The 55604-nt window shown below is 65.2% G+C and carries 52 protein-coding genes, 2 rRNA genes and 1 pseudogene; 34 read left to right on the top strand and 21 right to left on the bottom strand.

Features of this window, described 5'->3' with window-relative positions; genetic code table 11:
• The first annotated feature begins 84 nt into the window (after positions 1-84).
• The 3 genes from CEY09_RS26345 to CEY09_RS26335 all read left to right on the top strand — a co-directional run bounded on the left by CEY09_RS26345 (position 85) and on the right by CEY09_RS26335 (position 5019).
• The gene (locus tag CEY09_RS26345; protein WP_088590869.1) at positions 85-1029 is read left to right on the top strand and encodes a LysR family transcriptional regulator; all 945 of its coding nucleotides are present in this window, start codon (positions 85-87) and stop codon (positions 1027-1029) included.
• Positions 1030-1159: 130 nt separating this feature from the next.
• Positions 1160-3235 carry a hydantoinase/oxoprolinase family protein gene (locus CEY09_RS26340; protein ID WP_088590868.1) on the top strand — a complete coding sequence of 692 codons (2076 nt, stop codon included), beginning with the start codon at positions 1160-1162 and terminating at the stop codon, positions 3233-3235.
• 11 nt (positions 3236-3246) lie between these two features.
• On the top strand, positions 3247-5019 hold the full coding sequence (locus CEY09_RS26335) for a hydantoinase B/oxoprolinase family protein (RefSeq protein WP_088590867.1): 1773 nt from the start codon (positions 3247-3249) through the stop codon (positions 5017-5019).
• A gap of 22 nt (positions 5020-5041) precedes the next feature.
• Here CEY09_RS26335 and CEY09_RS26330 read toward each other — a convergent pair whose 3' ends face one another.
• Positions 5042-5575 (bottom strand): CinA family protein, encoded by a 534-nt coding sequence (locus tag CEY09_RS26330; RefSeq protein ID WP_088590909.1) that lies wholly within the window; start codon positions 5573-5575, stop codon positions 5042-5044.
• A gap of 76 nt (positions 5576-5651) precedes the next feature.
• On the opposite strand from CEY09_RS26330, the gene CEY09_RS26325 reads away from it, so the two are divergent.
• Positions 5652-7205 (top strand): PAS domain S-box protein, encoded by a 1554-nt coding sequence (locus CEY09_RS26325; RefSeq protein ID WP_088590866.1) that lies wholly within the window; start codon positions 5652-5654, stop codon positions 7203-7205.
• A 94-nt stretch (positions 7206-7299) separates the two neighbouring features.
• Complete coding sequence (locus tag CEY09_RS26320; RefSeq protein WP_088590865.1) at positions 7300-8385, top strand: calcium:cation antiporter; 1086 nt, start codon at positions 7300-7302, stop codon at positions 8383-8385.
• 77 nt (positions 8386-8462) lie between these two features.
• Here CEY09_RS26320 and CEY09_RS26315 read toward each other — a convergent pair whose 3' ends face one another.
• A complete protein-coding gene (locus CEY09_RS26315) occupies positions 8463-8642 on the bottom strand; it encodes a hypothetical protein (protein WP_088590864.1) in 180 nt (59 codons plus the stop codon).
• Positions 8643-8706: 64 nt separating this feature from the next.
• Entirely contained in the window at positions 8707-9489 is a 783-nt protein-coding gene (locus CEY09_RS26310) for a BON domain-containing protein (RefSeq protein WP_088590863.1), read from the bottom strand.
• A gap of 290 nt (positions 9490-9779) precedes the next feature.
• Here CEY09_RS26310 and CEY09_RS26305 point away from each other — a divergent pair, with 290 nt between their 5' ends.
• Together CEY09_RS26305 and CEY09_RS26300 are read left to right on the top strand one after the other, a co-directional pair.
• Positions 9780-10331 carry a DUF4142 domain-containing protein gene (locus CEY09_RS26305; RefSeq protein WP_088590862.1) on the top strand — a complete coding sequence of 184 codons (552 nt, stop codon included), beginning with the start codon at positions 9780-9782 and terminating at the stop codon, positions 10329-10331.
• An 87-nt stretch (positions 10332-10418) separates the two neighbouring features.
• Positions 10419-10706 carry a hypothetical protein gene (locus tag CEY09_RS26300; RefSeq protein ID WP_143219581.1) on the top strand — a complete coding sequence of 96 codons (288 nt, stop codon included), beginning with the start codon at positions 10419-10421 and terminating at the stop codon, positions 10704-10706.
• Positions 10707-10769: 63 nt separating this feature from the next.
• Here CEY09_RS26300 and CEY09_RS26295 read toward each other — a convergent pair whose 3' ends face one another.
• From CEY09_RS26295 to CEY09_RS26285, 3 genes are all read right to left on the bottom strand, one after another.
• The gene (locus tag CEY09_RS26295; RefSeq protein WP_088590908.1) at positions 10770-12590 is read right to left on the bottom strand and encodes a glycoside hydrolase family 15 protein; all 1821 of its coding nucleotides are present in this window, start codon (positions 12588-12590) and stop codon (positions 10770-10772) included.
• Positions 12591-12594: 4 nt separating this feature from the next.
• Entirely contained in the window at positions 12595-13413 is an 819-nt protein-coding gene (locus CEY09_RS26290) for a glucose 1-dehydrogenase (RefSeq protein WP_088590860.1), read from the bottom strand.
• A 183-nt stretch (positions 13414-13596) separates the two neighbouring features.
• Entirely contained in the window at positions 13597-14487 is an 891-nt protein-coding gene (locus CEY09_RS26285; RefSeq protein WP_234818406.1) for a helix-turn-helix transcriptional regulator, read from the bottom strand.
• Between the two features lie 117 nt (positions 14488-14604).
• On the opposite strand from CEY09_RS26285, the gene CEY09_RS26280 reads away from it, so the two are divergent.
• From CEY09_RS26280 to CEY09_RS26265, 4 genes are all read left to right on the top strand, one after another.
• On the top strand, positions 14605-15849 hold the full coding sequence (locus CEY09_RS26280; protein ID WP_088590858.1) for an MFS transporter: 1245 nt from the start codon (positions 14605-14607) through the stop codon (positions 15847-15849).
• Positions 15850-15997: 148 nt separating this feature from the next.
• Entirely contained in the window at positions 15998-16834 is an 837-nt protein-coding gene (locus CEY09_RS26275) for an alpha/beta fold hydrolase (protein WP_088590857.1), read from the top strand.
• A 298-nt stretch (positions 16835-17132) separates the two neighbouring features.
• Complete coding sequence (locus CEY09_RS26270; RefSeq protein WP_088590856.1) at positions 17133-17555, top strand: GreA/GreB family elongation factor; 423 nt, start codon at positions 17133-17135, stop codon at positions 17553-17555.
• A gap of 19 nt (positions 17556-17574) precedes the next feature.
• On the top strand, positions 17575-18204 hold the full coding sequence (locus tag CEY09_RS26265) for a Rossmann-fold NAD(P)-binding domain-containing protein (RefSeq protein ID WP_088590855.1): 630 nt from the start codon (positions 17575-17577) through the stop codon (positions 18202-18204).
• A gap of 24 nt (positions 18205-18228) precedes the next feature.
• Here the strand turns inward: CEY09_RS26265 and CEY09_RS26260 are convergent, their stop codons facing one another.
• From CEY09_RS26260 to CEY09_RS26240, 5 genes are all read right to left on the bottom strand, one after another.
• On the bottom strand, positions 18229-18603 hold the full coding sequence (locus CEY09_RS26260) for a tautomerase family protein (protein ID WP_006223500.1): 375 nt from the start codon (positions 18601-18603) through the stop codon (positions 18229-18231).
• 139 nt (positions 18604-18742) lie between these two features.
• Positions 18743-19999 carry a quaternary amine ABC transporter ATP-binding protein gene (locus CEY09_RS26255; protein ID WP_088590854.1) on the bottom strand — a complete coding sequence of 419 codons (1257 nt, stop codon included), beginning with the start codon at positions 19997-19999 and terminating at the stop codon, positions 18743-18745.
• Positions 19996-20853 (bottom strand): ABC transporter permease, encoded by an 858-nt coding sequence (locus CEY09_RS26250; protein ID WP_006223502.1) that lies wholly within the window; start codon positions 20851-20853, stop codon positions 19996-19998. Before CEY09_RS26250 ends, CEY09_RS26255 begins: the two co-directional genes overlap by 4 nt.
• Before the next feature lie 295 nt (positions 20854-21148).
• Positions 21149-22150 (bottom strand): ABC transporter substrate-binding protein, encoded by a 1002-nt coding sequence (locus CEY09_RS26245; RefSeq protein ID WP_006223503.1) that lies wholly within the window; start codon positions 22148-22150, stop codon positions 21149-21151.
• A gap of 524 nt (positions 22151-22674) precedes the next feature.
• A complete protein-coding gene (locus tag CEY09_RS26240) occupies positions 22675-23943 on the bottom strand; it encodes a class I SAM-dependent methyltransferase (RefSeq protein ID WP_088590853.1) in 1269 nt (422 codons plus the stop codon).
• A 207-nt stretch (positions 23944-24150) separates the two neighbouring features.
• On the opposite strand from CEY09_RS26240, the gene CEY09_RS26235 reads away from it, so the two are divergent.
• The 6 genes and pseudogenes from CEY09_RS26235 to CEY09_RS26210 all read left to right on the top strand — a co-directional run bounded on the left by CEY09_RS26235 (position 24151) and on the right by CEY09_RS26210 (position 30133).
• Complete coding sequence (locus tag CEY09_RS26235) at positions 24151-25299, top strand: Bcr/CflA family multidrug efflux MFS transporter (RefSeq protein ID WP_088590852.1); 1149 nt, start codon at positions 24151-24153, stop codon at positions 25297-25299.
• Positions 25300-25646: 347 nt separating this feature from the next.
• A complete protein-coding gene (gene rpmB / locus CEY09_RS26230) occupies positions 25647-25883 on the top strand; it encodes a 50S ribosomal protein L28 (RefSeq protein WP_006223506.1) in 237 nt (78 codons plus the stop codon).
• A 37-nt stretch (positions 25884-25920) separates the two neighbouring features.
• Positions 25921-26088, top strand: a complete 168-nt coding sequence (gene rpmG / locus CEY09_RS26225; protein WP_003810296.1) for a 50S ribosomal protein L33 — start codon at positions 25921-25923, stop codon at positions 26086-26088.
• A gap of 187 nt (positions 26089-26275) precedes the next feature.
• Positions 26276-27505 (top strand): ABC transporter substrate-binding protein, encoded by a 1230-nt coding sequence (locus tag CEY09_RS26220; protein WP_006223507.1) that lies wholly within the window; start codon positions 26276-26278, stop codon positions 27503-27505.
• Positions 27505-29378, top strand: a pseudogene (locus tag CEY09_RS26215) (ABC transporter permease). Before CEY09_RS26220 ends, CEY09_RS26215 begins: the two are co-directional and overlap by 1 nt.
• Positions 29375-30133: an ABC transporter ATP-binding protein gene (locus tag CEY09_RS26210; protein WP_088590851.1), complete on the top strand. Its 759-nt coding sequence runs from the start codon at positions 29375-29377 to the stop codon at positions 30131-30133. The pseudogene CEY09_RS26215 and the gene CEY09_RS26210 overlap by 4 nt, the downstream one beginning before the upstream one ends.
• Positions 30134-30155: 22 nt before the next feature.
• Here the strand turns inward: CEY09_RS26210 and CEY09_RS26205 are convergent, their stop codons facing one another.
• The 4 genes from CEY09_RS26205 to CEY09_RS26190 form a co-directional block, all read right to left on the bottom strand.
• Positions 30156-31907, bottom strand: a complete 1752-nt coding sequence (locus CEY09_RS26205; protein ID WP_088590850.1) for a SulP family inorganic anion transporter — start codon at positions 31905-31907, stop codon at positions 30156-30158.
• Positions 31908-32050: 143 nt separating this feature from the next.
• Positions 32051-32923, bottom strand: coding sequence for a phosphonopyruvate hydrolase (locus tag CEY09_RS26200; RefSeq protein ID WP_088590849.1), 873 nt, complete (start codon positions 32921-32923; stop codon positions 32051-32053).
• An 82-nt stretch (positions 32924-33005) separates the two neighbouring features.
• Positions 33006-33554, bottom strand: coding sequence for a hemerythrin domain-containing protein (locus CEY09_RS26195; protein WP_088590848.1), 549 nt, complete (start codon positions 33552-33554; stop codon positions 33006-33008).
• 39 nt (positions 33555-33593) lie between these two features.
• Entirely contained in the window at positions 33594-34748 is a 1155-nt protein-coding gene (locus CEY09_RS26190) for a D-alanyl-D-alanine carboxypeptidase family protein (protein ID WP_167390167.1), read from the bottom strand.
• A 358-nt stretch (positions 34749-35106) separates the two neighbouring features.
• Between CEY09_RS26190 and CEY09_RS26185 the strand changes: the two genes are divergently transcribed.
• From CEY09_RS26185 to CEY09_RS26140, 10 genes are all read left to right on the top strand, one after another.
• Positions 35107-35565, top strand: coding sequence for an HU family DNA-binding protein (locus CEY09_RS26185; protein ID WP_006223514.1), 459 nt, complete (start codon positions 35107-35109; stop codon positions 35563-35565).
• A 151-nt stretch (positions 35566-35716) separates the two neighbouring features.
• The gene (locus tag CEY09_RS26180; RefSeq protein WP_088590847.1) at positions 35717-36229 is read left to right on the top strand and encodes a MarR family winged helix-turn-helix transcriptional regulator; all 513 of its coding nucleotides are present in this window, start codon (positions 35717-35719) and stop codon (positions 36227-36229) included.
• Between the two features lie 49 nt (positions 36230-36278).
• Positions 36279-37502, top strand: a complete 1224-nt coding sequence (locus CEY09_RS26175; RefSeq protein ID WP_088590846.1) for an MFS transporter — start codon at positions 36279-36281, stop codon at positions 37500-37502.
• 84 nt (positions 37503-37586) lie between these two features.
• The gene (gene leuS / locus CEY09_RS26170; protein ID WP_088590906.1) at positions 37587-40244 is read left to right on the top strand and encodes a leucine--tRNA ligase; all 2658 of its coding nucleotides are present in this window, start codon (positions 37587-37589) and stop codon (positions 40242-40244) included.
• Between the two features lie 11 nt (positions 40245-40255).
• Positions 40256-40918, top strand: coding sequence for an LPS-assembly lipoprotein LptE (locus CEY09_RS26165; RefSeq protein ID WP_088590845.1), 663 nt, complete (start codon positions 40256-40258; stop codon positions 40916-40918).
• Positions 40919-40921: 3 nt separating this feature from the next.
• Positions 40922-41977, top strand: coding sequence for a DNA polymerase III subunit delta (gene holA / locus CEY09_RS26160; RefSeq protein ID WP_006223519.1), 1056 nt, complete (start codon positions 40922-40924; stop codon positions 41975-41977).
• A gap of 105 nt (positions 41978-42082) precedes the next feature.
• Positions 42083-43363, top strand: coding sequence for a glutamate-5-semialdehyde dehydrogenase (locus CEY09_RS26155; RefSeq protein ID WP_088590844.1), 1281 nt, complete (start codon positions 42083-42085; stop codon positions 43361-43363).
• Positions 43364-43522: 159 nt separating this feature from the next.
• Positions 43523-43903 (top strand): hypothetical protein, encoded by a 381-nt coding sequence (locus CEY09_RS26150; RefSeq protein WP_175216773.1) that lies wholly within the window; start codon positions 43523-43525, stop codon positions 43901-43903.
• 4 nt (positions 43904-43907) lie between these two features.
• Positions 43908-44693 (top strand): 2-keto-4-pentenoate hydratase, encoded by a 786-nt coding sequence (locus CEY09_RS26145; RefSeq protein WP_006223522.1) that lies wholly within the window; start codon positions 43908-43910, stop codon positions 44691-44693.
• Between the two features lie 24 nt (positions 44694-44717).
• Complete coding sequence (locus CEY09_RS26140) at positions 44718-45254, top strand: GNAT family N-acetyltransferase (RefSeq protein ID WP_006223523.1); 537 nt, start codon at positions 44718-44720, stop codon at positions 45252-45254.
• Positions 45255-45263: 9 nt separating this feature from the next.
• Here CEY09_RS26140 and CEY09_RS26135 read toward each other — a convergent pair whose 3' ends face one another.
• Both CEY09_RS26135 and CEY09_RS26130 read right to left on the bottom strand, forming a co-directional pair.
• Complete coding sequence (locus CEY09_RS26135) at positions 45264-46679, bottom strand: amidase family protein (RefSeq protein WP_088590843.1); 1416 nt, start codon at positions 46677-46679, stop codon at positions 45264-45266.
• Between the two features lie 102 nt (positions 46680-46781).
• Positions 46782-47651 carry a LysR family transcriptional regulator gene (locus CEY09_RS26130; RefSeq protein WP_006223525.1) on the bottom strand — a complete coding sequence of 290 codons (870 nt, stop codon included), beginning with the start codon at positions 47649-47651 and terminating at the stop codon, positions 46782-46784.
• Positions 47652-47787: 136 nt separating this feature from the next.
• Between CEY09_RS26130 and CEY09_RS26125 the strand changes: the two genes are divergently transcribed.
• A complete protein-coding gene (locus CEY09_RS26125; protein ID WP_088590842.1) occupies positions 47788-49185 on the top strand; it encodes an MFS transporter in 1398 nt (465 codons plus the stop codon).
• A gap of 4 nt (positions 49186-49189) precedes the next feature.
• On the opposite strand, the gene CEY09_RS26120 is transcribed toward CEY09_RS26125, so the two are convergent.
• Positions 49190-49822: a cysteine peptidase family C39 domain-containing protein gene (locus CEY09_RS26120; RefSeq protein WP_088590841.1), complete on the bottom strand. Its 633-nt coding sequence runs from the start codon at positions 49820-49822 to the stop codon at positions 49190-49192.
• 115 nt (positions 49823-49937) lie between these two features.
• On the opposite strand from CEY09_RS26120, the gene CEY09_RS26115 reads away from it, so the two are divergent.
• From CEY09_RS26115 to CEY09_RS26100, 4 genes are all read left to right on the top strand, one after another.
• Positions 49938-50885 carry a 3-hydroxyacyl-CoA dehydrogenase NAD-binding domain-containing protein gene (locus tag CEY09_RS26115; RefSeq protein ID WP_088590840.1) on the top strand — a complete coding sequence of 316 codons (948 nt, stop codon included), beginning with the start codon at positions 49938-49940 and terminating at the stop codon, positions 50883-50885.
• Between the two features lie 53 nt (positions 50886-50938).
• A complete protein-coding gene (locus CEY09_RS26110; protein WP_088590839.1) occupies positions 50939-51646 on the top strand; it encodes a hypothetical protein in 708 nt (235 codons plus the stop codon).
• A gap of 90 nt (positions 51647-51736) precedes the next feature.
• A complete protein-coding gene (locus tag CEY09_RS26105) occupies positions 51737-52009 on the top strand; it encodes a GNAT family N-acetyltransferase (protein ID WP_006223530.1) in 273 nt (90 codons plus the stop codon).
• 17 nt (positions 52010-52026) lie between these two features.
• Complete coding sequence (locus tag CEY09_RS26100; RefSeq protein ID WP_088590838.1) at positions 52027-52428, top strand: YchJ family protein; 402 nt, start codon at positions 52027-52029, stop codon at positions 52426-52428.
• 70 nt (positions 52429-52498) lie between these two features.
• On the opposite strand, the gene CEY09_RS26095 is transcribed toward CEY09_RS26100, so the two are convergent.
• The gene (locus CEY09_RS26095; RefSeq protein ID WP_088590837.1) at positions 52499-53374 is read right to left on the bottom strand and encodes a LysR substrate-binding domain-containing protein; all 876 of its coding nucleotides are present in this window, start codon (positions 53372-53374) and stop codon (positions 52499-52501) included.
• 150 nt (positions 53375-53524) lie between these two features.
• Here CEY09_RS26095 and CEY09_RS26090 point away from each other — a divergent pair, with 150 nt between their 5' ends.
• Positions 53525-54238, top strand: a complete 714-nt coding sequence (locus tag CEY09_RS26090) for a haloacid dehalogenase type II (protein WP_088590836.1) — start codon at positions 53525-53527, stop codon at positions 54236-54238.
• 67 nt (positions 54239-54305) lie between these two features.
• On the top strand, positions 54306-55046 hold the full coding sequence (locus tag CEY09_RS26085) for an aldolase (protein ID WP_088590835.1): 741 nt from the start codon (positions 54306-54308) through the stop codon (positions 55044-55046).
• A gap of 156 nt (positions 55047-55202) precedes the next feature.
• On the opposite strand, the gene rrf is transcribed toward CEY09_RS26085, so the two are convergent.
• Both rrf and CEY09_RS26075 read right to left on the bottom strand, forming a co-directional pair.
• Positions 55203-55315: ribosomal RNA gene (gene rrf, locus CEY09_RS26080) — 5S ribosomal RNA — on the bottom strand.
• 198 nt (positions 55316-55513) lie between these two features.
• Positions 55514-55604: ribosomal RNA gene (locus tag CEY09_RS26075) — 23S ribosomal RNA — on the bottom strand; the annotation flags it as partial.

Below are 55604 nucleotides of genomic sequence, written 5' to 3'. Positions count from 1 at the left end.
AGGTTAAGCGGTCTCGTGTTATGTGACCAATCAACAATTAAAATAAAACATCATCAACATTGTTGATAACGATACGGGGCTACTGTGCTTGACGCCATCGACCTGAACCTGCTTCGCATCTTCGACGCCGTCATGACCGAGCGCAACGTCACGCGCGCGGCATTCACGCTGCACATGACGCAGCCTGCAGTCAGCAATGCCATCAACCGCCTGCGCCTGACGTTGAAGGACCCGCTGTTCGTGAAGGTGCAAGGCGGGGTGCTGCCCACCCAGCGCGCCGAATTGCTGTGGCCCCCCATCCGCGACGCGCTTGCCCGCATCGCAGAGACTCTGGAGCGCAACGAATTCGACCCCGCCCGCTCGGAGGCGGTGTTCCGCCTGGCCATGTCCGACTACGTGGCCGACCAGGTGATCCGGCCGCTGTTCGTCGAGCAGCAATCGGTGGCGCCGAACATCCGCATCCACCTGCATCCCTATTCGCTGGACAACACCGCGGCACTGCTGGACAAGGGTGAAGTCGACATGGCGGCAGGCGTGTATTCGAACTTCGGTTCGTCGCTGCGCACCCTGCCCTTGGAAACCCTGACCTACGTGTGCGCAATGCGCAAGGGCCATCCGCTGCTCTCTTTGCCGCGCTTTACGCTGGATGACTTCCTGCGCGCCCGGCACCTGGTTGTCAGCCTGCTGGGCACTGCCGCCCTGATTGACCACGAACTGGCCGCCCACGGCTACAAGCGCAACGCCGTGCTGACGATCAACCAATTTGCGCTGGCCCCGCGCCTGCTGGCCGAGACCGACCTGATCTGCGTCGTGCCGGTCAATGCCGTACGCAACAGCCCGCACAGCCATCAGCTTGAGGCCATCGAGCCGCCCTTTCCGCTGATTCCGCGCACGGTCAACCTGATCTGGCATGAGCGTTCGGACAACCTGCCCGCGCATCGCTGGCTGCGCGAAGAAATCCTCAAGGTATGCAAGGCGCAGGGCATGATGTTCGACCCGGTGCAGGGGGCCGAGTCACACGCCTACTGATGACCTCGTCATTCACATAAATGATGACCATCAATGCAAATCTTTGATTAGATCGAATGATTCTGCGTCGATAAGATTCGGGTCACCCTAGCTTCGGCGCCCGTGTGCGTCGGCATCCTGGAGACCCGCGTTGACTCACCCCGCATCACTCCCCGGCGAGCGCCGTTTCCGTGTCGGCTTCGACGTGGGCGGCACCTTCACTGATTTCACCCTGCTGGCCGAACACAGCGGCGAGCTGTCCTACTTCAAAGTGCCCTCGACGCCACACGACCCGTCCGAAGCCATCCAGAGCGGCCTGGCGCACCTGATGCGCGAACATGGGATTGCCGGCGACGAGCTGGCTCACTTGGGCCATGGCACGACGGTCGCCACCAATATGGTGATCGAACGGCGCGGCTCTCGCTGCGCGCTGGTCACCACGCGCGGCTTTCGCGACGTGTTGGAAATCGGCCGGCAGACCCGCCCTCACCTGTACGACTACAACGTCATCAAGCCAGCGCCGCTGGCGCCGCGCGAGTGGCGCTTCGAGATCGGCGAACGCATGGCCGCCGACGGCAGCGTGCTGCAAGCGCTGGACGAGGACGAGGTGATCTCTGTCGCGCGCCAACTGGCCGAAGCGCAGGTGGAATCGGTCGCCATCTGCTTCATGCACAGCTACCGCAACGACACCCACGAACGCCGCACGCGCGACATCCTGGCGGAGTATCTGCCTGGCGTTTACCTCAGCGTGTCCAGCGAAATACTGCCGGAATTCCGCGAATACGAACGCATGTCGACAACGGCCCTGAACGCCTATGTCGGCCCGCGCATGGCTTCCTACATGCGCAACCTGGTCGGCTCGGTGCAGCGCATGGGTGTGGGGGTAGCCCCCACGACAGTGCATTCCAACGGCGGCCTGATGTCGGTGGAGTCGGTGCTGACCGCGCCGGTGCGGACCTGTGTGTCGGGGCCCGCCGCTGGCGTGATCGGCGCAGCCGAGCTTGGACGGGTGGCGGGCTTTCACAACCTGATCACCTTCGACGTGGGCGGCACCAGCACCGACGTCTCGCTGGTGGCCGAACTGCAGCCGCTATTCACCTCCAGCCGCCTGGTGGCGGACTATCCGGTCAAGACCCTGATGGTCGACGTGCACGTCATCGGCGCGGGCGGCGGCAGCATCGCGCGCATCGACGATGCCGGCGCGCTGAAGGTAGGCCCGCAGAGCGCCGGCGCCGTGCCTGGCCCAATCGCGTACAACCGGGGCGGCACGGCGGTCACCCTGACGGACGCGCACGTCGTGCTGGGGCGCCTGAATCCCGTGGCGCTGCTTGAAGGCCGCATGGCCGTGCATGCCGAGCGCGCGCGCGCCGCGCTGGCCGAACAGGTGGCCGGCCCGCTGGGCATCAGCATCGAAGAGGCGGCCTACGGCATCCTGCGGATCGCCAACTCGAACATGGCGCGGGCCGTGCGCGCGGTATCGACCGAGCGCGGCCACGACATCCGCAAGTTCGCGCTATGCGCCTTCGGCGGCGCAGGAGGCCTGCACGCGGCCGAACTGGCGCGCGACTGCGGCATCGGCACGCTGCTGATCCCGCAAGAACCCGGCACCATGTGCGCGCGCGGCATCCTGCTGTCCGACATTTCCATGGACTTCGTCCAGACGCTGATGGCCGGCGCCAGCGAACCAGGCTGGCAGGCGGTACAAGCGGCGCTGGACGCGCTGGGCGGCAAGGCGCGCGCGTGGTTGGCCGGCGAAGGCGTGGGCGACGCCGCCCAACGCCTGTCGGCCGTCATCGACGCGCGCTACCAGGGCCAGAACTTCGAGATCCCCGTGCCACTGGACGGCATGCGCCTGATGCCGCGGGCCGACTTCGTGGCGGCCTTCAGCGCGGCACACATCCGCGAATATGGCTACGACGCCACCGGCCGCGCGGTCGAGATCGTCAATTGCCGCGTGCGCGCGGTGGGCATGGTGCCCCGCGCGCCGATCGCCCACGTGGCCGGGGGCGCAAACCTGGAGGACGCGATCAAGGAGCGCCGCGCCGTTTACTTCGAGAAGACGGGTTGGGCCGACACGCCCGTCTACCGCCGGGCCCTGCTCCCGGTGGGAGCGCCCATCGACGGCCCCGCCGTCATCGAGGAAATGAGTTCGACCACCGTGATCCTGCCCGGCCAGCAAGCGCGCGCTGACGACTACGGCAACCTTGTCGTCAACCTCAACCCCTAAGGCAAACCGACATGACCACCGCACTGACCGCCGCTGCCGAATCCGACGCCTTCGACCCCATCGAAATGGAGGTCTTCAGCAACCGCCTGCTGTCCATCACCGAAGAAATGGGCAACACGCTGATCCGTTCGTCTTTCTCCAGCAATATCAAGGAGCGCAAAGACTGCTCCGTCGCGCTGTTCGACGCCGCCGGCCGCCTGGTGGCCCAGGCTGCCCACGTGCCGGTGCACCTGGGCTCGTTGTCGGGCGGCATCGATGCCGTGCTGCGCCGCTATGGCGTGGCCGGCATCCGCCCGGGCGACGCGTTCCTGTGCAATGACGCCTATCTGGCCGGCGGCACTCACGCACCGGACATCACCGTCGTGTCGCCCATCTTCTACGACGGCGTGCCGCGCTTTTTTGCCGCCAACATCGGCCACCACACTGACGTGGGCGGCGCCGTGCCCGGCTCCACCTCGCACCACCTGAAGACCGTTTGGGAAGAAGGCATCCGCCTGCCGGCCATGCGCATCGTGCGGCAAGGCGAGCTGGACCTGGACCTGCTGGAGATGATCGCGCACAACACGCGCGAACCCGACAACCGCATGCACGATATCCGCGCCCAGATCGCCACCAACGACAAGGGCGCTCGCTTGATGCTGGAGCTGCTGCGGCAATCCGGCCTGGACACGGTGCTGTCGGCCATCGACGGCATCCTGCGCTATACGGAGCGGCGGCTGCGCAACCGCATCGCCCAACTGCCCGAGGGCAGCGTGTCGTTCACCGAACGCATGGACGATGACGGCATGGGCGGCGAGCCGGTGGTGATCCAGGCCAACGTGCAGGCGCGCGATGGCCAACTGCACGTGGACTTCACCGGCACCGGCAAGCAGGCGCGCGGCGCCTTCAACCTGCCGGCCAGCGCGCTCAGGGCCAGCGTGTACTTCGCCGTCAAGGCGATGCTCGACCCCGAGCTGATGCCCAACAACGGCCTGTTCCAGCCCATCACCATCAGCGCGCCCGAAGGAACGATCACCAATCCGGTCTTTCCCGCCGCGGTGGGCGCGCGCGTGACCACCGCGCAGCGCGTGGCCGGCACCGTGATCGGCGCCCTGGGCCAGTTGCTGCCTCCCGGACGCGGCATGGCCTCGTCAAACGACGTCATGCCCTCCATGCTGTTCTCCGGCCCCCTGCGCGACGGCAAGGGCACCTTCGTCTATCTTGAAACTCTGGGCGGCGGCGCGGGCGGGCGCGCGCGCGGCGACGGCATGGACGGCATCCAGGTCAACGTCACCAATACCTCCAACCTGCCCGCCGAGGCCTTGGAGATCGAGTACCCCCTGCTGGTCGACGAATACGCCTTGGTGAACGACACCGGCGGCGCGGGCAAGTACCGCGGCGGCATGGGCATCGCGCGCCAGATCCGGTCGCTGCACGACCAACTGGCCTGCACCATCCGTTGCGACGCGGCGCTGTTCGGCGCCGCAGGCCTGGATGGAGGCCTGACCGGCGGGACCTCGCGCCTGATCCAGAACCCCGGACACGCCGACGAGCAGCGCCTGCCTAACAAGATTTCGGGCCACCCGCTGCCGGCGGGCGTCTCGGTGCGCCTGGAAACGCCCGGCGGCGGCGGCTATGGCGCGCCGGCCGACCGCGCGCTGGCCGATATTCGCCAGGACCTCCTGGGGGGCAAGGTGAGCCGCGCGGCCGCCGAGCGGGACTATGGGTCCGAGAAGGTCGTCCGCGCCCTTCAGCAAGAAGGCGCCTGCGCGCGTGAGCGCGGGAGCCCGTCGCCTGCAGCGTAGCGGGAATACCCTGCGATCAGGGTCAGGCCGCCCCGAAGCGCGAACGGGCGAGGCCCCCCTTCATGGGCGAATGTTGCACGAAATGGTCCACGATGCCCTGCAGGGCGAACTCGGCGCTGGCCCTGCGGATGCTGTTGCGATCGCCGGCGAATCGTCGGGTTGCGGTATACACGACGGGGCTGGCGTCCGCCTGCCCCGTCTTGAAGACCCACGCGTAGCACTGCGTGCCGCTTGGGATACGGTCGTCGGTGTCGTCCGTCACCCCGGTATTGGCCACCGCCACATTCGCCGGGCTCTTGCGGGCCGCCCCAAGCGCCATGTCCCGGGCCACGGCCTCGCTCGTCAGGTTGTGGGCGGACAGCGTCGATTGGGGGACGTCCAGGCAGCGCCGTTTGGCTTGCACCGAATAGACGACGAATGCGCAATCCAGGAGGCCGCCCGCGCCGGGGACATCGGCAAGAGTCGCCGAGATCAGCCCTGCCGTGCAGGATTCCGCCGTGACCAATGTCAGGTTATTCTCCAGCATGAATCTCGCAACTCGTTCTATGGCGTTCATGGTGTTGCCCCCGCATTGAATGGCGTGGGCAGCAATTTGCATACCCGAGGCGCCACGCGCTTATCGAGGAAACGTGATGCCCCCGCCCACCCGCGCTAATCCCGCCCTGACGCTCGCCGGCGAAAGCCGTTATAGGTTGCTGGTCGAGGCAGTGATGGACTACGCCATCTATCTGGTCGACACCGAGGGCCGCATCACCAGTTGGAACAGAGGCGCGGAGCGCTTCAAGGGTTACGCCTCGCACGAGGTCATAGGCCGGCACTTTTCGCTTTTCTATACGGATGAAGACCGCCTGGTGGGCGTCCCGCAAAAGGCGCTGGAGACCGCCCGCCGCGAGGGCCGGTTCGAAGCCGAGGGCTGGCGCGTTCACAAGAGCGGCCGGAAGTTCTGGTGCAGCGTCGTCATCGACGCCATTCACGATGACGATGGCAACCTGCTTGGCTTTGCCAAGATCACGCGCGACATCACAGACAAGAAAAAGGCCCAGGAAGACATCGATGCCGCGCACGATGCACTGCACCATGCGCAGAAGCTCGAAGCCCTGGGACGCCTTACCGGCGGCGTCGCGCACGACTTCAACAACTTCCTCACCACGATCCGCTTTGCAACGGAAATGCTGAGCAAACCCGAAGTGGGCAACGACAAGCGCAAGCAGCTGGCCACCCTGGTTGCCGCCACAGTCGAGCGGGCAAGCCATCTGACGGCGCAGCTGCTTGCCTACTCGAGGCGTCAGCCGCTGAAGCCCGCCCGGTTCGAGGTCCGGAGCTGTATCGATGGCATGCGTGACATCTTCGCAACGACGGTGGGCGCCGCGATCAGGATCGAGTACCAGTTCCCGGAACACCCCCTGTACATCTGCGCCGATCCCAGCCAGCTTGAGAACGCCCTGTTGAACATTGTGATAAACGCGCGCGACGCCATGCCGACCGGTGGACGCCTGATCGTTGCGGTGCGGCGGCAAATCTCGACCCTCTCGGCAGGCGATGCGATCCCGACCGGACTGCCGTGCGTCGAAATCGAGTTGCGCGACTCGGGTTTCGGCATGACTCCCGAGATTCTCTCCCATGTGTTCGAACCGTTTTTCACCACCAAGCCGGCGGATAAGGGAACGGGCCTGGGCCTGAGCCAGGTCTTCGGTTTCGCGAAGCAATCGGGTGGCGACGTGAGGGTCAGCAGCGAGGTCGGCAAAGGGTCCGCCTTCACCGTTCTCATTCCCGAAGACGGGCTCAGCGGGGGACTTCCGGGAACCACCCCGGCGTCGACGGACACCCCGCGGACCTCGCAGCAACGAATCCTGCTGGTCGAGGACGACGCAAGCGTGGGCGCCATACTTCGATCGTTGCTCGAGGACATCGGACATGAAGTCCTGCTGCGGCCAAACGCCGAGTCGGCGCTCCGCCTCCTGGAAAGAAGCAACGGCGGCGTCGACTTCATGATCACCGACGTGGAAATGGCGGGCCTGGACGGGTTGGAATTGGCGAAGAGAGTCCGCCAGACGTGGCCGCACATCCGGGTGGCGCTGACCACCGGCGCTGACGGGCGCTTGCGCCATGCAGAGACGCAAGCCTTTCCGCTGTTGCCCAAGCCATGGTCATTGGAACTGCTGATAGACGTACTGAAGAACAACTAGCCTGCGGTCGAGGTGGGATCGGGATTGCCGCCATCCTTCCCGCCAGGGTTGCCTGCGTGCTAGCCTCGCTGGAGTTCCCGCCTGCCGAGTCCAGATGAAATCCATTCTGCAGTCTGAGAAATTCCTGCTTCTAGCCTGCGCGGTCGCCGTTGCCGGATATGCGATCGACAGCCGCCTGGCCGACTTCGGCCGACTCGCCGGTTTGTTGGAGACGGTCCTTCTTATCGCGGCGATCCTGGCCGCGTCGCTAAACGTGGCGCGCCATGCCGAACGCATCGCCCAGAAGCTGGGCGATCCCTACGGCAGTATGATCCTGACGCTGTCGGCAGTCCTGGTTGAAGTGATCGTGCTGGCCATCGTCTCGACCAAGACGGGTTCGCCGACACTAGTGCGGGACAGCATCTACTCGGCCGTCATGCTCGACATCAACGGCATCCTGGGTGTCGCCGCGCTCATCGGAGGATTCAAGCACGGCGAACAGGCTTACAACGATGATTCCGCGCGCACTTACAGCGTCATGATCCTGACGGCCGTCACGGTGTCCATGATCATTCCCGAATTCGTTCCCCAGTCCGACTGGCAGGCCTATAGCGCCTTCACCATCGTGGCGATGCTGTTGCTCTACAGCGTATTTCTCCGCATGCAAACCGGGCCGCATAGCTACTTCTTCAGCTACAGTTATCCCGACAAGAAAACGCGCGCCAACACGCCCGCCTCAGGTTCCCCCGGCTGGCGATACTCGGCCGCCATGATGGCGTTCGGCATCATCGCCGTGGGCTTTCTGGCAGAACTGATGTCGCATTCGCTCGAGCGCAGCGTTCAAGGCATCAATGTGCCCATCGGGCTGATCGCACTGATCGTGGCCGGCATTTCTGCCGCGCCCGAAATGCTGACCGCACTGCGCGCCGCACTGGCCAACCGCATGCAGTCGGTGGTCAACATCGCCCTGGGGGCCTCGTTGTCCACCGTCATCCTCACCGTGCCCGCCATGGAGGCCATGGCGCTGTTCTCCGGCCAACGCATCGACCTGGCCATGACGCCCGTGCAGACGCTGATGATGCTGGCCACGCTGCTGGTGGCCGCCATCAACCTGAACGATGGTCAGACCAACGCCATCGAGGGCATGACGCACTTCATCCTGTTCGGCACCTTCCTGATGCTCTTGACGCTGGGCTTGTAGCGCTGCCATGCGATCGGCGCCTACCCGTCGGCACCGGAGGCGGCCAGGCCCATGCCATCTGGGCCGATCGTCGCGATTCAGGGTTTGCTGCGCGCGCCTCCACCCCGGTTACGCTGGCTCTGCTGATCCTGCCCCGTCCCGATCTGCGAGACGTGGCCTTGCTTCTTCGTGCGGTTTTGCGTGTCGCCGTGACTCGCTTGCGATTCGCGGGGAGTGTCGTCGGCGGTCGGATCGGGTTTGTTCGGTTTGGTTTTCATAGCGTCTTTCCTGTTCGTTGCGATAGCGGGGTGCAGCGCGTGGTGGGCGGGAATTTCTATTGCGTCATGTCGCCGCCGGTTCCTTTCCCCCCACGCCGGCAATCCGGATCCGGTTGTCGACGTCCTGCACGCCGGCGCATGCGTCCGTGCAGTCTTCAATGCGATGCTTGGTGCGGCGGTCTCGCACGGTTCCCTCCAGTGTCACGCAGCCATCCGCCACGGCCACCGACACGTCGCTCACGTCCAGGCCGCTGTGGGCCAAGTGCTCGCACACGTTTTCCCGGACGCGTTCATCAGAGCGCGTATAGCCTTTGGGATCCGTCCGCCGCGAACCGCGGTCGCGCCAGGCGGTCGGCCCGCAGTTGTAGCCACCGCGCTCCGCGGTTTCGAAAGACGCTTCCGGCTCGTCCGCCCATTGCGGGCGGTCGCCGTAATAGCCGCCTTCCTCGTCGCCGTAAGAAGTGGGGCCGCTATAGGAGGGGCTGCCCGATCCGTACACCTGCTCTCGCTGGTACGACGGGTCCTGGTTCCTGAAGCCGCCATAGCTGCTTTGGCCGGGGTCCGCGCTGCGGCTGCGTACGCCTCCCCGGGTTTCACGGGTACCGGGCGCGCGGCTCGTGCCTTCGCCCTGATATCCGAACGAAGGTGCCGGGTCGCGCCACGGCTCCTGGTCCCCCGCACCCGCATGCTGCTGGCGCCGCACGTCGTTGACGGAATCCCGCGGCGCCTGCCTGCCGGACCGGCCGGGCTGCTGCGCCTGGCGGTAGGGGTCGCGGGTGTTGCCACTGCCGGGATCCCGGTTGAAGTCGTCCTCATCCCGCCACGGATATCGTTGGTCATGGTTCATGTCGAGCCTCCTGGGAATAGCGATATTTCCCCTTTGCGCAATGTCTCCACGCGGGGAACTCGGACACTGGACCAGCAAGCGTTGTGCCACCCGTCGCGGTGCAGCAATGCCCCGGGCAACCCCGCCCGGGAACGTGGGCCACCGGGCATTTCTTACAAGCGCCGCAGGAAGTACCGGGAGAGCTTTCGCGCGTGCCCGGCACGCCCGGGCACGCTACTTGCTAAGCCTTCCGGACGACCTACCCCCCCTGCCCGCCTCGCGGGCACCGTGCGCCGCCTCCGGAGACATTCATGAATACTCGTTATCTCACCGCCACCCTGCTTGCCGTCGCGGCACTAGGAAGCGGGCCTATCGCCATGGCCCAGACGGCTACCCCGCCGATGGCGGCGGAGTCAAAACTGGACAGTAAAGATCGCGATTTTCTGGAAAATGCCGCGCAGGCCGGGCATATGGAAGTCGAAGGCAGCAAGCTGGCCCTTGAGAAAGCCCGTAGCGCAGAGGTCAAGACATTTGCGCAGAAGATGATTGACGACCACGGCAAGGCTGGCCAGCAATTGGCCGCCCTGGCCAAGAAGAAGGGCTATGACGCCCCTACCGAACCGTCCCTGGTGCAACAGGCAAAGTTGAAGACCCTGGGCCTGCGCGACGACGGCTTCGACAAGGCTTATGCCGAGAGCATCGGCGTTTCGGCCCACGAGGACGCCGTCAAGCTCTTCCAGGAGGCGTCGAACCAGGCAAAGGATCCCGAGATCAAGCAATTTGCCACCGAAACGCTTCCGACACTTGAGCAGCATCTTCAAATGGCCAAGTCGCTGGAACAAAGCGTGAAGAAGGCGCCTTAAGCAGGCATGCCCGCCAGACATGCACACGGACCGGGGGAGACTTCGGTCCCCGATCAAAGTTTCACTTGCTCGACAGCGGTGATCGCCATGAATTCCCCCCAACCTGCCTTAACGTCGACCCCGGCTGGCAACATCATGATCGTTGTCCGCATGGGGCCGGAAAGTTCGATAGGCCAATATGCCGACCCACGCGATGCCGCCAATGACGGCATCTTGCCCCCGCCGCCGGACGGGCTGCCGGTGCCGGTGGTCCATGCCGTGCAAGCCCCTCACCGAATGCGGGTTCCGCTCGCGATCGCCTTGGCCGCAATGCTGTGGATACTGGGCACGATTCTCTTGCTGACGCTTGCCCTGGCCTACCAGCTCATGGCCTGAGACGGCCATGGGCCGCGGCATGCCGGTGCTGGGCGGGATGGATTGCGCGGCGGACGCGCTGGCTTATTCCTGCGGCGCGTCGCGGGACGAACGCTGGTGCGCCGTCCCGCCGGCGGCGCTCAGGTTATAGGCGGTATTGACCAACCCGATGTGCGAAAAGCCCTGGGGGAAGTTGCCCACCAGCCGCTTGCGCGCCACGTCGTACTCTTCGGCCAGCAGCCCGAGGTCGTTGCGTAATGACAGCAGGCGGCCAAACAGGCGGTGCGCGTCGTCCAGCCGGCCTTGCATGATGTAGGCGTCGGCCAGCCAGAAGCTGCACGCCAGGAACACGCCTTCGTCGCCCGGCAGCCCATCGTCGCTATGCTGCGTCGAATAGCGCAGCAGCAGGCCATCGCGCAGCAGTTCGCTTTCGATGGCTTGCACGGTGCCGGTCACGCGCGGGTCGTCGGCGGGCAGGAAGCCCACCTGCGGAATCAGCAGCAGGCTGGCGTCCAGCGCCGTGCCACCGTAGTACTGCACAAACGTATTGCGCTTGGCGTCATAGCCATGCGTGCAGATATCGGTGCGGATCTCGTCAGCCAGCGCCCGCCAGCGGTCCACGGGGCCTTCCAACCCGAAGCGCTCGCAGGATTTCACGGTGCGGTCCAGCGCCACCCAGCACATCAGCCGCGAGTGCGTGAATGCGCGGCGCGGCCCCCGCACTTCCCAGATGCCATGGTCAGGCTCGCGCCACAGGTCCTCTAGCGGCGTGAGCAACACCTTCTGCATGCGCCACGCTTCGGCCAGCGGGGCCAGGTCGGCCACGCGCGCGGCATGCAGGGTCTCGATCAGTTCGCCATACACGTCCAGCTGCATCTGCCCGGCCGCGGCATTGCCCAGCCGCACGGGCGCGCTTGCCTCATACCCGGGAAGCCAGGGGATGTCGTGTTCGGGCAGCCAGCGCTCGCCGGAAATGCCGTACATGATCTGCAGCTGGTTGGGATGGCCGGCCGCCGCCCGCAACAGCCATTGCCGCCAGGCCTCGGCTTCTTCCCGATAGCCGGCATTCAACAACGCATACAAGGTCAGGGCGGAATCGCGCAGCCAGCAATGCCGGTAATCCCAGTTGCGGCTGCCGCCCAATTGCTCGGGCAGCGACGTCGTGGGTGCCGCGACGATGCCCCCGGTAGGCTGAAAGGTCAGCAGTTTCAAGGTGATCAGCGATCGCACGACAGCGTCTCGCCGTTCCCCCGGGCCATTTTCCCAATGACAGCGCTTGGCCCATTCGCGCCACCACGCGATGGTGCGGTCCATGCTTTCCAGGCGGTCCGGCACGAAATGCGGCGTCTTGTGCGAACGGTGATACGACAGGGTGAAGGGCACGGTCTCGTCCTGCCGCACGGTGAATTCGGCCACGCTCTTCATGTCGCGGCCGGTGAGCGGCACGGCCGTATGCAGCTCGACGGCGTCCGGCCCGGCTATGGCGCTCAGCCCGTAATCGCGCCGGCGCACCCAGGGAACCGCCTGCCCGTAGTTAAAGCGCAGCGTCAATTCCATCCGCATGTCCACGCGGCCCGATACGCCCTGCACGATACGCACGACGTCCACCCGTTCTTCATCATCGCTAAGCGGCATGAAGTCGTAGACGCGCACCACGCCGTCCGGCGTTTCATGGCGCGTTTCCAGCACCGCCGTTTCCGGCAGGTAGCGACGCGTGGTGATCGCGTCGGGAAAGCTGGGCGCCAGCAGCCAGCGGCCATGGCTGTCGTCGCCCAGCAAAGCCGCGAAGCACGCCGGGGAATCGAAATGCGGCAGGCAGAGCCAGTCGATGGAACCGTCGCGCGCCACCAGCGCAGCCGACAACATGTTGCCGATCAAGCCATAGTCTTCAAGGGGCTTGGACATCGGATCAACCCGCGCCGCGAAAGGCGGCATAAAGCGTCATGCCGCCGTCCACGAACAAGGTTGACCCCGTCACGTAGTCGGAATCGTCGCTGGCCAGCCACGCCACGGCACGCGCCACGTCTTCCGGCTCTCCGATGCGGCCGTACGGAATCAGCTTGAGCAGCGACGCCAGGCTTTCCGGCGTGTTCCAGGCGGGCGCATTGATGGGCGTGCGTATCGCCCCGGGGGCCACGGAATTGACGCGGATCCTCATCGGCGCCAACTCTTGCGCCAGCGACTGCATCAGCAGCGACACGCCGCCTTTGGACGCCGCATAGTTGGACTGGAACGCCCACGGAATGACTTCGTGGACCGAACTGATGAATATGATCTTGCCCGCCGCCGTGTCAGCGGGCGGCTGGGGCGTGCGGTTCAGGAATGCCCGTACCGCAGCGCGGGCGCAGAGGAACTGGCCCGTCAGGTTGGTGTCGATCACCTTTTGCCATTGGGCCAGCGTCATGTCCTGAATGGCGGCCGGCTGTTCGATGCCGGCGTTGTTGACCAGTATGTCGACGCCCTGGAAATGATCCTCGGCCACGCGGAACAGATGCTCGACGTCTTCCTCACGGTTGATATCGGCTGCCGCGGTGACGGCCTGCCCGCCTGCGCTCGCGATTTCCTGCGCCACCTCTGCGCCGCGCCGCGCGGAGTCTTCATTGGGCCGGTGGTTCACCACCACCCGCGCGCCCGCCGCCGCCAATTCCAGGGCAATACCGCGCCCGATTCCGGAATTGGCGCCGGTGACGACCGCCACGCGTCCCGACAGATCCACTGCATGCCGCATGCTGCTCTCCTTGCGGCGAGCGGGTCCGGTGTTGCTGACTGGCGGATCCACGAGCGCCGCTTTCGATAGCCAAGCTTGCAGCTTAGTCCCGGACCGTCGTGGCTACAACCATTGACGGTGTCAGGACAGCGTCACGGCCACGCAGCTGGCGGCTGGGGGCGGCAACGCTACCCGATCGATCGCCTATGCCCCGCCCTTTAGCCAATTCCCGGGCGTGCTCCCACGATGCGCCTTGAACGCCTTGATGAAATGGCTAAGGCTTGCGAAGCCGACGCTATAGGCGGTATCCGTGACCGAGCAGCCGCGCTTCAACAGGCTTTCCGCCGCATCCATTCTTGCCCCCAGGAGGCAAGCGTGCACCGACTGGCCATATAGCGACAGGAATCCCGCCTGCAGGCGTTTTTCGCTAAGGCCCACGGATTGCGCCAGCTGGCGCACGGTCTTGCAGTCCGCGTAGTGGCGCTGAATGCGGTGGTAGGCCTCGGCCAGCCGGCGGCGGTCGGCGGGTTGGGGCAGCGCACGATGGCCGTCGTTCACGTGCTTGAGCGTCAGCGCCAGGGCCTCGTTGGCCTTGCCCTGCAGGTACAGCGCGGCGATCTCGCTGCGGTCGTGGCGCCAGCTCAGGATCTCGCCGGCGATGCGCGCGATGCAGGACCATGCCGGCAGCACCGCCAGATGCGCGCCCCTGTCCGGCACGCTGGCATCGTCGGCCAGCATGCCGCCAGGGGCAGTCAGCAGCACCTGCTCCCAGATCGGACGCACGGCATCCGACGAAAACCGGATGTCGACGGTGCGGATCGCGCGCCGGCCTTTGAATTCGTCCCACCCAGTCACCAGGGCGTCGGTGGAATGCAGGATCACGGTGCCCGGTTTGACATGCAACGGGGCGCCCCCCTCGAAGCCCAAGCCGAACTGCCCTTCCAGGATGATCGCCAACCCCATGCTGGGGACAGCGGTGCCCTCGACGGCCCAGTCGGTGACGGGGGTGCCGTCATAGCAGCCGATGGACACGCCGCCCGCCAGTTCGTGTTCCGTGCGGATGTCAGCCCAGTCAGGCGGCATCAGACGCAACATGTCCTCCGCAGTCAGCGGACCGTCGGTCGCGCGGGTCGTCCGAAGCTGATAGCCCATATTTCCTCAATTCCGCCATCGCCGGCGCAGATTCGCTAGCGCATCCACGTCCAGGTGAAGATGATAACGGTTTTCATCCTCATCAAAGACGCCGCCTTGAACCCCACCCCGCTTTCCGCCCGCAGCGAAGCCGCTGCCCTGTTCGTTTTCAATATGCTGTGCTTGACCGCCATGATGGCGTTCGTGCCCGTGATCGGCCCCGTCGTGCGCGGCCTGGGGCTGGCGGAATGGCACGGAGGCCTGGTCGTCACCGTGGCCGGCCTGCTCTGGATGCTGATGGCGCGTTACTGGGGCCGCCGCAGCGACCGCGTGGGGCGCCGGACCACGCTGCTGCGCGCGGCCGCCGGCTACATCGTCAGCTACCTGCTGCTGGCGTGGGCGCTGGACCGGATGTTGGCCGAACCGCCCTCGCCATGGGTCGCGCTGGCGGCGTTGCTGGTCCTGCGCGGCCTGATCGGCGCGTTCTACGCGGCCATGCCCGCCGTCAGCGCCGCGCGAATCGCCGACATCACCGCGCCTGAGCAGCGCGGCGCCATGATGGCCAAACTGGGCGCCGCCAACGGCGTCGGCATGGTCCTGGGCCCTGCCATCGGCGGGCTGCTGGTCAAGGACAGCCTTATCGTTCCGTTGTACCTGGCCGCCGTCCTGCCGGTGCTGGGCACGGCATGGTTGATGCTGCGCCTGCCATCCGACGCGTCGCACGCGCCCCGCGGCACGCCGCCGCTAAAACTGTCCGACCGGCGCCTGCGGCTGCCGCTTGCCGCCATGCTGCTGGCGATGAGCGGCGTGATCACCGCGCAGATGATCGTGGGCTTCTACGCCATGGACGCCCTGCACCTGGAAGCCGGCCCCGCCGCGCGCGTCGCAGGCATCGCCATGGCCACGGTGGGCATCGTGCTGATCCTGGTGCAGCTTGCCCTGGCTCGCGCCCGAAAAATGAATGCCGCACGGTGCCTGGCCGCGGGCGCCTTGCTGGCCAGCACGGGCTTCTTCTTGATCGCGGTGCTGCCGGGCACGGCCGGCTTCCTGCTCAGCTATGCGCTGATGGCCGCAGGCATGGGGCTGGTGTTCCCGTCGATCCAGACCTTGGCCGCAAACGCCGTCAGTCCGGAAGAACAGGGTATCGCGGCCGGCTCGGTCACCGCGGTCCAGGGCATGGCGATGGTGATCGTGCCGTTGGCTTGCACGCTGCTGTACGGGCTACGCCCTTGGGTGCCCTACGTGGTGGCCGCCAGCCTGTTGCTGCTGCTGGCGGTGGCGGCCCTCGGCCAGATGCGGCGGATGGCTGCCACCGGCCAGGCGTAATACCCCGCCAAGGTTGATTTCATCCAAATTTGCTTGATAACGTACAAGCTCCGGGTCGCCATGCCGGCTACGCTGCAGGATGGCTGGCGCCAGGGCCCGGCCATCCCCGCGGTTCCCCTCCCCCTGCCTCTTCCCGGAGTCACTGACCATGAGCACCATCACTACCCCCGACGGCGTGCAGATCTATTTCAAGGACTGGGGCCCCAAGACGGCCCAGCCCATCATGTTCCACCACGGCTGGCCCTTGTCCAGCGACGACTGGGACGCCCAGATGCTCTACTTCGTCGCCAAGGGCTTTCGCGTCATTGCGCATGACCGCCGCGGCCACGGCCGTTCCAGCCAGGTCAGCGATGGCCACGACATGGACCACTACGCCGCCGATGCGTCCGCGGTGGCCGAGCACCTGGATCTGCGCAACGCCGTCCACATCGGCCATTCGACCGGTGGCGGAGAGGTGGCGCGCTATGTCGCCAAGTTCGGCCAGCCGCAGGGCCGGGTCGCCCGGGCCATCCTGGTGAGCGCCGTGCCGCCCTTGATGGTCAAGACCGATGCCAACCCGGGCGGCACGCCGATCGAGGTATTCGACGGTTTCCGCGCGGCGCTGGCTGCGAACCGCGCCCAGTTTTTCACAGACGTGGCGTCCGGCCCCTTTTACGGGTTCAACCGCCCGGGCGCGCAAGTGTCGCAAGGCGTCATCAATAACTGGTGGCGGCAAGGCATGATCGGCTCGGCCAAGGCGCATTACGAGGGCATCAAGGCCTTTTCGGAAACCGACCAGACCGAAGACCTGAAGGCCATTACCGTCCCCACCCTGGTCATGCACGGCGACGACGACCAGATCGTGCCCATCGACGACTCTTCCCGGCTGTCGGTCAAACTGCTGAAAAACGGCACGCTGAAGGTGTATGCGGGCTTTCCGCACGGCATGCTGACCACGCATGGCGAGGTCATCAATCCCGACCTGCTGGCCTTCATCAAGGGCTGATCTGCCAATGGCCTATATACTTGGCTGTTGCCGACAGCAGATTGGGCGCCCACCGCGCGACAACCTGCGTCGCAACGACGCTTGAACCCGCCCGCGTGGGCGCTCCCCGGAACAGGGTGCGTATCCGCCGTCCACCGTGACGGCGGCGCCCCCCTTCAGACCGGCTTCAATCGATACGCTTCGTTGCGGCGCTGCTTGACCTTCTTTTCCCGATAGCGCTGTCACTACCTCCATCGCCCCACCCGTGCAAGCCTGAAAAGTCTCTGCCGAGGGGGCCATACGTCTAAGAAGAATCGACATGAACGCCTTGCCGCAAGACAAACTGATCACCGCCCTGGACCACGCCCGCCTGCTGGGCATGATCACCCGCCCCGGCAGCGCCGCCGGCCTTTCGCGCGATGCGATCGACGCCACGCAGGACATTCTGGATTCCGCGCCCATCATCACCCTTGAAGACGTCACGCCGGACATCGTGACGATGCGCTCGCGCATGCGCCTGCTGAACGCCAACGGCGACGAAATGATCGTTACTCTATGCTATCCGGCCGACGCGAACCTGGCGCAAGGCCAGGTTTCGGTGTTGTCGCCGCTAGGGCTGAGCCTGATCGGCTCGCGCCAGGGCCAGCGCATCACCTGGACCGCCCCCAATCAGACCGAGCATGCCGCCACGATCGAAGAGATCGTCTATCAGCCCGAAGCGGCGGGCGACACCACGGCGTAACGCCAACCCGGAGTCTTCCATGAAGCTGCTTCTGATCGGATCGACCGGCCTGGTCGGCCGCCACGTGCTGGACCAGGCCCTGGCCGATCCGCGCGTGACGGACGTGATCTCGATCGCCCGGCGCCCGCTGCCGGCGCACCCCAAGCTGCAGTCTCCCGTGGTCGACTTCGACCGCCTGCCGCACGACGCCGACTGGTGGCGCGCCGACGCCGTGATCTGCACGCTGGGCACAACCATGCGCGCCGCAGGTTCCGAAGCTGCGTTCCGCAAGGTCGACCACGACTATCCGCTGGCCGTGGCCAGGCTGGCCCGCCATCACGGCACTTCCGCCTATGTACTGAACTCGGCCATCGGCGCCGACGTGTCGTCGCGCTTTTTCTACAACCGGGTCAAGGGCGAGTTGGAACGTGACTTGGCCGGCCTGGACTTCGCGTCGCTGACCTTGGTGCAGCCCGGATTGATCGGCGGCCGGCGCGCCGAGTTCCGGCTTGGCGAACGCGCCGCCGTCGGCGCACTGACGCTACTGGGCCCGCTGCTGCCGCGCCGTTGGCGGATCAACCCGGCCCACGCAATCGCGCAGGCGATGCTCGAGGCGGCCATCAACGCGCCGCCCGGCATGCACGTCATCACGTCCGACCAACTGGCCTGACGCGCCCCGCTCGGCGCGCCCCGCTTAGCGACCGGCGGCCTTGGCGCTGATGCCGTTGGCCACGCCCATGTCCACCTTGGGCACGTCGCGGATCAGCACCCGCACGTCTTCGCCCGAAATATCGATGCTGGTGCAGACGGCCTGGTTCACCGCGGCAATCAGCGCGGCTTTCTTGGCTTCGTCACGCCCTTCGATCAGCGCCGCGTCCACCCGCACCATGCGCTTGCCGATTTCACCGGCCACGATCACGTTTTCAGCAGGCACTTCCTGCAGCACGATGCGCACGCTGGGCAGCGGCGCGGCGATGCTTTCCACTACGGCGTTGGAAACGGCTTTCAGCAACGCGGCCTTTTGGGCGGCCGAGTGGCCTTGCAGGATCTGGACATTCAAGATTGGCATGACGGCTTCCGATTTTTCGAATAGCAGGAGTCCGGCCGAACTGACCGGCCAGCCATCATATAGCGACTTTGCCCGCGTGCAAGCGATTGCAGGCGGGCAAAGTCCGGGCGCCGGGCGCCCTATCGCGGTGCCGATGCGGTCAGGCCGCTTCGCCCCGGTGCTCGGGAGCGGGCTGGGCTTCCAGCTCGCTTGGGGCGCCTTCCGGCGACGCCGCGGTTTCGGTCAGCGCCGGGGTCACCAGCTCGACGACCTTCTTGCGCGACAGCATGCCAAGGAACTCGTCGTCCTCGCCCGTGACGGCAACCGGCTGGTCGCTGTGCACCAGTTGCGCCAACACTTCACCCAGGCCCGCCGTAGCCGGCACCGACGCCAGGTCTTCGACAAAGCGCGACACGTCGCGTGCGCCTTGCTGGATGGCTTCCTCGGCCGCCTTGGCCGTCAGCACGCCTGCCAGGCGCTTGCCGTCCAGCACCGGCGCATACTCGTAGTCCATCGCCCGCATGCGGTCGAGGGCGTGCGCGGGACGCGAACGCATGGTCAGCGTCAGGCGCGCCGGATTCACGGCGTGCGTGGCGTTGAGCACCTTGGTGCGGTTCACGTCCTGCAGGAACGACTGAACGTAGTCATTGGCCGGGTTCAGCAGGATGTCTTCCGGCGTGCCTTCCTGCACCAGTTCACCGTCCTTGAGGATGGCGATGCGGTTGCCCAGGCGCAGGGCCTCGTCCAGGTCATGCGTGATGAACACGATGGTCTTGTTCAGCTTGGCCTGCAGCTGCAGCAGCTGATCCTGCATTTCACGGCGGATCAATGGGTCCAGCGCCGAGAACGCTTCGTCCATCAGCAGGATTTCGGCATCGGTCGCCAGCGCGCGCGCCAAACCCACACGTTGCTGCATGCCGCCCGACAACTGATGCGGATACTGGTTTTCAAAGCCGGCCAGACCTACTTGCTCCAGCCAGTCGCGGGCGCGCTTCTCGCGTTCCGCCTTGCCCACGCCTTGCACGGTCAGGCCGTACGCGGCGTTGTCCAGCACCGTGCGGTGCGGGAACAGGCCAAAACGCTGGAACACCATGCTCATCTTCTTTTGGCGGAAGACTTCCAGATCGCGCTTGTTCAGGCTCACCACGTCCACGCCGTCGACCAGGATGTGGCCGGCGCTGGGCTCGATCAGGCGGTTGAAGTGGCGGATCAGCGTCGACTTGCCGGAACCCGACAAGCCCATGATGACATAGATGCTGCCCTCTTCAATCGACAGGCTGATGTCGCGCAGGCCCAGCGTGTGGCCGCTTTCGGCCAGCAGCTGTTCCTTGCTCATGCCATTCTGGGCGGCTTGCAGCCATTTCTTCGGATGCGAACCGAAGACCTTGTAGATGTTCTTGACCTCGATCTTGCTCATCGCTGGCCTCCCATGCGCATGCGCTGTCCATACGATTGCGTGATCCGGTCGAACAGCACGGCCAGCACCACGATACCCAAGCCCGCCAGCAGGCCGCGGCCCACTTCCAGACGGTTGATCCCCAGCAACACTTCATAGCCCAGGCCGCGTGCGCCGATCATCGACGCGATCACCACCATCGACAACGCCATCATCGTGGTCTGGTTGATGCCGGCCATGATGTTGGGCAAGGCCAGCGGCAACTGCACGCCGAACAATTGCTGGCGCGGATTGGCGCCGAACGCGCGCGAGGCTTCCAGCACTTCCCGATCAACCAGGCGGATGCCCAGGTCGGTCAGGCGGATCAGCGGCGGCACGGCGTAGATCACGGTGGCGATGATGGCGGGGATCTTGCCCAGGCCGAACAGCATCACAACCGGAATCAGGTACACGAAGCTGGGCATGGTCTGCATCACGTCCAGCACCGGCAGCATGATGGAGCGCAGCCAGTTCACGCGCGCCATCAGCACGCCCAGCGGAATGCCGATCAGCACCGACAAGCCGGCTGCCATGATCATCAGCGCCAGCGTCTGCATGCCGGCGTCCCACAGGCCCAGCACGCCGATCACGCACAACAGCGCGCCCATCGCCAGGCTCAGGCCGATGCGGCGGCTGACGCCCCACGCGATGGCCACGGTCACGGCGACCACCGCCCACCAGGGCGAATTGCGCAGCAGTTGCTCCAACCACACCAAGGCGTGCAGGACCGGCTGAGACAGGGTCTCGAGCGTGTCCGCGTAATTGGTGACCAGGTGATCGACGAACCCGTCGATCGCCGCCCTTACCTGACGGGCGGGAATAATTTCAGGAAACATTGTTTCGACTCCATTCTGGGGCGCTTACGGCAGCGGTCGCCGCCGGATAGTCCGAAAGACCGGATGTCCAGGCAGCCAAGCGGCCTCGTTGAGGCAACCAGGCGGCCGGACGGACGGCGCCAACGGCTTGCGTCCGGACGCGGGCGTCCGGCAAACAGCCATCCCAGGGGAAAAAGCCCAGGGCAACTTGCCCGCACGGGGCTTTTTCCCTTGAGGCGGCCCGACAAGCCGGAAGACTTTCCTGCTGGCCGGGCCGGCACGCGCCGAAGCGGCGCGAGGCCTGCACCACGATGCGTTACAGCGCGCTTTGGACGCGCCCGGCGACGTCGGCGGGGACCCACTTGGTCCAGACGTCGGGCTTGTTCTTCAGGAACCACTTGGCCACGGTGCTGGAATCGTCGCCCGACTCTTCCATGTGGGCCAGCGTTTCATTGATCACCGGCAGCGGCACCGACACCTTGGCCAGGAAGGCGGTCAGGGTGGGCGCTTCTTCGGAGAACTTGGTGTTCACCGCGGTGAAGACGGGATTGTCGGGATAGGCGCTCGGCTCGGGGTTCGCGCACTTGGACGACGTCAGGCACTTGTGCTTTTCGGCGTCAAAGGGCGGCATGTCCAGCTTGACGAGATCCATCGCGCCGACGAGCGGCGTGGGCGACCAGTAGTAGAAGACCACGTTCTGCTTGCGCTTGTACGCCGACATCAGCGCCGCCTTCTGCGCCGCGCCCGTGCCGGGCGAGTACAGCGTGTAGCTGTCGTCCAGCTTCAGCGCGTGGAACAGGTTGTTGCTGGTGATCTCGCAGCCCCAACCCGCCGGGCAGCCATAGAAGCGACCCTTGCCGGGCTCTTCGGGGTCCTTGAACTTGTCCTTGAACTTCGGCAGATCGGCCGCGGACTTCAGTTCGGGCAGGCGTTCGGCGGTGTAGCGGGGGATGTACCAGCCTTCGGCGCCCATGTAGAGGTCGCCGATGCGTTTGACGCGGCCGGTCTTTTCGGCGCGATCCCAGGGATCGGCCACACTGTTCAGCCAGATTTCGGTATTGATATCCAGGTCGCCGCGCTCCAGCGCGGCCAGGGCGGGCAAGGTTTCCGTCGGCAGGGTCTCGGTCTTGCAACCGTAGCCCTTTTCCATGATGAAACGTTCGACATCAACCAGGACCAGGTTGGATTCCCAGTTCATGGCGCCGAAATTGACCGGACGCTTGATTTCGCATTGCGGTGCGTCGGCGGCTTGGGCCGCGCCGGCAAACGCAAACAGAACGGCCGCGGCGGCCAGGGTCTTGACAGGGGTAAAACGCATTTGGCTTTTGCCTCCATAGGTTCAGGGACACACGCCGGGTCTGGCCCGGAAGTGCCATGGAGCTAAGGGGGTTGTGCGGAAGACGGGCAGAACCGCCAATACAAACCGACACTAGCGACAAGAAAATCCGCAAGCGGTGCGGAATCTTGCTAAGACAGGAGCTTCAAAAACTAGGTTTTTGAAAACCCGCAGAAAGTGAACAAACTGAACGAAGAAGGCAGCATCTTAAACGAAATTGCTGCGCCGCCCAACCCTCAGCCTGAACAAAACAGATACATTCCTGGCAAAAAAGCTACGGGATAACCCCCATCGACTAGAGGGGGATTACGAAATTCCCCTAAGAAAACTCGCTCTCAAACCATAGATACATTCAGTAAATATTTTGTTCTTATTAATACGTACTGCGCGTTCCAGAAGGGCCGAAAAGCGCGGTTTCGGCTTCCTGAAATGGGGGTTTTCGATCCATTTTCAGCCTGTGTTCAGCTAAAACGTCCGCTGGGTCGGCCCGGTACCGCATGCAACCGTCAGCGGTCAGCGTCGCCGCCATACATATAGTCGCGGCGCCACGGATAGGAGAGGTCCGCCGGATGGTCGAGCTCGTCCGGACGGCCAGTCGCCGGGGGCTGGCCCAAGATCTGATGCAAGGCGATCCAGCCGTGCTCGAACGCCATGGCGCAGCCGGCCAGGTACAGCCGGTACGCCCGCAGCGACCGCGCGCCCTGCTCGCCGCCCAGCACCTGCGCGGCCTCCGGCAAACGGGCCTCCAGCGCATCGCTCCACGCCCACAACGTGCGTGCGTAGTGCGGCCGCAGGTTCTCCACGTCCACCTCTTCCAGCCCGCCATTGGTCATGGCTTCCATGACGACACTGATGTGGGTCAGTTCGCCGCCGGGGAAAATGTACTTTTCGATGAACTCGCCCATCCCGTTGCCCAGCTCGGGGTTATAGACTCCGGCCGCGGTTATGCCATGGTTCATGATCAGGCCGCCCGGCTTGAGCAGGCGGCGCAGCTTGGCGAAATAGCCTTCAAGCTGCGCCCGGCCCACGTGCTCGAACATGCCCACCGACGCGATCTTGTCGTAAGGCGTGGATTCGTCCAGCTTGCGATAGTCCAGCAATTCCATACGGACCCGGCCGGCCAGGCCTCTTTCCTGGATCAGTTTCGTGACGTGCGCGTGCTGGTTGCGCGACAGCGTGATGCCCGTGGCGTCCACGCCGTAGTTTTCGGCGGCCCACAGCAGTAATCCGCCCCACCCCGCCCCCACGTCCAGAAAACGCTCGCCCGCGTGCAGCCGCAGCTTGCGGCAGATGTGATCGAGCTTGGCCTCCTGCGCCTGGGCCAGCGTCATGTCCGGCGTGCGGTAATAGGCGCAGGAATAAACCCGGCGCGGATCCAGCCACAGGGCGTAGAAGTCGTCGGACAGGTCGTAATGGAATTCGATCTGCTTGGCGTCGCGCTCCACGGAATGCCGCCATACCGACATCACCTTGCGGACCAGCTCCGTCAGCCAGCCGCCGCGCGCGGCATCGACCGGCGACCCCGGCAGCAACGCCGACGCCGCGGCCATCACATCGCGCATATTGCCTTCGATGTCGATGCGGCCTTCCACATAGTCCTGCCCCAGAACGCCCACGGCGCCTTCGGCCAGGTGGGCGAGCGCCGTCTTGTCGTGCGCCACGAAGCGGACGCGCGGATCGGGCGGCCCCAGCACGGCGCCGTCAGGCAAAACCAGCTGGACAGGGACGGGCAAGGCCTCAAGCTTGCGTTCCACAACAGATAGCAAAGGATTCACGACTTCTCCTCTGAGTACTTTACGGACGCTCACGACTGTATCGGAAAACAGCTGAAATTTGCGTGTCAGGTTACCCGTGATACAGTCGCTGGCTTGGCGCAAAACCGTGCAATCCAACGCATGCGCGCCCTGTCTCTGCGTTTTACCGCGACCACCATGCCCCCATCACCAGTTTCCCGCAGCAGCCTGCCCGGTTGGCTCATTCTCATGGGCGCGCTGACGGCGATCGGCCCGTTCGCCATCGACATGTACCTGCCCGCGTTCCCGACCATTGCGGCGAACCTGGGCGTGCCGCGCGGCGACGTCGAACGCACGCTGGCGGCCTACCTGATCGGCCTGGCGCTGGCACAGGTGTTCTACGGCCCGATGGCCGACCGCTTCGGCCGCAAGCCGCCGCTGATGGTGGGGCTGGCGTTGTTCATGGTGGCATCCCTGGGTTGCGCCCTGTCGGGTTCGGTCGAGGCGCTGACGGGCTGGCGCGTCGTGCAGGCCATGGGTGGCGCGGCCGGCATCGTGATTCCCCGCGCGGTCATCCGCGACCATTATGAAACCCATGAGGCGGCGCGCGCGATGTCGCTGCTGATGCTGATCATGGGCCTGGCCCCGATTCTGGCGCCGCTTGCCGGCGGCCAATTGCTGGCGATCGCCTCTTGGCGCAGCCTGTTCTGGATCATGCTGGCCGGCGGCGCCATGCTGATGCTGGCGGTGGCGAAGATCATGAAGGAATCGCTGGCCCCCGAACGTGTCGTGCCGCTGCGCTGGAGCACCATCCTGCGCAACTACCGCGACCTGTTCGCGCATCGCGGCTTCATGGCGCACAGCCTGGCGGGCGGCTTCGGCCAGGCCGGCATGTTCGCCTACATCATCGGATCGCCACGCGTCTTCATCGAACTGTACGGCGTGCCGCCCCAGTATTACGGCCTGCTGTTCGGCACCAACGCGCTGTCGCTCATCATCTGCTCGCAAATCAGCGCCCGCCTGCTGCGCACCTACAAGCCCCGCCAACTGCAGCGCAAGGCCCTGACCTCGCTGGCCATCGCAAGCCTTGCCGCCGTGGCGCTGACGCTGGCCGGCTGGATGACGCTTCCGCTGTTGATGCTGTGCCTGATCGCCTACATGGGCAGCCAGGGCTTCGTGAACCCGAACTCGGCAGCGCTGGCGCTGTCGGACCAGGGCAAGCGGCTGGGCGCCGCGTCCGCGTTACTGGGGACACTGCAACTGTCTTGCGGCGCGCTGGCCGGTTTCGCCGTCAGCGCCTGGCAAACGGACAGCGCCTTGCCCCTGACGACCACGCTGGCCAGCTGCGCCTGCCTGTCCTGGATCTCGGGCCGTGTCGCGCAATCGCACACGAACTGAGCCGGCCGCTTGATTTGCTTGGCTTTTTCGTATTAGAATCTAAGTCTTCACAAGAAGTTTCCCGTGCCGGACTACTATGCTTTGTAGTTCAGCACTCTGACCCCAACCGCGTAGCGTTGAGAAATCCGGTCAAGGAATTCATCAGGAATTTCTAGCAGGATTTCAGCGGGTGGCAGGCAGCGGGTATAAGCACGGGCGGATCCCGATCCCCCTCATCCACTAAGACTGGGTGGCCGGCACAGGCAGCGCAACAGGCAACACATTGCGCTTCCCACACAGCCCGGCGGCTAAAACCCTGTCTACCCCCCAAGCGATGCGCGAAAAGAACGACATAAAGAGGTGCATCCATGGCACGCGTATGCCAAGTGACCGGCAAAGGCCCGATGGTGGGCAACAATGTTTCGCACGCAAACAACAAGACCAAGCGTCGCTTCCTGCCGAACCTGCAATCGCGCCGGTTCTGGGTTGAAAGCGAAAACCGCTGGGTCCGCCTGCGTGTTTCGGCCAAGGCCATCCGCACGATCGACAAGAACGGCATCGACGCCGTCCTGGCCGACATGCGTGCCCGCGGCGAAATCGCCTAATCGGCCTCCCCTACAATCACCATACTAGGAGCACGACATGGCCAAAGGTATCCGCGAAAAGATCAAACTCGAGTCGACTGCCGGCACGGGTCATTTCTACACGACCACCAAGAACAAGCGCAACATGCCCGAGAAGATGCTGATCAAGAAATTTGATCCGGTCGCTCGCAAGCACGTTGACTACAAGGAAACCAAGCTGAAGTAATTCAGCCGGTTTTCTGGTAAGTCTAAAAGAGCCCTGCCTTGCAGGGCTTTTTTTATTGCCAGGCCGCCCCAAGCAGGGGGAAGCGTCTATTGCCGCCCGGCAAAGGCGCGTGTTTCAATTGGCCGCAACCCGCAGCGCCCCGTGCCGCGCGGCGACGCCCGATCCCTCTTGCCTGCGATACCCTGCCATGCTTCGTCCCAGCCTTACCCTGCTGCGCCGCGCCGTTGCGCCCGCACTCCTGGCCCTGGCGCTGACTCCGGTCGCCGTAGCCGTCGCCAAAGACAAGGAACCGCCGATCCGCATCGGCGAGATCAACAGCTACAAGGCCATCCCCGCCTTCCTGGGCCCCTACAAGAAGGGCTGGCAGCTGGCGCTTGAGCAGGTCAACGCCGAAGGCGGCGTGCTGGGCCGGAAACTGGAAGTCATCTCCCGCGACGACAACGGCAACCCCGGTGATTCCGTGCGTGCTGCCCAGGAACTGCTGGCACGCGAGAAGGTCGAGCTGCTGTTCGGCGGCTTCCTGTCCAACACCGGGCTGGCCCTGACCGACTTCGCCAAGCAGCAGCAGGTGTTCTTCCTGGCCGCCGAGCCGCTAACCGACAAGATCACCTGGCAGGAAGGCAACCGCTACACCTACCGATTACGGCCTTCCACCTGGATGCACGTCGCCGCGCTGGCGCCCAAGGCGCTGGCCTTGCGCAAGAAGCGCTGGGCCATCGTGTACCCCAACTACGAGTACGGACAATCCGCCGTGGCCACGTTCAAGGCCATGATGAAGTCATTCCAGTCCGACGTGGAATTCGTGGCGGAACAAGCCGTGCCGCTGGGCAAGGTGGATGCCGGCGCCGTGGTACAGGCCTTGGCCGACGCCAAGCCCGACGCCATCTTCAACGTGCTGTTTGCTGCCGACCTGACCCGATTCGTGCGCGAAGGCAACACGCGTGGCCTGTTCGAAAACCGCGCAGTCGTGTCGGTGCTGTCAGGCGAACCGGAATACCTGGAACCGCTGGGCGCCGACACGCCGACGGGCTGGATCGTCACCGGCTACCCCTGGTACGCCATCGATACCCCCGCCAATAACGCCTTCGTCGACGCCTACAAGAAGCGCTACAACGAAACGCCCAAAGTGGGCTCGGTGGTGGGCTATGCATCGCTGATGTCCATCGCCCAGGGCCTGAAGGCCGCGGGCGAGGTCGACACCGAAAAGCTGGTCGACGCCTTCGCCGGCCTGAAGGTGGACACGCCCTATGGACAGATCCAGTACCGCAAGATCGACCATCAATCGACGATGGGCGTCTACGTGGGCGTGACGGCCGTGGAAGACGGCAAGGGCATCATGAAGGATTTCGCCTACATCGACGGCGCGCGCTTGCAGCCGCCTGACGAACAGGTCCGCAAGATGCGTCCGGCGCACTGATGAGCCTGTCCGGGCTGCTGTCGCAGCTGCTTAATGGCCTGGCGGACGCCAGCGCGTTGTTCCTGGTTGCCGCAGGCCTGTCGCTGATTTTCGGCGTGACCCGTGTGGTGAATTTCGCGCACGGTTCGTTCTACATGCTGGGCATCTACCTGGCCTGGACGTTCACCACGTATTTCGGCGACGGCGCCGGCTATTGGGCCGGCTTGCTGCTGGCCGCGCTGGCTACCGGCCTGATCGGGGCGGCCGCCGAATGGCTGGTGCTCAAGCGGCTATACCAGGCGCCCGAACTGTTCCAACTGCTGGCCACGTTCGCCCTGGTGCTGATCATCGGCGACGCCGCGTTGGCGATCTGGGGCCCGGAAGACCTGTTTGCTGCGCGCGCCCCCGGCCTGTCCGGCGCCGTGCAGATCCTGGGCCGGCGCTATCCACAATACGACCTGCTGCTGATCGCCGCCGGCCCGGTGGTACTGGGCCTGCTATGGCTGCTGCTGATGCGCACGCGCTGGGGCCGGTTGCTGCGTGCCGCCGCTGAAAACCGCAGCATGCTGGCCGCGCTGGGCGTGAACCAGGCCTGGCTGTTCACGTCCGCCTTCACCCTGGGCGCGTTCCTGGCCGGCCTGGGCGGCGCATTGGCCGCGCCTCGGGTGCCCGCCACCCTGGGCCTGGACCTGGAAATCATCGCCAGCGCCTTCGTGGTGGTGGTGGTGGGCGGCCTGGGGTCGATACCCGGCGCGTTCCTCGCCGCACTTCTCATCTGCTCGGTCAAAGCCGTGTTCGTGTTCCTGGGCCAAGTCCAGATCGGGCCCTGGCTGTTCAACCTGTCCAAGCTGACGCTCTTGGCCGAATTTGCGGTGATGGCCGTGGTGCTGGTGGTGCGGCCCTGGGGCCTGCTGGGCAAGCCGCCGGCGCCCGCCTCGCACGCGGGCGCGCCGGAACGCCCCATCGCCCCCGCGGGGCGTCGCCTGCGCCTGGCCTACGGCTTGCTGCTGGCCTTGCTGGCGCTGGTTCCCGTCGCCGCGCTGTACTGGCCGTATCTGGGCATCCTGATGACCGAGATCCTGATCGCCGCGCTGTTTGCGGCCAGCCTGCACTTTCTGACGGGGCTCGCCGGCATGACCTCGTTCGGCCACGCCGCCTGGTTCGGCCTGGGCGCCTATGGCGCCGCGCTGCTGCTGAAACTGGCCGCCGTGCCGATGGAGGCCGCGCTGCTGCTGGGTCCTTTCGCCGCCGCCTTCGGCGCGCTGCTGTTCGGCTGGTTCTGCGTGCGGCTGTCCGGCGTGTACTTGGCCATGCTGACACTCGCCGTGGCGCAGATCCTCTGGGCACTCGCCTACCAATGGGATGACGTGACGGGCGGCAGCAACGGCCTCATCGGCGTTTGGCCGTCGTCCTGGCTGGCGCAGGGCCCCTGGTTCTATTACCTGACGCTGGCGCTCTCCGCGGCAGGCATCGCCTGGCTGCGCCGCCTGGCGTTTTCACCGCTGGGCTACGCATTGCGCGGCGTGCTCCCTCGATGCGCGCCGAAGCGCTCGGCATGGAGACCCGGCGCGTGCAATGGGCAGGCTTTGTCGCCGCATCCTTCGCGGCCGGGCTGGCCGGATCGCTCTACGCGTTTTCCAAGGGCAGCATCGCGCCCGACGTGCTGGCCGTCAGCCGCTCGGTCGACGGGCTGGTCATGGTGCTCTTGGGCGGCCTGCAGACGCTGGCGGGTCCATTGGTGGGCGCCGCCGCCTACACCTGGCTGCAGGACGTGGCGGCGCGCAGCACCGAGTACTGGCATGCTGTGCTGGGCCTGGCCATTCTGGCGCTGGTGATGGCGTTTCCCGAAGGCCTGGCCGGCGCAGCCGCACGCTTGGGCAGGAGACGCGCATGACCTCGGTAAATGCCTTGCTCCAGGTCGACGCGCTGCGCAAATCGTTCGGTGGCATCGATGCGCTGGCCGGCGTTTCCTTCACGCTGGAAGCGGGCAGGATGCTGGCGCTGATCGGCCCGAATGGCGCCGGCAAATCCACCTGCTTTAACGTGCTGGGTGGGCAACTGCGCCCCGATTCCGGATCCGTCCGCCTGGACGGCCGCGAACTGGTGGGCCTGTCCGCCGGCAAGATCTGCAGGCTGGGCGTGGGCCGCACCTTCCAGACGGCCGCCACCTTCCGCTCCATGACCGTGTGCGAAAACGTGCAGACGGCCCTGCTGTCGCGCGATCGCTTGCTGTTCAATCCCTGGCGCCGCGCCGCCCGCCATGCCGTCGAAGAAGCCATGGCCTTGCTGTCGCAAGTGCAAATGGCGGACAAGGCCGAGGCCGCCTGCGGCACGCTGGCGTATGGCGACGTCAAACGGGTGGAACTGGCGATGGCACTGGCGCACCAACCGCGCTTGCTGCTGATGGACGAACCCACGGCCGGCATGGCCACCAACGAGCGGCATGCGCTGATGCGGCTGACGCGCCAACTGGCCGACACGCAACGCATTGCCGTGCTGTTCACGGAACACAGCCTGGACGTGGTGTTCAAGCACGCGGACCGCATCGCCGTCCTGGTGCGCGGCGCCCTGATGGCCGACGGCGAACCCGCCGCCATTGCAGCGGACCCTCGCGTGCGCGCCGCCTACCTGGGCACCGAAGCCCCCTGAAACCGGCGCGCGGGCGGGGACGTCAGTGCTCGCTTTGCGGGTTTTGCGGCTGGCATTCCCAGAAGATCCGAGCCTTGCATCCCGCGCAGATCGCCGGGTCCAGCTTGGCGTAGATGGTGTGCAGCGCCGTGGCCTTGTCCGGGAAAATGTGATCAGCGCCCAGGCGCTCCAGAAACCCCGTGCGGCGCCACATGTCCAGCACCTCAGGCCGTGGCCGGTGGAAATACAAGTCGCCGCCCATCGCGCGACGCGCGGCCAATTCGTCTTCCCACACCTGCGCGCCAGCCAGATCGATGAAGTTCATGCTCTTGGCCATCACCAGCAGATGGCGCGGCGCGTCCGGCGCCGCGCGCAACTCGTGCAGGCGCTGGGCCACATGCGCCGCCGCGCCGAAGTAGATGGAACCTTCCATGCGCAGCAGCTTCAACTGCGGGCACTCGGGCAACGCGTCCTCCTGGTGCTCCAGCACGACGAAGCGCCGGTCCAGCCCGCGGGAATCGAAGCCCATCGTGCGCATCGCCGGCCGCGAGGTGCGGTGCAGATACGCCATTAACGACAACACCGTGCCCAGCAGAATCGCGACTTCCATGCGGATGGTGACGGTGGCGGCCAGCGTGGCGCCGGCGATCGCGCACTCGCCCGGCTGCATCCGGATCAGTTGGCGCCAGCGCGGAATGTCCAGCAAGGTCCATGCCACCAACAGCAACAGGCCCGAGATCGCCGCATTGGGAATCATTGCCAGTAACGGCGCCGACAAGGCCACCAGCACTACCAGCAACACCGCGGAAAACACAGCTGCCAACGGCGTCTTCGCGCCGGCTTCGTAGTTGGGAATGGACCGGTTCAGCGACCCGCATGACAGGTAGCAAGAGAAGAAGCCGCCCACGATGTTGGACAGCCCCTGCCCCGTGAACTCCCGGTTGGCGTCGATGCGCTGGCCTGAGCGCGCGGCCACCGCCTTGGCGATGGAGATCGATTGCGCCAGCGCCACGATCGTCAGCGCGAAGGCCAGGCTGAGCAGATCAGGCAGTGTGCGCCAATCTACGCTGGGCACATGAAACGGCGGCCAGGGCTGGGCGATGGCGCCCACGACCGAGACCGGCACACCGCCCGGCGGCACGGCCCATTTATTGAACGCGGCAGCCGCCAGCGCCCCCGCCACCAGTCCCAGCAGCATGTAGGGCTTGCGCTTGTCCAGCCGGCGCACCAACAACGCCACGCCGAGCGTGACCAGCGTCACCAGCAAGGCGCCTTTATGCACATCGCCAAGATGCGTGCCCACGCTGACCAGCAGCGCCCCTGCCCCATGCGAGGCCGGCGACGGCACGCCCAGCGCGTCCTTCAAGGCGTGCACCGCGATCAGCAGCGCGGCCCCGCTGGTAAAACCGAACAGGGCCGACGGCGAAATGAAATGCGCCAGCGAACCCAGGCGCAGCACGCCCACCAGCCATTGCATGATGCCGACCAGCACCGTCACCGCCAGCGCCAGCTGGATATAGGCAGGACTGCCCGCGGCAGCCAGGGGCGTCAGCACGGCGAACAGCGCTAGCGAATTCGCGTTGGTCGGGCCCGACATCACATGGCGGCTGGACCCGAACAGTGCCGCGACGATACAGGGGACAATCGCGGAATACAGCCCGTATTCGGCGGGCAATCCCGCCAGCATGGCGAATGCCACCCCCTGAGGCAGCACCAGCAGCGCGCCCAGCAGGCCTGCTGACAAGTCGGCGCGCAGGGTCAGCTTGTTGACGTCATTGACCCATGAGCCAAACATGCGGCCCGCCAGATTTCTAGCCCCCTGCGTCATCCTGTCCTATTCCCCATTTATAGTTTCCTCGTCCGCGCGTGCATCCATGCGGAACAAGGCCGCCTAGCGTAATCGCTCGACCCGGCTGGCGCAACGCGCCGCCGTCAGCCTCATTTCAGATAGCGGCGTTCCAGCTCGCGCATGTGGGCGTCGCCCTGCAGTGCGATGATTTCTTTCACCGTCGGCAAGCCGGCGTCCACCCCATGGATGCCGCCATCCTGGCGGATGCGGGCGAAGACGTCACGCATCGCGCCGACGGCCGCGCGGATGGCGTGGTTGCCATAGATCACCAGCCCCACCTTGCCCAGCGCCTGGATATCCGATTCACGCAACTGCGGATACGCGGTGGGCACCAGCACCAGCGGCACGCGACCCGTCCAGGCCTGCGCAAAGCGCACGATCTCGTCGGGCGTGGTTTGCTTGGAATGGATCAGGATGGCATCGGCGCCCGCCGATTCGTAGGCCTGCGCGCGGACCAGCGCCTCTTCCTGGCCCAAGCCCGCGATCAGGGCCTCGGTGCGGGCGATCACGCAGAAATCCGGATCGCGCCGCGCCGCGCAGGCCGCTTCGACCTTGCCCTGGAATTCCTCCACGCGCACCAGTTGCTGCCGGCCGTCCGTCCGCAGGCTGGTGTCTTTGGGAAAGGTCTTGTCTTCCATCACCACCGCCGACACGCCTGCCGCTTCGTATTGCGGCAGCATGTACGACACGTTGACGGCATTGCCGAATCCCGTGTCGATGTCCGCGATGACCGGCACCTCGACCGTCGCTGCAATGGCCCGCATCATGTCCAGATGCTGCGACGCGGAAAGAATGCTGGCGTCGGGTAGCGCATAGCTTGCCGAAAGTTCAAAACCGCTGCCCCAGATCGCATCGAACCCTGCGTCCGCCGCCAGCCGGGCCGACATCGGGTTATGCGCCGACATGGCGTGCATCAATCGGGGATCCTGCAATTTCTGGCGGAATATGCGGTGGCGGCTCATGGCGTGAATGCGTAGATTCCGGCGCCCGATGCGCCGGCTAGAGGCATCGTAGCGCCATTTGCCGCCGCCTTGGCGTAGCGGGTCAGCTTGCGCCGCCGCCGCGCCGCGCCTTCATGGCCTGCCCGATATCGGCCAGCGCATCGTCGGAAATCAAACGCGCCGCCATCGGCAGCAGCTCGTCCTCTTCACGCTGGATATGCGCGGCATAGGCCTCGGTGAACGCTTGCACCTGCGCCGCCGGCAAGGCGGCAGGCCGCCCGGCGGCGATCTCGGACAACACCTCGCGCAGCGGTATCCACATGTCCGCCAGGCGCCGATGTTCGGCCACCAGTCCTTGCACGAGCGCGTGCAGGCAGCCCGCATCGGACCCCGCCATGGACTCGATCAAGGCCGGAAAAAGATCTTCTTCCTCGTCTTCGTGATGGTGCGCCGCGGCGGTATCGAAATAGCGCGCCACGCTGGCGGCGGCCGTCTGCGCAGCCGCGTCGCTGCCCTGCGCGGGCAGATGCGCCGCCAGGCGCGTCAAGGTAGCGCATTGGCGCGCAATCCGCCCATGGCAGGCAGACAGCAGCGCCAGCGGATCATCCGGCCCCGGCGCTGCGGCCGGACCTCCAGGAAAGCTCACTGCCATCGCACACCTCCTTGTCGTCACCCGCCGCGCATGCCCGGATCAACTCGAATGGCCGCGCCACCACAACCGGACGGAATCCCACGCGCGTCCCGCGAACCCCGCCTCCGCCACAGGCTCCAGCGCCACCACGGGGAACTGCATGGACGGCTTGCCGTCCACCAGCACCCGCAACGCGCCCACGGTGTCCTGGGCCGCAATCGGCGCCACCAGCGGCTCCTGCGGCGTCCACACGGGCTCCACCTTGGCGCCCGCGGGCACGGTCACATAGGCGTCCCGCGAAAACCCGGCCTTCAGGCTGTTGCTTTCGCCCTTCCAGACTTCAGGCGTGGCCACGGCCTGGCCGCGCGCATACAGCTTGATGGTATTGAATCCCTGAAACCCCCACTCCAGCAACTCGCGGCTTTCCTGGGTGCGCAATTTGTCGGACGCCGTGCCGACCACCACCGTGATCAGGCGGCGTTGGTCGGCGCCGTTGGGCCGGCGCGCTGTCGCCACAATGCAGTAGCCGGCGGATTCCGTATGGCCCGTCTTCAAGCCGTCCACGCTAGGGTCCAGCCACAGTAGCCGGTTGCGGTTCGATTGGGTGATCTTGTTGAACGTGAATTGCTTGGCGGAATCGTAGGTCTTGTAAAGCTGGGGGTAGTCGCGGATGAAGCGCGTGGCCAGGATGGACAGGTCGCTGGCCGTGGAATAGGTGCCCGGGTCCGGCAGGCCATGGGGGCTGGCGAAATGCGTCGCGTGCAATCCCAGCCTGGCGGCGGTGTCGTTCATCCGCGCCACAAAGGCCTCGACGCTGCCCGACACCGCCTCGGCCAGCGCAATCGCCGCGTCATTGCCCGATTGGATCATCAGGCCGCGCAGCAACTCGTCCACCGACACCTTGGAGCCCGGCTCCAGGAACATCTTGGAGCTGCCCGCCGGCACTTTCCAGGCGCGCGTCGAAATCACGACCAGTTGGCCAGGCGTGACTTCTTTCTTATTCAGCGCCTCGAACACGACGTAGGCGGTCATGATCTTGGTCAACGACGCCGGTTCGATCCGCGTGGTGGCCGCATGCGACGCGATCACCTGACCGCTCGTCTCATCCAGCAGCAGCCACGCTTTGGCCGACAGCACCGGCTGCGGCATTGATTGCGCCATCGCGCCGGATACGCACGCCGCTGCAACGAGCAGGCCCGCTGCAAACTTTTTCATCAACAACATATAAGAGCTTCAATCCATGCTTGGGTTGTTCCCGCGCGGGAACGATCGCCAATCGGCTTGGCTAGCAAGCCGGCGTTCAACAATATCCCCGCGCGCCGCACGCAATTGGAACACGCGCCGCGCCAATGGTTCAGCGCTGCGATGTTCCGCAAAAATAGGCCTCGAATGTCACGACGTATTGCAAAAGCCCTTGCAGGAAGCACTTTCTGCGTCGAAAACAACAAACAGTGGCTTAAAACCCGTTAGAAAGCCGCAAGAACTTCAAGTCTTCCGCTATCATCGGGCGCGTAGCGTTAAAAGCCGATATCCGGCCCGCGCTGCTCCATGTCCTCAACTACGGATTTTGACCATGGCCACGAAAGCAAAAGCTCCTGCCAAGAAAGTCACCAAGCCCGCCGTCAAGGCGCCCGCAAAGAAGGCAACCGCCGCCAAACCCGCTGTGAAGCCCGCAGCAAAGAAGGCCGTCGCCGCCAAGAAGGTCGCTGCTGCACCCAAGGCCATCAAGGCTGCCCTGAACAAGACCCAACTGGTTGCTTACATCGTTGAGCAATCCGGCGTTGAAGCCAAGGCCGTCAAGGCTGTCCTGGCCAGCCTGGAAACCTCGGTGCTGGGTTCCGTGGACAAGAAGGGCGCTGGCGAATTCACGCTGCCCGGCCTGTTCAAGGTTGCCGTGCAGAAGGTTCCGGCCAAGGCCAAGCGCTTCGGCAAGGATCCGTTCACTGGCGTCGAGCGCTGGTTCCCCGCCAAGCCGGCTTCGGTCAAGGTGAAGGTTCGCCCGCTCAAGAAGCTGAAGGACGCCGCGCAGTAATTCGCGCGAGTATCCGGTCAAGCCGGAAGGGCCCGCCTCGAAAGAGGCGGGCCCTTCTTTTTTGCCGCGCGCTTTGCGCCGCGTGGGGTCCTGCTGTTAGAATTTATCTCAACGTAAAGAAACTTCATATCAAAGTAAATTCGGATATCGCATGAATGACCTCGTCGATCAGGTGATCTCGCAATGGACCGCGGAATGCCCCAATCAGGACTTCGCGGCCATGACGGTCGTCACCCGGGTGTTCCGCTTGAACGCCTTTGCCACCCGCAACGTGAACCGCAGCTTCCGCCGCTACAACCTGCACCAGGGCGAATTCGACGTCCTGGCTACGCTGTACCGCACCGGCGCCCCCCACGCCATGAATCCGCAGAAGCTGGTCGACGCCCTGCTGCTGACTTCCGGCGCGATGACCAACCGCCTGGACCGCCTGGAGCAGGCTGGCCTCCTGGTCCGCAATCCCAACCCCGACGACCGGCGCGGCATCATCGTGTCGCTCACCGCGGAAGGGCTGCGCGTGATCAAGCTGGTGTTGAAGGATTATCTGAAGGACCTGAACGAACTGCTGGACCCGCTATCCGCGGCCGAGCGCAAGCAAATGGCCGGGTTGCTGAAAAAGCTGCTGATCAAGCACGACCAGGAAACTCCCGGCGGCATCGGCGCCTGAGCCCGGCCTGCCTCCCCCCTGCCCCCCGCATCCCCTTCTGCCTGCCTCCATGACTTCCGCTTCACCCGCCACAACAACCCCGCCCACCCTGACCGCGCCGATCATCCTGCTGATGTCGGTCGCCACCGGCTTGGCCGTCGCCAGCAATTACTACGCGCAGCCCCTGCTGCACACGATCGGCCAGCAGTTTTCGCTGTCCAACGCCACGGCCGGCGCCATCGTTACCACCGCGCAGCTCAGCTACGCGCTGGGACTGATGCTGCTGGTGCCGCTGGGCGACATGTTCGAACGCCGCAGCCTGATCGTGCTAATGACCCTGCTGTCGGCCGGCGGCCTCCTGATTTCGTCGTTTGCCACGAGCATCGCCGTACTGCTGGTGGGCACGGCGCTGACCGGCCTGCTGTCGGTCGTCGCCCAGATCCTGGTGCCGTTCGCCGCCACGCTGGCGGCGCCGCACGAACGCGGAAAGGCAGTCGGCACCGTCATGAGCGGCTTGTTGCTGGGCATTCTGCTGGCCCGCACCGTCGCCGGCGCACTGGCCGATGTGGGCAGCTGGCGTACGGTGTACTGGGTGTCCGCCATCCTGATGACGGCCATGTCCGCCGCCCTGTGGCGCCTGCTGCCGCGCTACCAGAGCCCCACGTCGATGAGCTATCCGCGCCTGCTGGGCTCGATCTTGCGCATGTTCATCGAAGAACCATTGTTCCGCGCCCGCTCGCTGCTGGGTTTCCTGCTGTTCGCCGCCTTCAGCATGCTGTGGACGACGCTGACCTTCCTGCTGTCCAGCCCCCCCTATGAATACAGCACCACCACCATCGGGCTGTTTGGCCTGGCGGGGGCGGCGGGCGCCTATGCCGCCAACCGATTCGGCCGTCTGGCCGACCGCGGCCTGGGCAACCTGGCCACCCGGGTCGGCCTGCTCCTGCTGCTCGGTTCCTGGGGCTTGCTGGCCTTCGGCCAAGTCTCGGTCGTCGCACTGCTAGCAGGCATCCTGATCCAGGATCTGGCGATCCAGGGCGTCCATGTCACCAATAGCAGCGCGCTGTACCGCCTGCGCCCGGAGGCCCGCAGCCGCCTGACCGCCGGCTACATGACCTGCTACTTCATCGGCGGGGCGACCGGTTCACTGGTATCGTCCTGGCTTTACGCCCATTTTGGCTGGCCCGGCGTGGTCACCGCGGGCGCCGTCCTGGGCGTTGTTACCTTGGCATATGGCGCGTTCTCGCCCAGTGCCCGCATCCCGGAAACGGCTCCGTCCCCTGCCCGCGCCTAGCACCTCCTATAATCAGGGGTTTTGACCGCCACCGCGTCCGCGCGGCAGGGCGGCTCACCCTTTTTTGCCACCGTGCCCGAGCCCATGCAGGAACGTTACCTCCCCACTACCGTCGAAGCGGCCGCCCATCAAGACTGGCAGGCCCGCGACGCCTATCTGGTCCACGAACACGCGAAGAACGCCGACGGCTCCGAAAAGCCAAAGTTCTACGCCTGCTCGATGCTGCCCTATCCCAGCGGCAAGCTGCATATGGGCCACGTGCGCAACTACACCATCAACGACATGATGGCCCGTCAGTTGCGCATGCGTGGCTATAACGTCCTGATGCCCATGGGCTGGGACGCCTTCGGCATGCCGGCGGAAAACGCCGCCATCAAGTCCAAGGTGCCGCCGGCCAAGTGGACCTACGACAACATCGCCTATATGAAGAAGCAGATGAAGGCGATGGGTCTGGCGATCGACTGGACGCGCGAAATGTGCGCCTGCGATCCGCAGTACTACAAGTGGAACCAGTGGCTCTTCCTGAAGATGCTGGAAAAGGGCGTGGCCTACCGCAAGACCCAGGTCGTGAACTGGGATCCAGTGGACCAGACCGTGCTGGCCAACGAACAAGTCATCGACGGCCGCGGCTGGCGTTCGGGCGCGCTGGTTGAAAAGCGCGAGATCCCGGGCTACTACCTGCGCATTACCGACTACGCCGACGAGCTGCTGGGCGCCGTCCAGAACGACCTGCCCGGCTGGCCCGAGCGCGTCCGCCTGATGCAGGAAAACTGGATCGGCAAGTCCGAGGGCCTGCGCTTTGCCTTCCCGCACAAGATCGCCGGCCCGGACGGCCAGCTGATCCAGGACGGCAAGCTGTACGTCTTCACGACCCGCGCCGACACCATCATGGGCGTGACGTTCTGCGCCGTGGCGCCGGAACACCCCCTGGCTACGCACGCGGCTCGCAACAACCCGCAGTTGGCGTCGTTCATCGAGCAATGCAAGCTGGGCGGCACGACCGAGGCCGAAATGGCCACGCGTGAAAAGGAAGGCATGCCCACCGGCCTGACCGTCACGCACCCGGTGACGGGCGCAGAGGTCGAGGTCTGGGTCGGCAACTACGTGCTGATGACCTACGGCGACGGCGCTGTCATGGGCGTGCCCTCGCACGACGAGCGCGATTTCGCCTTCGCCAAGAAATACAAGCTGCCCATCGTCCAGGTCGTGGACGTGGCCGGCAAGGAATACTCCACCGACGCGTGGCAGGAATGGTACGGCGACAAGCAGTCCGGCCGCACCATCAACTCGGGCAAGTACGACGGCCTCTCGCACAAGGAGGCCGTGGACGCCATCGCCGCCGACCTGGGCGCGCAAGGCCTGGGTGAAAAGCAGACCACGTGGCGCCTGCGCGACTGGGGCATTTCGCGCCAGCGCTACTGGGGCACCCCGATCCCGATCATCCACTGCGCGGATTGCGGTCCCGTCCCGGTCCCCGAAAAAGACCTGCCCGTCGTCCTGCCCGACGACCTGATCCCCGACGGCAGCGGCAACCCGCTGGCCAAGAACGAAGCCTTCCTGTCCTGCGCCTGCCCCAGCTGCGGCAAGCCCGCGCGCCGCGAAACGGACACGATGGATACGTTCGTGGACTCGTCCTGGTACTTCATGCGCTACACCTCGCCTGGCAACGACACCGCCATGGTCGATGCGCGCAATGACTACTGGATGCCGATGGACCAGTACATCGGCGGCATCGAGCACGCCGTGCTGCACCTGCTGTACGCCCGTTTCTGGACCAAGGTCATGCGCGACATGGGCTTGCTCAACTTCGACGAGCCCTTCACCAAGCTGCTGTGCCAGGGCATGGTGTTGAACCACATCTATTCGCGCAAGACGCCCCAGGGCGGCATCGAGTATTTCTGGCCCGAAGACGTCGAAAACGTCTATGACGACCGCGGCGCCATCACCGGCGCCAAGCTGAAGTCGGACGGCTCCGCCATCACTTATGGCGGCGTGGGCACGATGTCCAAGTCCAAGAACAACGGCGTCGACCCGCAATCGCTGATCGATACGCTGGGCGCCGACACGGCCCGCCTGTTCGTCATGTTCGCCAGCCCGCCCGAGCAGACCCTTGAATGGTCCGACTCCGGCGTAGAAGGTTCGAACCGCTTCCTGCGCCGCCTCTGGTCGATCAGCTACGCCCGCCGCGACGCCGTGGCACGCGGTCTGGCCAATGGCGCCGACTGGTCGCAAGCCCAGGCCGCCGTCAAGGATCTGCGCCGCGAGGTCTACACGCTGCTCAAGCAGGCCGACTACGACTACCAGCGCATCCAGTACAACACCGTCGTGTCCGCGTGCATGAAAATGCTGAACGCCATCGACGACGCCAAGCTGGCCGAAGACGCCGCCTCCGACGCCGCGTACGCCGAAACCCTTGGCGTGCTGCTGCGCGTGCTGTACCCGGTCGTCCCGCACATCACCTGGCACCTGTGGCAAGACCTCGGTTACGCCAAGGAACTGGGCGACCTGCTGGACGCGCCGTGGCCGCATGTGGACGAAGCCGCGCTGATCGCAGACGAAATCGAGCTGATGCTCCAGGTCAACGGCAAGCTGCGCGGCTCGATCCGCGTGGCCGCCGCCGCCCCCAAGGAAGATATCGAGAAGCTCGCCGCCAGCCAGGAAGAAGTCACCCGCTTCCTGGAAGGCCGTCCGCCCAAGCGCGTTATCGTGGTTCCGGGCAAACTGGTCAACGTCGTAGGCTGATGAGGTCAAGCATGTACTTCGCCGGGCAACAAACGCACTCCTCCCGCCAATCCTGGCTGCTGCGCGGCGCCTGCCTGGCGCTGTTCATGCTGCTCTCCGCATGCGGTTTCGCATTGCGGGGAGTCACCCCGATGCCGTTCGACACGCTGTATGTCGGCATTCCCGACAACACCCAGTTCGGCGCCGACGTGCGCCGTTCGCTGCGCGCGGCTTCGCCCAATACGAAGCTCGTGGACACGCCCAAGGAGGCGCAAGCCATCCTGCAGCAAGTCGCCGATACGCGCACGCTGCGTGAGGTCTCGCTGAACGCGCAGGGCCGTGTCGAGGAATACGAACTCGGCATCAACTTCACGTTCCGCCTGATCGACAACAAGGGACGCGCGCTGATCCCGGACACCACGCTGTCGATCTACCGCGAAATGCCGTATGACGATCAGGTCGTGCAGGCCAAGCAAGGCCAGATCGAGACACTCTACAAGGCCATGCAACGCGATCTCGTCACCCGAGTGCTGCGCCGCATGACCGCGCCTGATGTGCGCCGTGCCTTCGAGAACGCCGAGGAGCGCGGTGAAAACGGCGAAATCCCGCTGTACGACCCGAATGCGCCGCAACCGCAGCGCACGCCCACGCCGTGGCAGACGCCGTCCACCACTGACCCGGCCATCCTCCGCTAGCCCATGGCACAGTCTATGGACGCGGACCGGCTGGCCGAACATCTGCAGCGGCCGGGCAACCGGCTCGCCGCGATGTATACGGTATCGGGCGACGAGCCCCTGCTGGTAACCGAAGCGGTTGACGCGTTGCGCGCCTCGGCGCGCAACGCCGGCTACTCCGAACGGCTGTCCATGGTGATGGACGCCCGCAGCGACTGGAGCGCGGTCACCGCCGCCACCCAAAGCGTCTCGCTGTTCGGCGACCGCCGCATCCTTGAAATCAAGATCCCCACCGGCAAGCCGGGCAAGTCCGGCGCCGATACGCTGACCAAACTGGCCGAGCAAGCCGAAAAGCAGCCGGATGCGGACACGCTGGTCCTGATCGCCCTGCCCCGCCTTGACAAAGCCACCCGCGAAAGCCGCTGGGTCCAGGCGCTGGCCCGTGGCGGCATGATGGTCGACATCCCCAATATTGAACGCGGCCGGTTGCCGGCCTGGGTGGGGATGCGGCTGGCCCGCCAGAACCAGCGCGCCGACGGCGCCACCCTGCAATGGATGGCCGACAAGGTCGAAGGCAACCTGCTGGCGGCGCACCAGGAAATCCAGAAACTGGGGCTGCTCTACCCCGAGGGCCAATTGGCGGCCGAAGATGTTGAACGCGCGGTGCTGAACGTGGCCCGCTACGACGTCTTTGGCCTGCGCGACGCCATGCTGGCCGGCGACATTTCCCGCACCATCCGCATGATCGACGGCCTGCGCGCCGAAGGCGAAGCGCTGCCGCTGGTGCTGTGGGCGGTGGGCGAAGAGATCCGCCTGCTGGCCCGCGTCGCGGAAGCGCGCGCCCTGGGCCAGGATGTCAACGGCCTGATGCGCCGCCTGCGCATTTTCGGCGCTCACGAACGCCTGGCGCTGCAAGCCCTGAGCCGGGTGCAGCCCGGCGTCTGGCCGGCCGCAGTGCAGCATGCCCACGAAGTCGACCGCCTGATCAAGGGCCTGTCCGTGCCTGGCCGCCTATCCGACCCCTGGGAAGAAATGACCCGGCTGGCGCTGCGGGTCGCCGCCGCCGGCGGACGACCGTGAAGGCGGCATTGCCGCCGCCTTCGCCTCGCCCCCGCTCCCTACGCCCGGCCCTCCGGCCGGATATACACTGAAATATTCAGACGGCGCTTGCGCCGCCCTAACTCCATGATCGACGCCGCCATGTCCTCGTCCTCCATCGAACACGCCATGCTCACCCTGGGCGAGAACGCCCGCCGCGCCTCGCGCGCCATGATGCGCGCCAACAGTGCCGCCAAGAACAAGGCGCTGCTAGCAATGGCCGACGCCCTGGCCGCCAGCCACGACGAGCTGAAAGCCGCCAATGAAAAGGACGTTGCCGCCGCCCGCGCCAACGGCCTGGAACCGGCGCTGCTTGACCGCCTTACGCTGTCCGACAAGACCCTCGCGCACATGGCCGAAGGCTTGCGCCAGATCGCCGCCTTGCCCGACCCGATCGGCAGCATCACCGCCACCACCGTGCGCCCCAACGGCATGCGTGTGGCCCAGATGCGCGTACCGCTCGGTGTCATCGGCATCATTTACGAATCACGCCCCAACGTCACGATCGACGCTGCCGCGCTATGCCTGAAGTCCGGCAATGCCGCCATCCTGCGCGGGGGTAGCGAAGCGCTGCACTCCAACATTGCCCTGGGCCGAGTCGTGCAGACGGGCCTGGCCGCCGCCGGCCTGCCGCAAGACGCCGTGCAGGTCGTGGCCACCGCCGACCGCGCCGCCGTAGGCAAGCTCATCACCATGACCGAACACATCGACGTCATCGTGCCGCGCGGCGGAAAGGGCCTGATCGCCCGCCTGTCGCAAGAAGCCCGCGTGCCCCTCATCAAGCATCTGGACGGCAACTGCCATATCTATATCGACGCCGCGGCCGATCCGGACAAGGCGCACAGCATTGCCTTCAACGCCAAGACCTATCGTTACGGCATCTGCGGCGCCATGGAAACCCTGTTGGTCGACGCCGTGGCCGCCGTTTCCATCCTGCCCACGCTGGCCGCGGCCTTCATCGAGCATGGCGTCGAACTGCGGGGCTGCCCGCGCACGCTGGCCCTGCTGCCGCACATCACGCCGGCCACCGACGAAGACTGGGGCACGGAATACCTGGGCCCCATCCTGGCCGTACGCATCGTCGATACGCTGGACGACGCCATCGAACACATCGCGCGCTGGGGTTCCGGCCACACTGACGCCATCGTCACCGAAGACCTGTCAGCCGCGCAGCGCTTCCAGCGCGAAGTCGATTCCAGCTCGGTCTATGTGAACTTGCCCACCTGCTTTGCCGATGGTTTCGAATACGGGCTGGGCGCCGAAATCGGTATTTCCACGAACCGCCTGCACGCCCGCGGCCCGGTCGGCCTTGAAGGCCTGACCACGCTGAAGTGGGTGCTCAGCGGCGAAGGCCAGACGCGCGGCTGACGCCGGCGTGCGCGTGCCGCGGGGGCGCTTGGCCCCGGCGCGCACGGCTGACGCAGCCCTGAACACGGGGCTGCGCCAAGCCTTCTACAATACGGCCAGAATACTTTTCCAGGCTTCTTATCATCCCAATGCGGCACGCCGCGCACTCTTGAGACCCCCATGCATTCACCCGTCATGGCCATGGCGTTCAGCCTATTCGTGCTCTGCTTCATCACCTGCTCGCTCAGCGGCATCGTGCTGTTTTTCTTCAAGAGCAAACAGATCAACGCCACGCTGAAGCACCCTTACCTGCAGCACCGCCCGTTCAAGCAATATCCGCTGTCCATCCAGGCCGCGATCATGCTGGATTACTTTTTCCGCCTGATGTTCCCCGGCACCCGCTTCTGGCTGATCGGCAACGCCAATGACCTGCTGGGCCATGTCGACCCGAAGAAGACGCCGCTGGCGCTGAAGTGGCCCATCGTGGGTTTTTGGGGTTCTTGCTGGCTGGGCCTTATCGCCATGATCGTCCTGTGGATCATGTTGTACCTGGGAGCATGAACGCATGCAGATCAGAATTGAAGACTATCCCGGCAGCCTGGACGCCGCCCGCGCGTTGATCGCCGCCCGGGATTCCGGCGTGGCCGGTCCACGCCTGCCCGCCGCCTTCCGCCCGCAGTCCCTGGGCCAGGCATTCGCCGTGCAGCAGCGCACGGCGCAGCTGCTGCAAGAAACCCGGCAAGACCGCATCGCGGCGTGGAAAAGCGCACTGCCGTCGCCCGAAAAAACCGTGGTGGCGCCGATCTATGCGTCGAACACGGCCTACGCGGAAGCCGGCCCCATCGCCAGCCGCACCGCCGTCGTGCGCGTCGAACCTGAATTCGCGTTCGAACTGGCCCGCGACCTGCCCGCACGCGACACGCCGTACACCGAAGCGGAAGTCGATGCCGCAATCGGCGGCGCCCGGCTTGCGCTGGAAGTCCTGGGTTGCCGCTATGCGTCGCCCGAACACGCGAGCCTGCCTGAATTGCTGGCGGACCACATGTTCAATCAGGGCATCGTGCTTGGCCCGCGCATCGTATCGCCGGATGCCGCCCCCGCCAGCATGAGCCTCACGCTGGCAATCGATGGCCAGGAAATCGAGCAGCATGCCGGCTTCCACCCAAACGGCCACCCCAAGGCGGGCCTGTACTGGCTTGCGAATTTCCTGCGTGAACAAGGCCTGGGCCTGCATGCGGGCCAGCACGTCATCACGGGTTCGTATGCCGGTTTCCTGGACGTGCCCGCTAATCAAGACATCGAATTGACGTACGGCGACCTGGGCGTGCTGCGCCTGCGGTTCAACCACTAGCGCATCCCCCCGGAGCCCTGTGCCATGCTGACCCTGCGCCCCTTTGCTTCCTCGGACTTTCCGCTCTTGGCCAGCTGGTTTTCCAGCCTGCCAGAGGTCGTGCAATGGGGGGGCTCCCACCTGTCGTTCCCGCTTGCGCAAGCCGACATGTCCGACATGCTGGCGCAAGGACAAGCCAGCCCGCCCAATCGCCGTTGCTGGATGGTCTGCCGTGACGGCACGCCCGTGGGTCACGCGCAGTTGGCGTACGACTGGCGCGACGGCAACGCCCGCCTGGGTCGTGTCGCCATCGCACCGGCCGAACGCGGACAAGGCTTGGCCCGGCCCATGGTTACGCTGATGATCGAAGAAGCCTTCCAGACCCCTGGCATAGAGCGCCTGGAACTAAACGTCTACATGTTCAACACGCCGGCCATCCGTACCTATGAGGGATTGGGCTTCACGATGGAAGGCGTGCGGCGCTCGTCCACGCGCGCCGGAGACGAGCGTTGGGACACCGGCATGATGGGATTGCTGCGCGCGGAATGGCAAGCGGCAACGCCTGCCTCCGCACACGGTTGAACGCCTGAACTAGCGCGCCTTGGGTTCCGCGATGCTGACCGGCTCTCCGGCGGCTTCGATCACCTCACCGGCAGCCAGACACAGGTCTTCACGGTAGCGCCCCGCCACGATCTGCACGCCCACCGGGCTTGGCCCCACGCTGCTCATTGCGCCGCCCATCGCGACCGCCAACGCGGGCAAGCCCATGAAGGGCACGCCAATCTGGGTCATCTGAGCCCGCCACACCCGAGCGTAGGCCGCATCGCCCTGCAAATCCAGCTTGTCCGGAAACGGCAACTCGGCCGACACCGGCAACAGCAGGATCGGATACTCCGCAAAGAACAATTCCCACAAGCGCGTCAACGTCGCACGACGCGTCAGCACGGCCGAAAAACTGGTCAGATCGGCGCCCGCGGCCTTATCGCGCTGGCCGCGCAATGCCACCAATGCCCCGGGGTCGCCTTCTTTCTCAGCAGCGGCCAGCATGCCGTCGTAGCCATCCGCCATCCACATGCGGATCTGTAGATCGGCCGCCTCCTGCAGCGGCGGAATCGAATCCAGCGTGTCGACCGTCCAGCCGGCCTCGGTCAGCCTGCGCGCGGCTTCCTGCAACGCCTTGACGACCGCCGGTTCGGTTTCCATGCCCTCTGGATTCACGCACAGCGCAGCGCGCCGCGGCACCTCCGGCCCCACCAGCGGTGCCGGCACCCACCACGGGTCGCGCGGATCCGCCGCCGACAGCGCGGCCAGCCCCAGGCGCACATCGGCAATGGTGCGCCCCAAGGGCCCCGACACTGCGGTCAGTTGCCCGCCGATCGAACGCTCGGGCAAGGCGGCGTTGTATGCGGGCACGCGGCCCAGCGACGGGCGCAGCCCGTGCACGCCGCAAGCATAGGCGGGATAGCGGATGGAGCCCGCGATGTCCGTGCCGTGCGCCAGGTGCCCGATGCCGGCCGCCACGGCCGACGCCGCGCCGCCCGAGGATCCGCCGGGCGTCAGCGCCGCATTGCGGGGATTGCGCGTTTCGCCATGAACGGCGTTGCTCGTGAACCAGCGCAGTGAAAATGCCGGCGTATTGGTGCGGCCCAGGATGACGGCGCCAGCCCGCCGCAGGTTGTCCACCACCGGGCTGTTCACGGCGGCAATCAGGTCTTTCTGCAAGGTGACGCCATTAGTGGTGGCGTAGCCCGCCTGATCTACGTTGACCTTCACTGTGACGGGTACTCCCGCCAGAATGCCGGGGTCTTCCCCGCGCGCCAACGCGGCATCCACCGCCGCAGCCTGCGCCAGTACATCTTCCGGACGGTGATCGACCACCGCGTTGACTGCCGGATTCGCGGCGTTCAGCCGCACCAGCGCGCTATGCGCCGCTTCGGTGGCGGACACGTCGCGATTGCGGATGCGGGCGGCAAGTTCAACTGCGGACAAACGCCAGATTTCGGACACGCGTCACTCCTCAAGGGATGTTTTTCGGGGGCAAGCAAACCTTAGCGCCTGCCGTGCCTGCCCACAAGCCACGGTTTACCGCAGTGCGTCGCGGGTCGGCCGCTATTTTTCCGTTTCGAAGACCTCGACAATCGCATCGGCTACCGCGCGCACGCGCGCGGTGCGGTTCAGATCGCCATGCATCACCAGCCAGAGGTCATAGGGTTCGCTGCGGGTGGGCCAAATACGGACCAGTTCCGGATAGTCCGGCGCCATATGGGTAGGCAGTTCACCGATGCCCAGGCCAGCCGCCACGGCCTCGATGATCATCAGCCCCGAATTCAATTCGATGGCGACATGGCCATTGCCTGTGGGTTCGCCGCAGAAGGTATCGGACCAGCCCGGCAGCACGGACTGCTGGTACGTCACCAGCGCATGGCCGGCGAATGCCGTGCCCGGCCGCGGCTCGCCATGCTTGGCAAGATAGCTGCGCGACGCGTACAGACCCACGTCCTTGCGCGTCAGGTGGCGTTGGATCAGGTCTGGGTTGTCGGGCTTGACGTTGCGGATGGCCAGGTCCGCCTCGCGACGCGTCAGGTTGCTGATCTGGATCGACGTGGACAGCAGCACCCGAATATCCGGGTGCTGGGCATGCACGCGGCGCACCGCCTCCATGATGAAGTAGCTGGCCACGGTTTCCGAAGCCGCCACGCGCACGACCCCGGACAAGCGGTGGTCCAGGCCCTGCATTTGCCGCTGCAGCTGGTCGGCCGCCTGCTCCATGCGCTCGGCGGCGGCAAACGCCAACTCGCCCGCCGCAGTCGGCACATAGCCCCCCGGCGTGCGCAGGAACAGCCGCGCGTCCAGGGAAGACTCCAAAGCTGCCAGGCGCCTGCCAGCCGTGGCCTGATCGATCTGCAGCAAGGCCGCTGCGCCGCGCAAGGTGCCTATTCGATATATGGCCAGGAAAATCCTGGCGTTGTCCCAATCCATGGCGTCCCTTTTACCCGGACCGCAAGGGCCGAGTCGATGCATTTTTGCATCACTATAAAGCACATATACGGATTTTTTGCATCGCTGAAACCTCCTAAGATTCAGCCCTCGGAATGCCGCAACACTTACTGCCATCATGACTACCGCCTGCCCTCAAGCCCCCGTCCCCGCCGTGGACGTCAAACCCATTACCGGCTGGCTACCGCTCGTCACGCTGGCCATCGGCTTTGTGATGGCCATGCTGGACGTCACCGTGGTCAACGTGGCGCTGCCCAGCATTGCGCTGCAATTCACCGTCCCGCTGACCGACCTGGTGTGGATCGTGGACGGCTATACGCTCACCTTCGCGGCCTTGCTGCTGGTGGCCGGGGCGCTGGCGGACCGCTACGGCGCCAAGACCATCTACCTGAGCGGCTTGGGCGTATTCACGCTGGCGTCACTGCTTTGCGGCCTGGCGCCCAACGCGGATTCGCTGATTGCGGCCCGCATGCTGCAGGGCGTGGGCGCCGCGCTGTTCATGCCCAGCTCCTTGAGCCTGCTGACCCATGCGTATGAAGACGAACAGGTACGCAACCGGATGCTGGCCGCCTGGTCGGCCATCGTGGCGGTAGCGGGCGCCGCCGGCCCGTTGCTGGGTGGCGTGCTGATCCACCAATTCGGATGGCGCGGCATCTTCCTGATCAATCTGCCGCTGGGCATTGTCGGACTGTGGCTGGCCCGCCGCCGCGTCCAGGCCGCGCCGCGCCGCCCCCGGGCGCTCAATCCGCTGAGCCACCTGTTGGGCGTCGTCGCGTTGTCGTCGCTATGCTTCGTGCTGATCCAGGGCAATGCCTATGGCTGGACCTCTAGCCGCATCGCAGGCGTCGCGGCACTGTGCGCCGTGGCCGTCGTGCTGCTGGTGCGCCGCGAACGCCGCCACGCCGAACCCATCCTGCCGCGTGCGCTGTTCAAGACGACGCAATTCGCGGCAGCCAACGGTGTAGGCTTTCTGATCAACCTGGCGTCCTACGGCCAGTTGTTCCTGCTCAGCCTGTTCCTGCAGCATGCGCGCGGCACGGACGCCCTGCAGACCGGCATCCAGCTGGTGCCCATGCTGGCCGTGTTCTCCATCGGCAACATGATCTCGGGCCGTGTTTCGGCGCGCTGGAACGTATCAGCGTCACTGTTGGGCGGCGTATCCCTTGCCACCATCATGAGCGCCGCCGGCATCTATGCCTTCTCGCCGGACATGGCCTACTGGCCGTTCGCCCTCATGGTCGCGCTTGGCAACCTGGGCGTTGGCATCGCCGTGCCGGCGATGACCAGCGTCGTCATGCAGGTCTCGGGCAAGCATCACGCCAACAGCGCGGCGGCGGCGCTAAATGCCAACCGCCAGTCCGGCGCGCTCGTTGGCGTCGCGCTGATGGGCACCATCCTGCATCTGCTGCCCGACTGGCACGCGAGCCTGCCGGTGGCCTATGTCGTCATCGCCGCCAGCTATGCCGTGGCCGTGGCCTTGGTCTGGCGGCACCTGCGGCGCGCGCGCAACGCCTGAGGGCTCATTCCTGCCTGCCCGGCAGGATAGCGATGCCCCGTCCGGCAAAGAACGCGTCGAACGCAGCCAACGGCAACTCGACATCCGCCTGCTGGCCCACTTCGCCGGACGGATTGTGAAACGTGACTGAGGTCGGGGACGCTCGCGTCACCAGCACCAGATGGCCGCCTTTGCTGGGGGGAAGCCGGTCGGTCTGTCGAATGTCCGGATGCACGGAAGCCATGAAGTAGTCGGCGCCTTCCAGCACGGCGGGCAACGCCGCGGTCTCCAGCCCGACGTGCACCTGGGCGTCCAGTCCGAACTCCTCCGTGACGAAGCGCACGAACGGTGCATAGATCAACCCTTTGATCTCGCCCTCTCGGTCCGTATAGGCACCGAACGCCAGGCTGCGCCGGGCCAGTTCCAGCGTGGGGTGGATCTGCCCGCTGCGCGCCGCCAACACCATCTTCAGGCACGCCATGCCGCAGACGTGATTGGCCCAGCGGACATATTCCTCGACATCGCGGGCACCGGATGTCGGCCATGCCGGATCTTCGGCCAGCGCGAGCTCCTTCCGGATGATCGCGTCCGCCAGGTGGGCCGATTCCCATTGGCAAAAATACGGTACGGCCGATTGGCCGGCATATCTGGCATCCACGTGGCGTGCTCCGTGTGTGCAGGAAGATCCGTCATCTTGCCGTTCAATGGGTGCCGTGGCAACGGTCCAGCGTTTGCTTCACAATGTGGCGATTCCCCACCTACCGGAGAGCCGCATGCCCAGCACCGCCACGTCCAATCCGTCCATCCGCCGCGTCGCCATCGTCGGCGCAGGCACCATCGGCGCCAGTTGGGCCGCGCTGTTCCTGGCACACGGATTGGAAGTTGTCGTCAGCGATCCGGCCTCTGACGCCGAAGCCCTGACCCGTGCCCGTGTGCAAGCGGCCTGGCCCGTATTGAAAGAGCTGGGCCGCGTGGCCGACGGCGCGTCGCCCGATGCGTTGCGCTTCGAGCCGGACTTGACGGCCGCCTTGGCCGGCGTGGACTTCGTGCAAGAAAATGCCCCCGAACGCGAAGACTTCAAAATCGATCTCTTCGCGCGCATGGACGCCATCTTGCCGCCGCACGTCCTCGTGGCGTCCAGTTCGTCGGGCCTCATCATGAGCCGCCTGCAATCGCGTTGCCGCCATGCCGGGCGTTTCGTCATCGGCCATCCGTTCAACCCGCCGCACCTGATCCCGCTGGTCGAAGTGGTGGGCGGAGACCAGACCTCAGCCAAGACCATTGATCGCAGCATCGCCTTCTACCAGGCGATGGGCAAGCATCCCATCCGCCTGAACAAGGAAGTGCCCGGTCACATCGCCAACCGCCTGCAAGCGGCACTGTGGCGCGAAGCCATCCACCTGGCCGCCGAAAACGTCGCCAGCGTGGCGGACATCGACGCCGCCGTCTCGCAAGGCCCGGGCCTGCGGTGGGCGCTCTTCGGCCCGCACATGACTTTCAACCTGGGCGGCGGTGCAGGCGGCCTGGCCAACTTCATGGACCACCTGCTGGGTCCGGTGCAAACCTGGTGGGACGACCTGGGCGCACCCGAGGTCACGCCCGAACTGCAAAGACGCCTGATCGAAGGCGTCAACGCCGAAGCCGGCCAACGCAGCATTGCAGACCTCGTGGAAAACCGCGACGCCCAGCTCACGGCGTTGCTCAAGACCTTGCGTCGTTAAGGGCCTATTTTCTCGTGACCCGGATTCACCGCTTGCGGCCAACAGGCCGCAGTTTGCTTATCGCACTGGCCTTCTGCGTGTGCCTGCCCGCAAGTGCCACGCAGGCCAGTGCGTCAGACGCCGTCCAGCCTCCCGCCCTGGTATGGGGCGCCGTCCCCAGCGCCGATCTCTATCTGCTGGTCGCCAGCCCCCGGCTGAGCAAGCCCGAGCTGCAACGCCTGGCTGCCGAAACGATCGGCCCGGGCATTGGCGACAGCCAGTACATCACCCAGGTCTGGAGCAATCTGCCAGAGCCCCTCCAGCTTTGGATCTCGATTGATCCCGTCCGGCTTCAAGAAGCCAGGTTGTCCACGGATCAGGCATTGGAGGCGTTGGCCGCCAAACTGGATATTCCCGCCCAAGCCAGCAAGGGAATCCGCACGCCAGCCTCGTGGATCTATGCCGGCGCCACGCGCGAGAAGCTCGAAGCCTCGAGCGATGCACCTCCCCGGCTGGCGGATGGCAGCACCATCAACCCGTCGGCGTGGACAACGTTGACGTACCGGCAAGCGCCGGAATCGTGGGAAGCCTGGAACAAGGTCGCGCTAAGCCTTGCCATCCCTGACGAGGCAAGCCGCGATTCACTGGAGGGCGTCGTCAGCGAACGCCTGAAAGCGCTGGCCTCCAAGCTGCCCGACGACGTCTCGATCTTGATCCTGCCGGCGGGCCCCCGATTACACGAAGCCGACGGCATTTTCGTCACGCTCGGGCGCGACGATTAGTTCCTCCCCTGCACCTGCCCCGCTCCTACGCCCGCAACTGTTAATCTGGGCGTTGGGCTTCGTATCCTGACCAGACCAAGGAATCTCCGAATGACCGTTGTCACCCAAGACCCCGGACAATCCCGGTTCACCGCCACCGTCGATGGCGTCCTGTGCGTGCTGGACTATCAGCTCCAGGCGGACGTCATGGCCATCGTCCACACTGGGGTACCCAGCCAGGTGGGCGGCCGCGGCATCGCGGCGGAACTCACCAAGTTTGCGCTGGACACAGCTCGGGCCAACGGCTGGAAAGTCCGCCCCTTGTGCTCCTACGCCGAGGTCTACATGCGCCGCCACCCTGAATACAACGACCTGCGCGCCTAAGCGCCCAACCTCCTATCGTGACGAAGAAATCCTCACCCTTGGCCGAGCCCTGCCCGTGTGGCGGCGCGGCTTATTCCCGCTGTTGCGGCCGCTGGCATGAAGGCCCCTTGGCCATGCAGGCCCCGACGGCCGAAGCGCTGATGCGCTCGCGCTACAGCGCGTTTGTGTTGGACAAGCTGCCCTACCTGCTGGCCAGTTGGCATCCCAGCACCCGCCCCGAGTCGCTGGAGCCAAATCCCTCCGACCTCAAGTGGCTGGGACTGACCATCAAGCAAGCCCGCGATCAAGACGCCGACCACGCCACCGTGGAATTCGTCGCACGCAGCCGCCAGGCCGGCCGCGCGCACCGCATGCATGAAATCAGCCGCTTCGTCAGGGAAGGCGACCAGTGGTATTACGTGGACGGCGATCTGAATTGACGTGAAGTGACGGCTGCGTGCCGATTGCCCAGCAGGCGCTGGCTGGCGCGCAGCCGGAATCCCATCAGCCCTATACGCTGGCAGCCAGACTCTGGATATCCGTCTCGACAGCCTGCTTAAGCGCCGCCACCAACTGCTGCTCCATGCCGCTTGCCGCGCGCGAGTTGCCCACGATCGCCAGCTCGGTCGGCGGCACCGCCGCAAACCCTTCTTGCGCACCTAGCAGCGCATGCGTCTCCAGCCTTGCAAAAGCAGGCAGCAGGCTCACGCCCAACCCGGCCGCTACGGCAGCTTGTACGCCCGCCAAGCTATGGCTGTGATATGCGACGTGCCAGGGGCGCCCCGCGCTTTCCAATGCGTAGATCATGCGCTTGCGATAGATGCAGCCATGGGGAAACAGCACCAGCGGCACGGCGGCGGATCCCGCCAGGTGACGCCTGTCGCCCACCCATACCAGCCGCTCCGGCCAGGCCGCAAGGCAGGCACCGTCGCCCGGCTCCCGCTTGATCAGCGCCAGATCCAGATCGCCTGCAGCGAGTTTGCCGCGCAGGTCCGTGCTCATGCCGCTGATCGTCTCCAGGCGCGCCTCGGGATGCCTGGCGACAAAGCCCGCCAGCAGCACCGTCAGCCGCGACACATCGAAGTCTTCAGGAATTCCCAGCCGCAACACCCGCGCCGCGCGGGGCGCCGCCACGACATGCTCGGCCTCGTCCGCCATGGCCAGCAAACGGCGTGCATACACCAGCATCAGCTCGCCGTCCTCGGTCGCCACGACGTCGCTGCCCGCGCGGTCCCGCAGCAAAAGCGTCTTGCCGACGGTCTGCTCCAGCTTGCGCACCTGCTGGCTTACCGTGGACTGCGTGCGATGCACGCGGCTGGCCGCCCGCGTGAAGCTGCCTTCATCCGCGACGCACACCAGGGTTCTCAGGAGTTCCAGGTCCAACATGATGGTTCGTTATCCGTCTACAGGCAGCAGTTAGATAGGGGGCTCGATATCGACTTAGCAACTGATCAGATTCTAATTATTAATTTTACGACTTTGTGAGCCGGACTTTAAGCTGACGCTACCCTTCCCTTCATCCATGAGGAAATCGATATGCCGCTGGATCATCTTCCCCGTCCCAAATGGCTCACCTTCGACTGCTACGGCACGCTGATTCAATGGGACGAAGGCTTGCAAGCGGCGGTGTCCCGCATTCTGGCGACCAGCACTGATGCGCAAGACGCGCCCACGCCGGCGCAATTCCTGCATGGGTACGACGAACACGAACACCGATTGGAACGTACCCCGCCGCACCGCAGCTTTGCAGACATCACGCGGGAATCGCTCCGCCTCACGATGCAGGACTTCGGCCTTACCTATCGTCCAGAAGACGCCGCGATGCTCACCGGCAGCATCTCCGCCATGCCGCCCTTCCCTGAAGTCGTGGATACGCTGGCCGCCTTGAAGCAGGCCGGCTTCCGTCTGTGCATCATCTCCAATACCGATGACCAGATCATCGCCGGCAATGTGGCCCAGTTGGGTGGCCATATCGATCGCGTCATCACGGCCGAACAGGCAGGGGCCTACAAGCCCTCCCGCAAGATCTTCGCCCATGCCTACAACAGCCTAGGCGTGACGCCAGACGAGGTGGTTCATATCTGCGCCAGCCCCCATCTGGACCATGCCGCCGCCCGAGAGATCGGCTTTCGCTGTGTATGGATCGACCGCGGTACAGGCCGCAAGCTCTTGCCGGACTACCGCCCGGACGCTACCGTACCGACTTTGGACCGCGTGCCCGAGCTGTTCCGCGCCGCCGGCTGGCTCTGACGACGGACGCGCGCCACTCCCCTCCAACTCCTTGAAGCCACTCCCCTCCAACTCCTTGAAGGTAGTCATGAATCAAGAACCCCGTTTCGCCGACGCTCTTTTTCACGCAGAACCCGTTGCTACACTGCGCGCAGATCTGGCGCTGGCGCTGCGGGCCGCTGCCGCCCACGGCCTGGGCGAAGGCGTCTGCAATCATTTCAGCGTGGCACTGCCCGGCGATCCGGACCACTTCCTGCTCAACCCACGCGGCCTGATGTGGAATGAAGTGCAAGCTGACGATATCGTGCTGATCGACGCCCACGGGAACAAGCTGGCCGGACGCCACGAAGTCGAGCCCACCGCCATGTTCATCCACGCCGCCATTCACCGTATCGCCGGCAAGGCCTGTGTGCTGCATACGCACATGCCGTACGCCACGGCGCTGACGCTGACCTCTGATCGCGGACTGGACACGACCTTGTCGCAAAACGCCATGCGCTTCCACGGACGCCTGGCCATCGACGAAAACTACAACGGCCTGGCCTTGGACGTCAGCGAAGGCGAACGCATCGCCCACGCCATGCAGGGCGCGGATATCGTGTTTCTGGGCAATCACGGTGTTGTCGTGTGCGGCGAACGGCTGGACTACGCCTACGACGATCTGTTCTTCCTCGAACGCGCCTGTAGCGCTCAGGTCCTGGCGCAATCCACCGGACGGCAGCTCAAGCCGGTCGATACCGCCATCGCCAGCAAAGTCGCCGCGCAGATTCAAAGCGAACGCCTGCAGTCGGAACTCTTCTTCGCTGCCTTGCGCCGCCAATTGCCCTGATGCCCTGATTTCTTAGCGCCAACGCAAAACCCCCTCGCGGCGCCAGCCGCGAGGGGGTTTCTTTATGGCTCATCCGTTTTGCTAAGCCGTATTGCCAATCCGTTTTCCCAAAGACAAAACCCCACAGGATTACCTGTGGGGTTTTGCGGAATAAAAGCCTGACGATGACCTACTTTCACAGACGTCCGTCCACTATCATCGGCGCGAAGGCGTTTCACTGTCCTGTTCGGGATGGGAAGGAGTGGTACCACCTTGCTATGGTCGTCAGGCGTAACTGGTTGAGCGGTTGCGGTTAGGCAACTGCTCCAATCTTGGAAGAAACACAACGTGTGGTGATCAGAGACTAGCTCGATGATCACGCACAGGGGGGTGTAATTGGTGTTGGCTGGCTGCTGACGGTGCAGCCAGATTTTGTATTGAACGACACTTGGAACGCTATATCACCAGGTCATAACCATCAGTGTTATAGGATCAAGCCTCACGAGCAATTAGTATCGGTTAGCTTAACGCATTACTGCGCTTCCACACCCGACCTATCAACGTCCTGGTCTCGAACGA

Origin of the sequence: Achromobacter marplatensis (assembly GCF_002209535.1) — a bacterium.
GTDB classification, from domain to species: domain Bacteria; phylum Pseudomonadota; class Gammaproteobacteria; order Burkholderiales; family Burkholderiaceae_B; genus Achromobacter; species Achromobacter marplatensis.
The sequence above is the reverse complement of the archived record's forward strand: the minus strand, read 5'-3'. Positions and strand labels throughout refer to the sequence as shown.

What these genes read in the sequence shown, in the direction of transcription:
- CEY09_RS26335 (WP_088590867.1), top strand. Translation starts at nt 3,247, where the DNA reads ATGACCACCGCACTGACCGCCGCTGCCGAATCCGACGCCTTCGACCCC.
- CEY09_RS26330 (WP_088590909.1), bottom strand. Translation starts at nt 5,575, where the DNA reads ATGAACGCCATAGAACGAGTTGCGAGATTCATGCTGGAGAATAACCTG.
- CEY09_RS26325 (WP_088590866.1), top strand. Translation starts at nt 5,652, where the DNA reads ATGCCCCCGCCCACCCGCGCTAATCCCGCCCTGACGCTCGCCGGCGAA.
- CEY09_RS26320 (WP_088590865.1), top strand. Translation starts at nt 7,300, where the DNA reads ATGAAATCCATTCTGCAGTCTGAGAAATTCCTGCTTCTAGCCTGCGCG.
- CEY09_RS26315 (WP_088590864.1), bottom strand. Translation starts at nt 8,642, where the DNA reads ATGAAAACCAAACCGAACAAACCCGATCCGACCGCCGACGACACTCCC.
- CEY09_RS26310 (WP_088590863.1), bottom strand. Translation starts at nt 9,489, where the DNA reads ATGAACCATGACCAACGATATCCGTGGCGGGATGAGGACGACTTCAAC.
- CEY09_RS26305 (WP_088590862.1), top strand. Translation starts at nt 9,780, where the DNA reads ATGAATACTCGTTATCTCACCGCCACCCTGCTTGCCGTCGCGGCACTA.
- CEY09_RS26300 (WP_143219581.1), top strand. Translation starts at nt 10,419, where the DNA reads ATGAATTCCCCCCAACCTGCCTTAACGTCGACCCCGGCTGGCAACATC.
- CEY09_RS26295 (WP_088590908.1), bottom strand. Translation starts at nt 12,590, where the DNA reads ATGTCCAAGCCCCTTGAAGACTATGGCTTGATCGGCAACATGTTGTCG.
- CEY09_RS26290 (WP_088590860.1), bottom strand. Translation starts at nt 13,413, where the DNA reads ATGCGGCATGCAGTGGATCTGTCGGGACGCGTGGCGGTCGTCACCGGC.
- CEY09_RS26285 (WP_234818406.1), bottom strand. Translation starts at nt 14,487, where the DNA reads ATGTTGCGTCTGATGCCGCCTGACTGGGCTGACATCCGCACGGAACAC.
- CEY09_RS26280 (WP_088590858.1), top strand. Translation starts at nt 14,605, where the DNA reads ATGATAACGGTTTTCATCCTCATCAAAGACGCCGCCTTGAACCCCACC.
- CEY09_RS26275 (WP_088590857.1), top strand. Translation starts at nt 15,998, where the DNA reads ATGAGCACCATCACTACCCCCGACGGCGTGCAGATCTATTTCAAGGAC.
- CEY09_RS26270 (WP_088590856.1), top strand. Translation starts at nt 17,133, where the DNA reads ATGAACGCCTTGCCGCAAGACAAACTGATCACCGCCCTGGACCACGCC.
- CEY09_RS26265 (WP_088590855.1), top strand. Translation starts at nt 17,575, where the DNA reads ATGAAGCTGCTTCTGATCGGATCGACCGGCCTGGTCGGCCGCCACGTG.
- CEY09_RS26260 (WP_006223500.1), bottom strand. Translation starts at nt 18,603, where the DNA reads ATGCCAATCTTGAATGTCCAGATCCTGCAAGGCCACTCGGCCGCCCAA.
- CEY09_RS26255 (WP_088590854.1), bottom strand. Translation starts at nt 19,999, where the DNA reads ATGAGCAAGATCGAGGTCAAGAACATCTACAAGGTCTTCGGTTCGCAT.
- CEY09_RS26250 (WP_006223502.1), bottom strand. Translation starts at nt 20,853, where the DNA reads ATGTTTCCTGAAATTATTCCCGCCCGTCAGGTAAGGGCGGCGATCGAC.
- CEY09_RS26245 (WP_006223503.1), bottom strand. Translation starts at nt 22,150, where the DNA reads ATGCGTTTTACCCCTGTCAAGACCCTGGCCGCCGCGGCCGTTCTGTTT.
- CEY09_RS26235 (WP_088590852.1), top strand. Translation starts at nt 24,151, where the DNA reads ATGGGCGCGCTGACGGCGATCGGCCCGTTCGCCATCGACATGTACCTG.
- rpmB (WP_006223506.1), top strand. Translation starts at nt 25,647, where the DNA reads ATGGCACGCGTATGCCAAGTGACCGGCAAAGGCCCGATGGTGGGCAAC.
- rpmG (WP_003810296.1), top strand. Translation starts at nt 25,921, where the DNA reads ATGGCCAAAGGTATCCGCGAAAAGATCAAACTCGAGTCGACTGCCGGC.
- CEY09_RS26220 (WP_006223507.1), top strand. Translation starts at nt 26,276, where the DNA reads ATGCTTCGTCCCAGCCTTACCCTGCTGCGCCGCGCCGTTGCGCCCGCA.
- CEY09_RS26210 (WP_088590851.1), top strand. Translation starts at nt 29,375, where the DNA reads ATGACCTCGGTAAATGCCTTGCTCCAGGTCGACGCGCTGCGCAAATCG.
- CEY09_RS26205 (WP_088590850.1), bottom strand. Translation starts at nt 31,907, where the DNA reads ATGTTTGGCTCATGGGTCAATGACGTCAACAAGCTGACCCTGCGCGCC.
- CEY09_RS26200 (WP_088590849.1), bottom strand. Translation starts at nt 32,923, where the DNA reads ATGAGCCGCCACCGCATATTCCGCCAGAAATTGCAGGATCCCCGATTG.
- CEY09_RS26195 (WP_088590848.1), bottom strand. Translation starts at nt 33,554, where the DNA reads ATGGCAGTGAGCTTTCCTGGAGGTCCGGCCGCAGCGCCGGGGCCGGAT.
- CEY09_RS26190 (WP_167390167.1), bottom strand. Translation starts at nt 34,748, where the DNA reads ATGAAAAAGTTTGCAGCGGGCCTGCTCGTTGCAGCGGCGTGCGTATCC.
- CEY09_RS26185 (WP_006223514.1), top strand. Translation starts at nt 35,107, where the DNA reads ATGGCCACGAAAGCAAAAGCTCCTGCCAAGAAAGTCACCAAGCCCGCC.
- CEY09_RS26180 (WP_088590847.1), top strand. Translation starts at nt 35,717, where the DNA reads ATGAATGACCTCGTCGATCAGGTGATCTCGCAATGGACCGCGGAATGC.
- CEY09_RS26175 (WP_088590846.1), top strand. Translation starts at nt 36,279, where the DNA reads ATGACTTCCGCTTCACCCGCCACAACAACCCCGCCCACCCTGACCGCG.
- leuS (WP_088590906.1), top strand. Translation starts at nt 37,587, where the DNA reads ATGCAGGAACGTTACCTCCCCACTACCGTCGAAGCGGCCGCCCATCAA.
- CEY09_RS26165 (WP_088590845.1), top strand. Translation starts at nt 40,256, where the DNA reads ATGTACTTCGCCGGGCAACAAACGCACTCCTCCCGCCAATCCTGGCTG.
- holA (WP_006223519.1), top strand. Translation starts at nt 40,922, where the DNA reads ATGGCACAGTCTATGGACGCGGACCGGCTGGCCGAACATCTGCAGCGG.
- CEY09_RS26155 (WP_088590844.1), top strand. Translation starts at nt 42,083, where the DNA reads ATGATCGACGCCGCCATGTCCTCGTCCTCCATCGAACACGCCATGCTC.
- CEY09_RS26150 (WP_175216773.1), top strand. Translation starts at nt 43,523, where the DNA reads ATGCATTCACCCGTCATGGCCATGGCGTTCAGCCTATTCGTGCTCTGC.
- CEY09_RS26145 (WP_006223522.1), top strand. Translation starts at nt 43,908, where the DNA reads ATGCAGATCAGAATTGAAGACTATCCCGGCAGCCTGGACGCCGCCCGC.
- CEY09_RS26140 (WP_006223523.1), top strand. Translation starts at nt 44,718, where the DNA reads ATGCTGACCCTGCGCCCCTTTGCTTCCTCGGACTTTCCGCTCTTGGCC.
- CEY09_RS26130 (WP_006223525.1), bottom strand. Translation starts at nt 47,651, where the DNA reads ATGGATTGGGACAACGCCAGGATTTTCCTGGCCATATATCGAATAGGC.
- CEY09_RS26125 (WP_088590842.1), top strand. Translation starts at nt 47,788, where the DNA reads ATGACTACCGCCTGCCCTCAAGCCCCCGTCCCCGCCGTGGACGTCAAA.
- CEY09_RS26115 (WP_088590840.1), top strand. Translation starts at nt 49,938, where the DNA reads ATGCCCAGCACCGCCACGTCCAATCCGTCCATCCGCCGCGTCGCCATC.
- CEY09_RS26105 (WP_006223530.1), top strand. Translation starts at nt 51,737, where the DNA reads ATGACCGTTGTCACCCAAGACCCCGGACAATCCCGGTTCACCGCCACC.
- CEY09_RS26095 (WP_088590837.1), bottom strand. Translation starts at nt 53,374, where the DNA reads ATGTTGGACCTGGAACTCCTGAGAACCCTGGTGTGCGTCGCGGATGAA.
- CEY09_RS26090 (WP_088590836.1), top strand. Translation starts at nt 53,525, where the DNA reads ATGCCGCTGGATCATCTTCCCCGTCCCAAATGGCTCACCTTCGACTGC.
- CEY09_RS26085 (WP_088590835.1), top strand. Translation starts at nt 54,306, where the DNA reads ATGAATCAAGAACCCCGTTTCGCCGACGCTCTTTTTCACGCAGAACCC.